The 57,671-nt window shown below is 66.8% G+C and carries 46 protein-coding genes and 3 tRNA genes (2 of these 49 only partly in view); 27 read left to right on the forward strand and 22 right to left on the reverse strand.

The features are described 5' to 3' along the window. Positions 1–1,411, reverse strand: the 5' portion of a protein-coding gene (locus tag AC59JP_RS11695) for a TgpA N-terminal domain-containing protein (protein WP_497325947.1). 821 nt of this gene lie to the left of the window's left edge; 1,411 of the gene's 2,232 nt are visible here — the first part of the coding sequence; the start codon lies at positions 1,409–1,411; its stop codon lies off the left edge, out of view. Between the two features lie 169 nt (positions 1,412–1,580). Between AC59JP_RS11695 and AC59JP_RS11700 the strand changes: the two genes are divergently transcribed. Next, positions 1,581–3,440, forward strand: a complete 1,860-nt coding sequence (locus tag AC59JP_RS11700; RefSeq protein WP_497325948.1) for a glycosyltransferase — start codon at positions 1,581–1,583, stop codon at positions 3,438–3,440. 134 nt (positions 3,441–3,574) lie between these two features. Here the strand turns inward: AC59JP_RS11700 and AC59JP_RS11705 are convergent, their stop codons facing one another. The 5 genes from AC59JP_RS11705 to AC59JP_RS11725 form a co-directional block, all read right to left on the reverse strand. Further along, positions 3,575–4,405 carry a class I SAM-dependent methyltransferase gene (locus AC59JP_RS11705; protein ID WP_497325949.1) on the reverse strand — a complete coding sequence of 277 codons (831 nt, stop codon included), beginning with the start codon at positions 4,403–4,405 and terminating at the stop codon, positions 3,575–3,577. A gap of 16 nt (positions 4,406–4,421) precedes the next feature. Further along, complete coding sequence (gene glfT1 / locus AC59JP_RS11710) at positions 4,422–5,309, reverse strand: galactofuranosyltransferase GlfT1 (protein ID WP_497325950.1); 888 nt, start codon at positions 5,307–5,309, stop codon at positions 4,422–4,424. After that, a complete protein-coding gene (gene wzt / locus AC59JP_RS11715; protein ID WP_497325951.1) occupies positions 5,302–6,099 on the reverse strand; it encodes a galactan export ABC transporter ATP-binding subunit Wzt/RfbE in 798 nt (265 codons plus the stop codon). The genes glfT1 and wzt overlap by 8 nt, the downstream gene beginning before the upstream one ends. 12 nt (positions 6,100–6,111) lie before the next feature. After that, positions 6,112–6,936: a galactan export ABC transporter permease subunit Wzm/RfbD gene (wzm, locus tag AC59JP_RS11720; protein ID WP_497325952.1), complete on the reverse strand. Its 825-nt coding sequence runs from the start codon at positions 6,934–6,936 to the stop codon at positions 6,112–6,114. A 71-nt stretch (positions 6,937–7,007) separates the two neighbouring features. Further along, a complete protein-coding gene (locus AC59JP_RS11725; RefSeq protein ID WP_497326481.1) occupies positions 7,008–7,598 on the reverse strand; it encodes a bacterial proteasome activator family protein in 591 nt (196 codons plus the stop codon). 141 nt (positions 7,599–7,739) lie between these two features. Here AC59JP_RS11725 and AC59JP_RS11730 point away from each other — a divergent pair, with 141 nt between their 5' ends. Further along, the gene (locus AC59JP_RS11730; RefSeq protein WP_497325953.1) at positions 7,740–8,942 is read left to right on the forward strand and encodes a cysteine desulfurase-like protein; all 1,203 of its coding nucleotides are present in this window, start codon (positions 7,740–7,742) and stop codon (positions 8,940–8,942) included. A 9-nt stretch (positions 8,943–8,951) separates the two neighbouring features. Here the strand turns inward: AC59JP_RS11730 and AC59JP_RS11735 are convergent, their stop codons facing one another. Together AC59JP_RS11735 and mgrA are read right to left on the reverse strand one after the other, a co-directional pair. Continuing rightward, the gene (locus tag AC59JP_RS11735) at positions 8,952–9,938 is read right to left on the reverse strand and encodes an NAD(P)H-quinone oxidoreductase (protein ID WP_497325954.1); all 987 of its coding nucleotides are present in this window, start codon (positions 9,936–9,938) and stop codon (positions 8,952–8,954) included. Between the two features lie 74 nt (positions 9,939–10,012). Next, positions 10,013–11,047: an L-glyceraldehyde 3-phosphate reductase gene (mgrA, locus tag AC59JP_RS11740; protein WP_497325955.1), complete on the reverse strand. Its 1,035-nt coding sequence runs from the start codon at positions 11,045–11,047 to the stop codon at positions 10,013–10,015. On the opposite strand from mgrA, the gene AC59JP_RS11745 reads away from it, so the two are divergent. From AC59JP_RS11745 to AC59JP_RS11755, 3 genes are all read left to right on the forward strand, one after another. Next, the gene (locus AC59JP_RS11745) at positions 11,035–12,255 is read left to right on the forward strand and encodes an alpha-hydroxy-acid oxidizing protein (protein WP_497325956.1); all 1,221 of its coding nucleotides are present in this window, start codon (positions 11,035–11,037) and stop codon (positions 12,253–12,255) included. The genes mgrA and AC59JP_RS11745 overlap by 13 nt on opposite strands. 112 nt (positions 12,256–12,367) lie before the next feature. Then, a complete protein-coding gene (locus AC59JP_RS11750) occupies positions 12,368–12,799 on the forward strand; it encodes a MarR family winged helix-turn-helix transcriptional regulator (RefSeq protein WP_497326482.1) in 432 nt (143 codons plus the stop codon). A 10-nt stretch (positions 12,800–12,809) separates the two neighbouring features. Beyond that, positions 12,810–12,899, forward strand: a tRNA-Ser gene (locus AC59JP_RS11755). A gap of 77 nt (positions 12,900–12,976) precedes the next feature. Here the strand turns inward: AC59JP_RS11755 and AC59JP_RS11760 are convergent. Beyond that, on the reverse strand, positions 12,977–14,245 hold the full coding sequence (locus AC59JP_RS11760; protein ID WP_497325957.1) for a PucR family transcriptional regulator: 1,269 nt from the start codon (positions 14,243–14,245) through the stop codon (positions 12,977–12,979). A gap of 481 nt (positions 14,246–14,726) precedes the next feature. Between AC59JP_RS11760 and AC59JP_RS11765 the strand changes: the two genes are divergently transcribed. Beyond that, complete coding sequence (locus AC59JP_RS11765; RefSeq protein ID WP_497325958.1) at positions 14,727–15,725, forward strand: alpha/beta hydrolase; 999 nt, start codon at positions 14,727–14,729, stop codon at positions 15,723–15,725. A gap of 27 nt (positions 15,726–15,752) precedes the next feature. Here AC59JP_RS11765 and hisC read toward each other — a convergent pair whose 3' ends face one another. Further along, the gene (gene hisC, locus AC59JP_RS11770) at positions 15,753–16,796 is read right to left on the reverse strand and encodes a histidinol-phosphate transaminase (RefSeq protein WP_497325959.1); all 1,044 of its coding nucleotides are present in this window, start codon (positions 16,794–16,796) and stop codon (positions 15,753–15,755) included. Between the two features lie 59 nt (positions 16,797–16,855). Here hisC and AC59JP_RS11775 point away from each other — a divergent pair, with 59 nt between their 5' ends. From AC59JP_RS11775 to wrbA, 4 genes are all read left to right on the forward strand, one after another. Beyond that, positions 16,856–17,554, forward strand: a complete 699-nt coding sequence (locus tag AC59JP_RS11775; RefSeq protein ID WP_497325960.1) for a dienelactone hydrolase family protein — start codon at positions 16,856–16,858, stop codon at positions 17,552–17,554. A gap of 90 nt (positions 17,555–17,644) precedes the next feature. Continuing rightward, positions 17,645–17,734: transfer RNA gene (locus AC59JP_RS11780), tRNA-Ser, on the forward strand. Positions 17,735–17,770: 36 nt separating this feature from the next. Further along, positions 17,771–17,843: transfer RNA gene (locus AC59JP_RS11785), tRNA-Arg, on the forward strand. Positions 17,844–17,984: 141 nt separating this feature from the next. Then, the gene (gene wrbA / locus AC59JP_RS11790) at positions 17,985–18,584 is read left to right on the forward strand and encodes an NAD(P)H:quinone oxidoreductase (protein ID WP_497325961.1); all 600 of its coding nucleotides are present in this window, start codon (positions 17,985–17,987) and stop codon (positions 18,582–18,584) included. 61 nt (positions 18,585–18,645) lie between these two features. Here the strand turns inward: wrbA and AC59JP_RS11795 are convergent, their stop codons facing one another. After that, a complete protein-coding gene (locus tag AC59JP_RS11795; RefSeq protein WP_497325962.1) occupies positions 18,646–19,119 on the reverse strand; it encodes a hypothetical protein in 474 nt (157 codons plus the stop codon). Between the two features lie 70 nt (positions 19,120–19,189). On the opposite strand from AC59JP_RS11795, the gene AC59JP_RS11800 reads away from it, so the two are divergent. Further along, positions 19,190–19,636, forward strand: a complete 447-nt coding sequence (locus AC59JP_RS11800; protein ID WP_497325963.1) for a hypothetical protein — start codon at positions 19,190–19,192, stop codon at positions 19,634–19,636. Beyond that, complete coding sequence (locus AC59JP_RS11805) at positions 19,633–19,968, forward strand: transcriptional regulator (RefSeq protein ID WP_497325964.1); 336 nt, start codon at positions 19,633–19,635, stop codon at positions 19,966–19,968. Before AC59JP_RS11800 ends, AC59JP_RS11805 begins: the two co-directional genes overlap by 4 nt. Here the strand turns inward: AC59JP_RS11805 and AC59JP_RS11810 are convergent. Next, positions 19,965–21,722: a helix-turn-helix domain-containing protein gene (locus tag AC59JP_RS11810; RefSeq protein ID WP_497325965.1), complete on the reverse strand. Its 1,758-nt coding sequence runs from the start codon at positions 21,720–21,722 to the stop codon at positions 19,965–19,967. The two genes, AC59JP_RS11805 and AC59JP_RS11810, sit on opposite strands and share 4 nt — an antisense overlap. Positions 21,723–21,876: 154 nt before the next feature. On the opposite strand from AC59JP_RS11810, the gene AC59JP_RS11815 reads away from it, so the two are divergent. The 7 genes from AC59JP_RS11815 to AC59JP_RS11845 all read left to right on the forward strand — a co-directional run bounded on the left by AC59JP_RS11815 (position 21,877) and on the right by AC59JP_RS11845 (position 30,191). Further along, complete coding sequence (locus AC59JP_RS11815) at positions 21,877–23,355, forward strand: aldehyde dehydrogenase (protein WP_497326483.1); 1,479 nt, start codon at positions 21,877–21,879, stop codon at positions 23,353–23,355. 34 nt (positions 23,356–23,389) lie between these two features. After that, positions 23,390–24,784, forward strand: a complete 1,395-nt coding sequence (locus AC59JP_RS11820; RefSeq protein WP_497325966.1) for an MFS transporter — start codon at positions 23,390–23,392, stop codon at positions 24,782–24,784. Continuing rightward, on the forward strand, positions 24,781–25,971 hold the full coding sequence (locus tag AC59JP_RS11825; RefSeq protein ID WP_497325967.1) for an FAD binding domain-containing protein: 1,191 nt from the start codon (positions 24,781–24,783) through the stop codon (positions 25,969–25,971). Before AC59JP_RS11820 ends, AC59JP_RS11825 begins: the two co-directional genes overlap by 4 nt. Positions 25,972–26,006: 35 nt before the next feature. After that, the gene (locus AC59JP_RS11830) at positions 26,007–26,447 is read left to right on the forward strand and encodes a cupin domain-containing protein (RefSeq protein ID WP_497325968.1); all 441 of its coding nucleotides are present in this window, start codon (positions 26,007–26,009) and stop codon (positions 26,445–26,447) included. Beyond that, positions 26,444–27,427, forward strand: a complete 984-nt coding sequence (locus tag AC59JP_RS11835) for an amidohydrolase family protein (RefSeq protein ID WP_497325969.1) — start codon at positions 26,444–26,446, stop codon at positions 27,425–27,427. Before AC59JP_RS11830 ends, AC59JP_RS11835 begins: the two co-directional genes overlap by 4 nt. Next, entirely contained in the window at positions 27,424–28,512 is a 1,089-nt protein-coding gene (locus AC59JP_RS11840) for an NADH:flavin oxidoreductase/NADH oxidase (protein ID WP_497325970.1), read from the forward strand. Before AC59JP_RS11835 ends, AC59JP_RS11840 begins: the two co-directional genes overlap by 4 nt. 131 nt (positions 28,513–28,643) lie before the next feature. Continuing rightward, on the forward strand, positions 28,644–30,191 hold the full coding sequence (locus AC59JP_RS11845; protein WP_497325971.1) for an HNH endonuclease signature motif containing protein: 1,548 nt from the start codon (positions 28,644–28,646) through the stop codon (positions 30,189–30,191). A gap of 124 nt (positions 30,192–30,315) precedes the next feature. Here AC59JP_RS11845 and AC59JP_RS11850 read toward each other — a convergent pair whose 3' ends face one another. Together AC59JP_RS11850 and rox are read right to left on the reverse strand one after the other, a co-directional pair. Beyond that, positions 30,316–30,759: an Hsp20/alpha crystallin family protein gene (locus tag AC59JP_RS11850; protein WP_497325972.1), complete on the reverse strand. Its 444-nt coding sequence runs from the start codon at positions 30,757–30,759 to the stop codon at positions 30,316–30,318. A 156-nt stretch (positions 30,760–30,915) separates the two neighbouring features. Then, a complete protein-coding gene (gene rox, locus AC59JP_RS11855; RefSeq protein ID WP_497325973.1) occupies positions 30,916–32,343 on the reverse strand; it encodes a rifampin monooxygenase in 1,428 nt (475 codons plus the stop codon). A 139-nt stretch (positions 32,344–32,482) separates the two neighbouring features. Between rox and AC59JP_RS11860 the strand changes: the two genes are divergently transcribed. Beyond that, a complete protein-coding gene (locus AC59JP_RS11860) occupies positions 32,483–33,193 on the forward strand; it encodes an IspD/TarI family cytidylyltransferase (RefSeq protein WP_497326484.1) in 711 nt (236 codons plus the stop codon). Here AC59JP_RS11860 and AC59JP_RS11865 read toward each other — a convergent pair. After that, positions 33,190–33,816 (reverse strand): IspD/TarI family cytidylyltransferase, encoded by a 627-nt coding sequence (locus tag AC59JP_RS11865; protein WP_497325974.1) that lies wholly within the window; start codon positions 33,814–33,816, stop codon positions 33,190–33,192. The genes AC59JP_RS11860 and AC59JP_RS11865 overlap by 4 nt on opposite strands. Before the next feature lie 206 nt (positions 33,817–34,022). Between AC59JP_RS11865 and AC59JP_RS11870 the strand changes: the two genes are divergently transcribed. The 4 genes from AC59JP_RS11870 to AC59JP_RS11885 are packed head-to-tail and all read left to right on the forward strand — an operon-like array spanning position 34,023 to position 47,028. Continuing rightward, on the forward strand, positions 34,023–44,285 hold the full coding sequence (locus AC59JP_RS11870; RefSeq protein WP_497325975.1) for a non-ribosomal peptide synthetase: 10,263 nt from the start codon (positions 34,023–34,025) through the stop codon (positions 44,283–44,285). Beyond that, positions 44,282–45,427 (forward strand): ABC transporter ATP-binding protein, encoded by a 1,146-nt coding sequence (locus AC59JP_RS11875; protein WP_497325976.1) that lies wholly within the window; start codon positions 44,282–44,284, stop codon positions 45,425–45,427. The genes AC59JP_RS11870 and AC59JP_RS11875 overlap by 4 nt, the downstream gene beginning before the upstream one ends. Continuing rightward, positions 45,424–46,260 carry an ABC transporter permease gene (locus tag AC59JP_RS11880; protein WP_497325977.1) on the forward strand — a complete coding sequence of 279 codons (837 nt, stop codon included), beginning with the start codon at positions 45,424–45,426 and terminating at the stop codon, positions 46,258–46,260. Before AC59JP_RS11875 ends, AC59JP_RS11880 begins: the two co-directional genes overlap by 4 nt. 18 nt (positions 46,261–46,278) lie before the next feature. After that, positions 46,279–47,028, forward strand: a complete 750-nt coding sequence (locus tag AC59JP_RS11885; protein ID WP_497325978.1) for a class I SAM-dependent methyltransferase — start codon at positions 46,279–46,281, stop codon at positions 47,026–47,028. A 39-nt stretch (positions 47,029–47,067) separates the two neighbouring features. On the opposite strand, the gene AC59JP_RS11890 is transcribed toward AC59JP_RS11885, so the two are convergent. The 6 genes from AC59JP_RS11890 to AC59JP_RS11915 form a co-directional block, all read right to left on the reverse strand. Then, complete coding sequence (locus tag AC59JP_RS11890; protein ID WP_497325979.1) at positions 47,068–48,186, reverse strand: NAD(P)/FAD-dependent oxidoreductase; 1,119 nt, start codon at positions 48,184–48,186, stop codon at positions 47,068–47,070. Then, positions 48,183–48,968: a DUF998 domain-containing protein gene (locus AC59JP_RS11895; RefSeq protein ID WP_497325980.1), complete on the reverse strand. Its 786-nt coding sequence runs from the start codon at positions 48,966–48,968 to the stop codon at positions 48,183–48,185. Before AC59JP_RS11895 ends, AC59JP_RS11890 begins: the two co-directional genes overlap by 4 nt. Then, positions 48,965–49,384, reverse strand: a complete 420-nt coding sequence (locus AC59JP_RS11900; protein WP_497325981.1) for a very short patch repair endonuclease — start codon at positions 49,382–49,384, stop codon at positions 48,965–48,967. The genes AC59JP_RS11895 and AC59JP_RS11900 overlap by 4 nt, the downstream gene beginning before the upstream one ends. 21 nt (positions 49,385–49,405) lie before the next feature. Beyond that, positions 49,406–50,374 carry an esterase/lipase family protein gene (locus AC59JP_RS11905; RefSeq protein WP_497325982.1) on the reverse strand — a complete coding sequence of 323 codons (969 nt, stop codon included), beginning with the start codon at positions 50,372–50,374 and terminating at the stop codon, positions 49,406–49,408. A 141-nt stretch (positions 50,375–50,515) separates the two neighbouring features. Further along, entirely contained in the window at positions 50,516–51,328 is an 813-nt protein-coding gene (locus AC59JP_RS11910) for a hypothetical protein (protein ID WP_497325983.1), read from the reverse strand. Beyond that, the gene (locus AC59JP_RS11915) at positions 51,328–52,488 is read right to left on the reverse strand and encodes a DNA cytosine methyltransferase (RefSeq protein WP_497325984.1); all 1,161 of its coding nucleotides are present in this window, start codon (positions 52,486–52,488) and stop codon (positions 51,328–51,330) included. The genes AC59JP_RS11910 and AC59JP_RS11915 overlap by 1 nt, the downstream gene beginning before the upstream one ends. Before the next feature lie 151 nt (positions 52,489–52,639). Between AC59JP_RS11915 and AC59JP_RS11920 the strand changes: the two genes are divergently transcribed. The 3 genes from AC59JP_RS11920 (at position 52,640) to AC59JP_RS11930 (ending at position 57,102) form a co-directional block, all read left to right on the forward strand. Continuing rightward, entirely contained in the window at positions 52,640–54,427 is a 1,788-nt protein-coding gene (locus AC59JP_RS11920) for an ABC transporter ATP-binding protein (protein ID WP_497325985.1), read from the forward strand. Further along, positions 54,420–56,297: an ABC transporter ATP-binding protein gene (locus AC59JP_RS11925; RefSeq protein ID WP_497325986.1), complete on the forward strand. Its 1,878-nt coding sequence runs from the start codon at positions 54,420–54,422 to the stop codon at positions 56,295–56,297. Before AC59JP_RS11920 ends, AC59JP_RS11925 begins: the two co-directional genes overlap by 8 nt. 190 nt (positions 56,298–56,487) lie before the next feature. Beyond that, positions 56,488–57,102, forward strand: a complete 615-nt coding sequence (locus AC59JP_RS11930) for a putative glycolipid-binding domain-containing protein (RefSeq protein ID WP_497325987.1) — start codon at positions 56,488–56,490, stop codon at positions 57,100–57,102. A gap of 19 nt (positions 57,103–57,121) precedes the next feature. Here AC59JP_RS11930 and AC59JP_RS11935 read toward each other — a convergent pair whose 3' ends face one another. Then, a protein-coding gene (locus tag AC59JP_RS11935) for a prephenate dehydrogenase (protein ID WP_497325988.1) crosses the window boundary here: on the reverse strand, positions 57,122–57,671 show its 3' portion. The gene runs 389 nt beyond the window's last position; 550 of the gene's 939 nt are visible here — the last part of the coding sequence; its start codon lies beyond the right edge, outside the window — the gene reads right to left on this strand; the stop codon is at positions 57,122–57,124.

Here is a 57,671-nt window from a genome sequence, read left to right on the forward strand (position 1 = left end):
CGCGGGCCTCGGACTGTGACGTCGGCAGTCCCCAGCTGCTGAGCACGGGGCGATACGACGTCACCTGGAAGAGCGCGATCGGAACGACCAGCACCATGAGAAGTGCGGCGGTGATCCGCTGATCGCGACGGGCGGCGAGGAACAGGGCGACGGCGCCGACCGCAACGACGAAGAGCCCCGACAGCAGGTGACGACCGGCGAACTGCGGGCCGGACGACATCGCGCGGATCACCAGGACCACGGTGATCAACACGGCCGCCAGGACGCGGGGCCGGAGCGGTTTGGTGGTGCCGAACCTGCTGACCAGCGTCGCGACGAGGATCAGCGCCACGACGGCGACGAACGGCAGCAGCCGCGCGGGCCACCGGATCTGCCCGATATCGCTCGGACCTGCGGTGAACAGCAGAAGGAAGGCGAGCACGATCACCGGGGCGGACAACTCCCGGAACGACGATGTCGCCCGCTGCCAGCCGACGAACGCCAGAATCGGAACCAGGAACCATGCGATGTAGGTGACCGGGGCCGTGGTGGTCTCGCCGGCCCACGACTCGATGCTCGTGACCGCCGACGGGATGCTGGCGGTGATGGTTTCCGACCACGGGGCCGTCAGGAAGTTGTCGTTGAGCGTGCCCTCTTGGCCGGTCCGCCAGGTCACGGCGGAACTGAGCACGCCGGGCAGGAAGGTGACGGCTCCGCAGGCCGCGGCCGCGACGGACACCGCAGCGAGTCGCAGCGACGGCCAGAGTGCTTTGGTGAAGATGTACTCGCCGATCATCACCGCACCCGCGACGACGCCGGCCATCAGCGCGGCGTGGACGTAGCCGACGCTGATCGCGAGATAGAGGAAGACGAACACCGGAATCGGACCGGACTGCCCGCGCACGTAGCGAACGCCGCTGGCCCACGCCTGAATGACCCACGCCATGCCGATCAGCGAGGTGACCCACGACGGCTGCTCGAAGAACAGGGTGAAGCCGGCGAAGGGTGCGCTGGTCGCCGCGACGGCCGCCCAGGAGGGGCGCGCGCCGTAGACCATCGCCACGCGGTACACCCCGAGCGCGAGGACGACGGCGAAGCCGATCTTCACCGCGGCCGCCAGCAACGCCAGGTTGTCCACCGACGGCGTGATGAAGTTGATCGCCATCTGCACCGGGTTCCAGAGCCCGCCCTGGCCCTCGACCGGATAGTTTCCGGCCATCCACTGGTGCAGAACGATCGGGACGAACTGGCCCTCGCGCAGCAACCGTCCCAGCTGAAGCCAGTTTCCGACGGCGCCGGACGCGGTGTCGTCGATGTAGTAGAAGGTCGGCTTCAGCGCGAGAATTGCGAGCAGGCCGACCACGACAATTCCGGCAGAGGCGGATCCCCACACCCAACGCTCGCGACGGGACGTCGGGGTCGCCGGGTTCATCTGATCGCTTCGCCTCTTCGTTGTCGTGTGCGCCGGTGTGATGTGTCTCGTTGTGATGTGTGAGAACCATGATTGTGGCCGATTCGAGTTCCCTGCGGCCGTCCGGGTGCTAGGGCGCGCCCCGCAGCGGATGCCGGGTCGAGGCTCACCACGTTGTTATCGTGGCCGCATGTCCCAACCCGCTTCGGTTCCGTCCACGCTCACCGAGGTTCGGACGGTCCCCGATCGACTGCTGGTTCAGCGCGGGGTGTTCGTCGGCCCGTCTGCTCGCGTCAACAGTGATCTGTACGTGAACATCGAGCGCGGGGCCGGTCACCGCGAGCGGCACTTCTTCTCGATAGAACCGCAGTCCTTCGCGCACACCAACACGTACTTCGGTCGTTTCGCCGCGTCGTACTGGCAGCGGTGGACCACCGTGAAGTCCGTGCGGGTCAGCGCTCGAGTGAGCACGAACTCGCGCGCGCGAGTGCGGTTGATGGCCTCGGACATCGCCGGGCACCGCCGCATCGTCGCGGCCGACGAGCCGAGTTCCGACACCACCGTCACCTTCGACGTCCCGCTCGACAAGTTCGTCGACGGCGGCGCGCTCTGGCTCGAATTCGAATCCTTCTCCGGCGCAGTGGTCGTCGACGATCTCGAGTGGACGGTCGACTCTCCCGAGGTCGTCCGCAACGTCGCCATCGCCATCTGCACGTTCAACCGCGCCGACGACTGCGCGCACACCGTCGCGGCCCTGGCCTCCGATCCGTCGATCGTCGACATCATCGACGCTGTCTACGTCGTCGATCAGGGAACCGATCTCGTCAAGGACCGCGCCGAGTTCACCGAGGCGTCGGCAGTGCTCGGTGACAAGCTGGTCTACCTGAATCAGCCCAATCTCGGTGGGGCGGGCGGCTTCACACGCGGACTGTACGAAGTGTCGGGCTCCGGCTCGACCGCCGACGTGATCCTGATGGACGACGACATCCTGTGCGAACCCGAGACCGTGCTGCGCCTCAGCACGTTCGCGAACATGGCGGTCGAGCCCACGTTGGTCGGCGCGCAGATGCTGTTTCTTCTGAACCCCGACTATCTGAACGTCGGTGCCGAAGACGTCGACCTGTCCGTCCTGATGCACGGCCGCCGGGTGCCGAAAGCGTTGGGCAACAAGTCGATGCTCGACAAGAACCAGGAACGACGGGTCGACGCCGGCTACAACGCCTGGTGGACGTGCCTCATCCCGGCGGAGGTCGTGAAGCAGATCGGTCTGCCCCTGCCCATCTTCTTCCAGTGGGACGACGTCGAATACGGCATCCGCGCGCGGGAGGCCGGGTTCGTGACGGTCACCCTTCCCAACGCCGCGGTGTGGCACGCCGACTTCTACTGGAAGGACTTCGACGACTGGGCGCGCTACTTCAGCACCCGCAACTCCCTCGTCGTCGGGTCCCTGCACAGCCAGCTCGACGGTAAAGCGTTGTCCACCATGTTCTTCCGGCAGATCGCCGAGTACATCGTCGGCATGCAGTACGGCCTCGCCCATACGACGCTGAAGGGGATCGAGGACTTCCTCCAGGGTCCGGCTCATCTGCGTGACGGCGGCATGGCCGCAATGGCGCAGATCCGAGCCGACCGGAAGAACTACCCGGAAACGATCATGCACCCGGCAGCCACGGCGCCGGTGCGGTCCGCCGATCTGAAGATCGAGCGCGCGAGCGGCGAGCCGAGCAAGATGCGGCTCATCCTCGCCAAGCGCGCCCTCGATCAGTGGCGCGGCCGGACCATCGGAGGTCTGCACGGGGTGACCCGCGAGGACGCGCACTGGTGGCACATCTCCAAGTTCGACCACGTGGTGGTGACCGACGCGTCGCAGGGCGGGGTGCGAATTCGTCAGCGGGACAACGCAACTGCCCGCAAAATGGTGCTCCGCACCTACCGTCTGATGAAGCGCCTACGCGCCGAGGCGCCAACGGTGTCCGAGCAGTACCGGGCGGCGATGCCGGATCTCATCAGCAGGGAGAACTGGGCGAGGTTGTACGGGATCTCCGACTGAGGGGCACCCTCTTCTCGGTGTGACCCTCTTCTCGGTGTGACCCCCTTCTCGGTGTGACCCCCTTCTCCGTGTGACCCGATGTGACGTTGGGTCGCAATAGTGGACCCAATGTGACGTTGGGTCCACCGAAAAGGTCACCCCGTAACCCGCACCACCACCTGCTCACTGTTCGACGTGTAAGCGATGTACTCGAACGTCACGCCGGTCCGTTTCACGAACTCCACCCACGCCCGGTATTCGTGCTGCTCCCAGCCGGGGAAGTTGAAGAACTCGTCGAACACGATGATCGAACCGGGCTTCAACCGGCTTTCGAGCCGGCGCAGGACGAAGTCGGTCGACGAGTACAGGTCGGCGTCGAGATGCAGGAACGCGACGGGTCCGCGGTTCTTCGACAGGAAGGTCGACAGCGTCTGCTGGAACAACCCTTCGACGAGGAACGCGCCGGGCACGTCGGGCTTCTCGGCGACGGCGAACTCGCCGACGGGATATCCGGTGCGCCACGGTTCGGGCAGACCGTCGAAGGTGTCGAACCCGACGACGACACCGACGTTCGCCGCCTCTTTCCACGCGTCGGCGATGATCCGCAGCGTGGTGCCGGTGGCGACGCCGAACTCGAGTGCCATCCCGTCGATGGACACCTGGTCCAGCGCGAAGCGCAGCGTCTCGTGCGGGTGGGTGAACGTCGGCAGATTGTTCAGGGTCTCCTCGGCGAACTCGGCGCTCGACGCGACTGCTTCGAGGTCCGAGGCGAAGGGCATGTCGTGCCGCATCCGGAACTCGAGGGTGTCGATCGACGCTCGCAGGTCGGCGAGGACAGCGCCCTGCTCGTCCAGCCGTTTGATCAACTCGCGGTGTCGCCGCTCGGACTCGGCGAGTGGGTCGGCCACCGCGTCCTGCACTGCGTTGATGAGTTTGTTGCGAGCCGACACCTTGAGGCGTTCGGTCCACCGGGAGCGGGACGTCATGAGGACATACCGTAGTTCACGGTCTCCGGAAACGCTCCTGGCGACCGAGCTTGCGCAACCGGAACCATTCGCCCAAACCGCGCGGGTCCCGCTTCGTCACGAGGAAGTACCAACCGAACCGGATCCACTCCTGCGGAAGGAGTTTGCGCATTCCCGGTTGCGACATCACATAACCACGGTTGCGGTAGGTGAAGTAGCGCTTGGTGGGGTCGTCGGGGTACTGCGTGTGCATCCGTCCGCCGAGAATCGGCTTGAACTCCTCAGCGCCGTTCGGGTGGACGTACGCCGTCTGCAGGCAGGTGCCGAACTGGAGTCCGGAGCGTGTGAGCCGACGGTGAACTTCCACCTCGTCGCCGCGCACGAACAGGCGCAGGTCGGGTACGCCCACCGCTTCGATGGCCGCGGCGGTGAAGAGTGCGCCGTTGAAGAGCGAGGCGTACGACGGGAGAAGTTCGTCGTCGCCGAGTTCGTGGCGCCACCTCCGCCACGCCGTGCCGCGGCGCAGCGGGAAGGCGAGCCGGTCGGGTTCGTCGATGTCGCAGACGACGGGCGAGACTTCCTGCAGCGAATACTTCTCGGCGCAGGCGAGGAGGGTCTCGAGTACGGCGGGACCCTCGGGTCGGCCGTCGTCGTCGGCAAGCCACACCCGGTCGGCCCCGAGCGAGAGCGCGTAGAGGATGCCGAGGGCGAATCCGCCCGCGCCCCCTAGGTTGTGCTTGGAGCCGAGGTACGTCGTCTCGAGGGCCACCGACTCGACCAGCTCGCGGACCGCGGCTTCGTCGGCGTTGTCGACCACGACGAGGTGATCGAGTGGACGAGATTGAGACGCAAGCACTTTCAGCGATTCGGCGAGAAGTTCCCGGCGCCGATGGGTGACCACGACGCCGATGATCCGCTCAACCATCGGTTTTCTCGAGCTCCCTCAGCACGTGCGCGACGTGGTCTCCCGCCTCGGGACCCTCGTAGGCGCGCACGATCTCCTCGATGCCGCCCTGCTGGCGAATGTTGCCGTGATCGATCCACATGGCGCGATCGCACAGCTGGGCGAGGAACTCGTTGGAGTGCGATGCGAACACGAGGATGCCGGACCGCTGCACCAACGACTGCAACCGCACGCGGGCCTTCTTCATGAACTCCGCGTCTACGGCGCCGATGCCCTCGTCGAGCAGCAGGATTTCCGGGTCGATGCTGGTGACCACGCCCATCGCAACCCGCACCCGCATGCCGGTGGAGTAGGTGCGCAGCGGCATCGAGAGGTAGTCGCCGAGTTCGGTGAATTCGGCGATCTCGTCCATCTTCGCGAGCATCTGCTTGCGGGTCTGCCCGAGGAACAGCCCGCGGATGATGATGTTCTCGTATCCGGAGATCTCGGGATCCATGCCGACGCCCAGGTCGAAGACCGGCGCTACCCGTCCGCGGATGGACGCACTGCCGCGCGTCGGCTCGTAGATGCCGGCGAGCAGGCGCAGCAGCGTCGACTTCCCGGCACCGTTGTGCCCGACGAGGCCGATGCGGTCGCCCTCCTTGAGCGAGAGGGTGATGTCGCGCAGTGCTTCCACCACCACGACGTCGGAGTCGTTGCGACCGATCGAGCCGCCGGCCCGACCGAGGAACGCTTTCTTCAGCGAGCGGGACTTGGCGTCGAAGATCGGGAAGTCGACGCAGGCGTCCTTGGTTTCGATGCTGACGGTCACGGGGAGGTGCTCCTAAACCCAGTAGGGCACGCGGGCCCGGTATTTACGCATCGCGTGGATGGCCAGCAGCCAGCCGACCGCGGTGATCGCGATGACGATGTACCAGTGGTACGCCTTCTGCGGCTGGCCGATCATCGGGTCGCGGATGATCGCGAGGTAGTGGAAGAGCGGGTTGATCTCGGCCAGCTTCGCGCGCTCGGAAATCTGCCCACCGGCACCGCTGAGCGCCTCGGTGGTCCACATGATGGGCGTCAGCACGAACAGCAGCAGGATCAGGCTGCCGAGGATCGGCGCGATGTCGCGGTAGCGGGTGGCGAAGATGCCGAACACGAAGGACACCCACAGCGAGTTCATGATGATCAGCACGAGCGCCGGAATCGCGGTCAGCGACGCCCAGGTCAGGTCTCGCCACACTCCGAACACGGCGAGGATCACCACGTAGATCACGAGGTTGTGCGCCAACAACAGCAGTTGTCGCCACACCAGCCGGTAAATGTGGACGCTCAGTGCCGACGGAAGTTGCTTGATCAGACCTTCGTTTGCGACGAAGACCTCCGACCCCTCCAGAATCGACGCACTGATCAAGTTCCAGATGATCAGCCCGACGGTGACGTAGGGCAGGAACTCCGAAATCGGCTGATCCAGCAGCGCCGAGTACAGAACGCCCATGGCGGCGGCCTGCACACCCGTCGCGATGGTGATCCAGAACGGACCGATCACCGACCGCCGGTAGCGCTGCTTGATGTCCTGCCAGCCGAGGCTGAGCCAGAGTTCGCGCTGCCCGTACCCCTCCCGCAGATCTCGGAAGGCGCGGCTGAGCGTTTGGCTATCGGACACGAGCGAGCAGCCTACCGGGCGTCAGCGGGCTGCCCTGTCGGAGATGCCGCCCGGTCGGAGATACCGCCTGCTCAGAGGTACTGCCCGGTCCCCGACGACGACTGCGACGGTCCGCCGCCGATGCTGACCCCGGGAGGCAATGCGCCCTGGCGCATCTGCTCGAGCTGGGCCCGAGCCGCCATCTGCTGCGCGAACAGCGCGGTCTGAATTCCGTGGAACAGTCCTTCGAGCCATCCGACCAACTGCGCTTGCGCGATGCGCAGTTCGGCGTCGGTGGGAACGGCGTCCTCACCGAACGGCAAGGTGAGGCGCTCGAGCTCGTCGCGCAGCTCCGGCGCTAGACCCTGCTCGAGCTCGCGCACCGACGACTGGTGAATTTCCTTCAGGCGGGCGCGGCTGGCGTCGTCGAGCGGAGCGGCCCGCACCTCCTCGAGCAGCTGCTTGATCATGGTCCCAATGCGCATCACCTTGGCGGGCTGTTCGACCATGTCGGCCAACGACTCACCCTGCTCGTCGTCGGACGCCCCGGTGACGTTGGCTCGTGCGGCTGCAGCCGACGCCTCGGCTGCGCTCATCGCCACGGGCTGTCCGTCGGGTCCGACGACGACCACCTGATCGTCCGGCTGGTCGGGCTGAGGCTGTGAAGACGTCATGTCCTCCATCTTGTCGCGGCGTACCGACACCCGCCAGCGCCGGGGCGCCCTATCCTGGTGACGGCGTCGGGGAGAACGCTTCGGGAGGCAGAGAAGTATGCGACCGGTGACCGCGGCGCCCCGTCATTCGCGGCGCTTAGAGTGTCCGGCATGAGCTACGACGTCGCACGGGTACGAGGGCTCATCCCCTCCCTCGGCGACGGGTGGATCCATCTGGACCCCCAACTAGGGATGCAGATCCCCGACCGCGTCTCCACCGCCGTGTCGACGGCGTTCCGCGGATCCTCGTCGACGCGCACCGGAAGCCACACCTTTTCGCGGCGCAGCGCCGCGATCACCGAGGACGCCCGTCAGGCCGTCGCCGACCTTGTCGGCGGCAAGCCGGAGGGCGTGGTCCTCGGTCCCGACCGGGCGACGCTGCTGGCGTGGCTCGCCGAATCGCTCAGCACCCGCCTCGGCCTCGGAACCGGTCTGGTTCTGTCGCGACTGGACGACGAGGCGAACGTCGCACCCTGGCTTCGCATCGCCAATCGCTACGGCGCACAGGTCCGCTGGGCCGAGGTGGACATCGAGACCTGCGCACTGCCGAGTTGGCAGTTCACCGAACTGATCGGACCCACGACGCGACTGGTGGCCCTCACCGCCGCCTCGCCGATGGTCGGGTCGGCGCCCGACGTTCGCATCGCCGCCGACCGCATCCACGACGTCGGCGGACTGATCGTGGTCGACGCCGTCGGCGCGACGCCCTACGCCCATGTCGACATCGGCGAACTCGGCGCCGACGTGGTGGCGGTCAGCGCCACGGCGTGGGGTGGCCCGCAGGTCGGCGCCCTGGTGTTCCGCGACCCTGCGTTGCTCGACCGAATCCCCGCGATGTCGCTCAACCCCAATGCGCGCGGAGCCGAGCGTCTCGAGGTCGGCGGCCTGCAGTACGCGATGCTCGCCGGCATGACCGCATCCATCGACTTTCTCGCCGGTCTGGACGAGAACGCCACGGGGTCACGGCGCAGACGCCTCGAGATGTCCATCAGCTCGCTGCAGGACTACCAGGATCAGCTGTTCGACCACCTGCTGCGATCCCTGGACGACATTCCCGGAGCCATGGTCATCGGACGGTCCGCGAGTCGCGTGCCGACGCTCAGCTTGAGCGTCGACGGCGTCCCGGCCGAGAAGGTGGCGGCGCACCTCGCCGAGAACCGCATCGGAGTCGTCAGCGGACTGCACGGCGGCAGCCGGTTGCTCGACTCGCTCGGTGTGAACGACGAGGGCGGAGCCATCACCATCGGGTTGGCGCCCTATACGACGCGCTACGAACTCGACCAGTTCGTCTCTCGCATAGCCGATCTCGGCTAGTTCGGCTCACTACACGCGCAGCAGCACCTTGCCCACCGTCGCGTGGTCGTCGAGCATCCGGTGCGCGGACGCTGCCTCCTGGATCGGGACCTCGGCGTGGATGACGGGTACGACGGCGCCCTCGGCGACGAGAGGCCAGACGTGGTCGACGACGGCGCGAATGATCTCCGCCTTCCCGTGCGCCCCGCTCAGCGGGCGGGCGCGAAGCCCGGCGGCGTGAACGGTGCCGCGCTTGGCGATCAGAGCGCCGAAGTCGAGCTCGGCCTTGCGGCCTCCCTGCATGCCGATCGTGATCAGCCGCCCGTCCATGGCGAGCGCGGAGATGTTGCGAGACAGGTACTTCGCGCCCATGTTGTCGAGGATGACATCCGCGCCGTGGCCGTCGGTGGCCTTGTTCAGTTCCTCGACGAAGTCGGTCGTCTTGTAGTCGATCAGAATGTCCGCGCCGTAGGACCGGCAGATCTCCAGCTTCTCGGACGAGCCGGCCGTGACCGCTACTCGCACGCCCAGCGCCTTCGCCAATTGCGATGCATGCGTGCCGATTCCGCTTCCACCGCCGTGAATCAACAGGGTGTCGCCGGACTTGAGGCCCGCGGTCATCATCAGGTTGGACCACACCGTGCACGCCACTTCGGGCAGCGCCGCTGCGGCATGCATGTCGAGGCCGGCCGGAATGGGCATGACCTGACCGACAGGCACGACGACCTGCTCGGCGTAACCTCCGCCCGCGAGGAGCGCACACACCCGGTCGCCCACCGAGAAGCCGGACACTCCGGGCCCGAGATCGCCGATCACGCCGGAACATTCGAGGCCGAGAACCTCCGAGGCGCCGGGCGGCGGCGGGTAATTGCCCTGGCGCTGCTGCAGGTCCGCGCGGTTGACCGCGCTGGCCGAGACGTCGATGAGGACTTCGCCTGGCCCGGGCGTCGGGTCGGGCACCTCGGTCCACATCAGAACGTCGGGGTCGCCGTATTCGCGGAGCGTGATCGCATGCATGGGTCCACGTTAGGCCCTCCGGAGCTGTGCGCGATTTAGTGCCCTGGGGGGCACTGAATCGCGCACAGCGGGGGTCAGGCGCTCTCCGTCGCCCCGGCCCACAGGTTGATACCCGAATCACGGGCGTGCGCGTCGATCGACGACAGCTCGTCGTCGCTGAAGGTCAGGTTGTCGAGAGCCCCCACGCTGTCCTCGAGCTGCGCCACCGACGACGCCCCGATGAGCACCGACGTCACCCGGGAGTCGCGCAACGCCCACGACAGGGCGAGCTGCGCCAGCGACTGGCCGCGCGCGGACGCGATGTCGTTCAGCGCTCGAATGTGTCCGAGTGTCTCGTCGTTCAGCCAGTCGGGATCGAGCGACTTTCCTTGCGCTGCCCGCGAATCCGCGGGCACACCGTTCAAATATTTGTCGGTCAGCATCCCCTGCGCGAGCGGGGAGAACGCGATCGCGCCGATGCCCAGATCGCCGAGTGTGCTCAGCAGTTCGGTCTCGATCCAGCGGTTCAGCATCGAGTAGGAGGGCTGATGGATCAGCAGAGGAACGCCCGCATCGGAGAGAATCGAGGCGATGGTGCGGGTGCGCTCGGGCGAGTAGGAACTGATGCCGACGTGCAGTGCCTTGCCCTCCTGCACCGCACTGATCAACGCTCCGGCGGTCTCCTCGACGGGTGTCTCGGCGTCGGGTCGGTGGCTGTAGAAGATGTCGACGTAGTCGATGCCCATGCGCCCCAGCGACTGGTCGAGGGACGACAGCAGGTACTTGCGCGATCCGCCGAAACCGTAGGGACCGGGCCACATGTCCCACCCTGCCTTGGACGAGATCACCAGTTCGTCGCGGTAGGGACCGAAGTCCTCGCGGAGGATGCGGCCGAAGTTGATCTCGGCGCTGCCGTAGGGCGGGCCGTAGTTGTTCGCGAGGTCGAAGTGCGTGATGCCGAGGTCGAACGCCCGACGCAGAACGTCGCGCTGAGTTTGCAGCGGCTTGTCGTCACCGAAGTTGTGCCACAACCCGAGCGAGATCGCGGGCAGTTTCAGGCCGGACGTTCCCGTGCGGCGGTAGGGCATGTTCTCGTAGCGGTCGGCATCTGCAACGTATGGATCGGACATGTTCCCATCCTGCACCGTCTAGCGTGGGGCAGGTGACGTACTTCGGCAACTTCCAGAACGAGATCTATCTCGGCGGACTCGGAGGAGCGGTTCCCGAGCTCCCCATGACGGCGGCGGAACTCGAGCAGCAGGCCCGCGAGACGCTGTCCGCGGCGGCCTTCGCCTATATCGCCGGAAGTTCGTCCACCGAGCGCACTGCGCGTTCGAACGTCGAGGCGTTCGCCGATCGTCGGATCGTGCCGCGGATGTGGCGTGGATCCAGCGCCCCAGACGCGCGTGACCTGTCGGTCGAAGTTCTCGGAACCCGGCTCGCCGCACCGGTTCTCACCGCTCCGGTCGGTGTGCTCGGCATGGTGCACGCAGACGCGGAACCGTCGGTGGGATCGGCTGCAAACGAGCTCGGCATCGGGTCGGTGCTGTCCACCGCCTCGTCGACCGCCCTCGAAGACGTCGGCCCCAGTTCCGGCGAGAACTGGTGGTTCCAGCTGTACTGGCCGGCCGACCACGAGCTCGCCGAGTCCCTCGTGCGCCGCGCGACGGCGGCAGGAGCCAAGGCTATCGTCGTCACCGCCGACACTCCCGGAATGGGTTGGCGGCCCAGGGATCTCACCCTCGGTCACCTTCCCTTCCTGAAGGCCGACGGCATCGCCAACTACCTGACCGATCCTGTCTTCCGCTCGCGCCTCGCCACGCCACCGGAGGAGAGCGCCGAGGCCATGCAGCTCGCGGTGCTCACCTGGGTGAGCATGTTCGGCAACCACACGCTCCGCGCGTCCGACGTCGAGCGGGTTCGGCAATGGACGGATCTGCCGGTGGCGGTGAAGGGCGTTCTGCATCCCGACGACGCCCGGGCCGTGGTCGACGCCGGCGCCTCGGGCGTTGTTGTGAGCAATCACGGAGGTCGCCAGGTCGACGGGTCCATCTCGTCCCTCGACGCTCTGGGTCCGATCGCCGATGCGATCGGTGACCGAGCAGCCGTCCTCCTCGACTCCGGCATCCGGTCCGGGTCCGACGTGATCGTCGCGCTCGCGTCCGGCGCGGACGCCGTCTTCTACGGGCGGCCGTGGGTCTACGGGCTCGGACTCGCAGGTCGAGCGGGTGTCGTCCATGCGCTGCGGTGCTTGCTCGCCGACTTCGACCTCACGATGGGTCTCGCCGGGCTGTCCTCGATCAAGGAGATCGATCGCTCCGTTCTCGCAGGCGGCTGAGCGATCCAGGGGAGCAGACTCGCTGGTCTGGACTACCCTGCTTCCCGTGACCGCTGAAATCGGGGAGACCGGCGAGACTGGGGATCAGCCCAATTGGCTGGACCGCACGGAGATGCGTGCCTGGCGCAATCTCATGGACGGTAGCTACCGGTTGTTGGACGTCCTGAACCGCGAGTTGCAGAACAGCCACGGCCTGACGCTCGCCGAGTACCGCATTCTGGTCATGCTGTCGGAATCGCCGGACGGGTCGCTGCGGATGTCGGAGCTGGCCGACGGCGTGCTGTCCTCCCGCAGCCGGCTCACTCATCAGATCCGGCGGATGCAGGCACAGAACATGGTCGAGCGCGACACCTGTCTCGAGGACGGACGCGGCGTTCTGGCGGTCATCACCGACGAGGGTCGAACCCGTCTGCGCAAGGCTGCGCCGACGCACTTGATCAGTGTGCGCTCGCACCTGATCGACTTGTTGAGCCCGACCGAGCAGCAGGTGCTGGGGGACGTGTTCGAGAAGGTCGATGGGCACCTGACCCGCGACGGCTACTAGACTCCTATCCGGAAGCGTGGCAGAGCGGCCCAATGCACTCGCCTTGAAAGCGAGAGACGTGTAAAAGCGTCCGGGGGTTCAAATCCCTCCGCTTCCGCCACAACGAAAATCCGGCGCCCGACGGTTCCCCCTACGAACCGTCGAACGCCGGATTTCGTGTCTTCCGGTCGGAAATTCCTATGCGCCTGCGCGCTCCAAGCCCTGCGCGACGATGGCCGCTTGCAGGTACCGCAGGCCCGACGGCACGCTTGGGTCGATGCCGGTGAGATGACCGATGCGCTTGAGGCGGTAGTCCACCGTGTTCGCGTGAACGAACAGGTGCCGGGCCGTGCGCTGGCGGTTGAGTTCGTGACCGATGTACGCCTTCAGCGTCTCGAGCAGTTCGGGCGAATCGTCGAGCGGGGCGAGGACGCGCAGCAGGTGCTCGCGGCCGCGGCCGGGGCGGGTGATCTGGTACTCGAGCACCAGGTCCTCCGTGCGGTACGTTCCGGGCTTGCGGCCGAGTTGACGTGTCAGAGAGAGCAATTCGTAGCCGTGCTCCGATGCCGCGGGCACGTCGCCACGATCGGACTCCGTCACGGTTGCGGTGATCGGGATTTCCCCGGCCTTGCTGAGCTGCTCGACCAACCCGTCGACCCATTCGCGTTCGCGCGGCGCCGGCAGCAGGATGGTGCCGCCTTCGGTGCTGAGCAACGCCAACGGAGTACGGCCGCACTGAGTCGCGAGCTCGGCCTGAATGCGGCGCAGCTTGCGCCGTCCGGAGACGGTGCGGTCGACGGTCGGGTTGTTCTCGTCGGGGTGCTGGGGGAAGTGCAGGGCGATCACCAGGTAGCGGTCGGCGAGATCGATGCCGCACTGCTTGGCCTGCGAGAGCGCGTTGGGGCCGCCGCTGAGGAGCGTGGTGACGAGAGTGTGTGTGGCCGTGTGGTGTTCGCTGGCCACGGACCGGTACTCGTCGACGTAGGCGATGGACACCTCGGTGGTGACCGCTTCGAGCAGGGTCACCAGCAGCAGGGAGTTGTCGGTGACGTTCATGTTGTCGGTGGTGCGCGACTGCTGCGCGACGAGGGTCAGGCCGAAGCGGAATCCGTCGTGATACGCCCGCAGAATCGAGCGCAGCGGAACGCCTTCCCGCGCCCAGCGAGCGGCTGCGTCGTGGACGTTGACGAGGTCCTTCTCGGACGGGGTCTTGCCGCTCTCGAGCATCTGCACGGCGAGTCCGAGGCACCGCACCGTCACCTCGGTGACGTCGCCGTGCAGCAGTTCGCCGGGAAGTGTGCCGCAGGGCGTGTTGGCGGCGAAGTGGTCGACGAGGTGTCGCGCGACTCCGCGTAGATCGTTGGGGCCCATGACGTGGGACCGGTCGCCCACTATGTAACCGGCGTCGACTGCACCTTTCAGAGGATTCGTCGAAGCGGACAGGAGTGCTGTCTTCGTGTTCGTCATGGTGGTCCCCCCCGAGTGAAGCGGTTCGAATAGACCGGACTTCGCGGCCTGGTACGTACCGTAACAACGAATAACCTACCTCGAGATTGTTTCGAGATAAGTTGTTGAACCGAGGGTCTGCTCAGTTCGAGGTCCGGCGGTGGGGCTGATGGACAGAGCAGGCCCCGCGCATCGGTGAGTCCGACACAGCGGACACGGCCCCCTGAAACAATTGACGTGAATTGTCCCAAAGTTTGCTGCTCGCCTTTGTAATCGATCACGAAGCCATTCATCCAAAGTGCCTTTTCGGCCGCTGGAACAGCCCCCGGTGGAGAATCCACGGCCTCGTCGACGGACTGCTGTGACCGCTGACAAGGGCATTTTGCTGCAGGTCAGGGGTGCTCGAGGCACTCTTTTCGTGAGTTATCTTTATGTGGGCGGCGCGGCCGAATCTTGGTCTATGCCCGGCACGCGCAATGATCGTGAACCAGGGGGACAAGAAATGCGTCGGAATGCTCTGGTGCTGGCGGCTTGCCTGATGGCGGGCCTGGTCGTGAGCGGCGCCCCGGTGGCCGCGGCCGACCCCGCGCCGGCAGTTGCGGCGACATCGGCCCGAGTCGACCACGTCGACATGCTCACCGACCGCCGCGCGGCAATGTTCGTCGATTCTCCCGCACTCGGACGCATCGTCCAGGTTCAGGTTCTTCTGCCCGCCGATCGGTCGAAGCCGCGCCCGTCCCTCTACATGCTCGACGGTCTCAGCGCAGGTCAGGAAACCAACTACACCGAGAGCACGTGGACGGCGAAGACCGACATCGTGCCGTTCTTCGCCGACAAGAACGTGAACGTCGTGCTGCCGATCGGCGGTCGCGGAAGCTACTACGCCGACTGGCTGCGCCCCGATCCGATGCTGGGCGTGAACATGTGGGAGACCTTCCTGACGAAGGAGCTTCCTCCGCTCGTCGACGCTCAGTTCAAGGGCAACGGCACCAACTCCATCGTCGGGCTCTCGATGGGCGCCCAGGCTGCGATGAACCTGATCACCAAGTACCCGTCGCTCTACACCGGCATCGCGGCGTTCAGCGGGTGCTACTCCAACGACACCGAGAACGAGAAGAACGCGATTCGCGCCACCGTCGCCTCGGTCGGCGGCAACGTCGACAACATGTGGGGGCCCAGCTCGGATCCGCAGTGGCAGATCAACGATCCGTCGCTGCACGTGGACGCGTTGCGCGGCAAGCAGGTCTACATCGCCACGGGCAACGGCTTCCCCGGTCCCTACGAGCAGGGCTTCGGCAACGACATCATTCGAACCCTGTCCGTCGGCGGACCGCTCGAGGTGGCCGCCAACCTGTGCACCCGTGAATTCGCGCAGACGCTGTCCGCGGCAAACGTGCCCGCCACCTTCGTGTTCCGGCCGTGGGGCAGCCACTCGTGGGGCTACTGGCAGGACGATCTGCACGACTCCTGGCCCACCTTGAAGCGGGCCCTGGGCCTCTAAGAATGGGCCTTTAGGAGCCCTGTAGCGCTACGCCTTCTTGGAGGCGAACGCGAGGAATGCGTCGTTCTCGTGCGGGTCGCCGATGGACACTCGCACACCGTCGTCGCCGTAGGCGCGCACCAGCACGCCCGACTCCGCTGACGCCGACGAGAACTCCGGGGTCGCGTCGCCGAGGGGCAGCCACAGGAAGTTGGCCGACGATTCGGGCACCTCGAAACCGAGGCGAATCAGTTCCTCGCGCACTCGGCGCCGCTCCGCGATCACGGTGTCCGTCCGGGCGAGCAGTTCGTCGGACGCGGCAAGCGACGCGATGGCTGCGGCCTGCGCCACCGCGCTCACGCTGAACGCGATGTGCACCTTCTTCAGAGCCGCTACGACCCCCGGCGCACCGACCCCGTACCCCACGCGCAAGCCGGCCAGGCCGTACGCCTTGGAGAAGGTGCGCAGCACGATCACGTTGGGCCGCGTGCGACCCAGTTCCACGCCGTCGATGTCGCCGCGGTTGTACTCGAAGTACGCCTCGTCCAGCACGACCAGCACGTGCGACGGGACAGCGTCCAGGAACGTCTCGACGGCGGCCCGGCTCACCGCGGTGCCCGTCGGGTTGTTCGGGTTGCACAGGAACACCAGGCGGGTTCGGTCGGTGATGGCGGCGAGCATCGCGTCGAGGTCGTGCACGTATCCGTCGGCCAGTGGCACGCGAACGGCGGTCGCACCGGCGACGAGGGTCACGATCGGGTAGGCCTCGAACGAGCGCCAGGCGAACACCACTTCGTCACCCGCCGAGCAGGTGATCTGCACGAGCTCCTGACACAGCGCGACGGATCCGTTCCCGGCGACGACGTTCTCCGGCCGCACGTCCAGGAAGTCCGCCAGCGCCTCGACGAGTTCGGTGGATTGGTTGTCCGGGTAGCGATTCAGCGTGGTGGCGGCTGTCGCGATGGCCTCGTGCACGCTCGGCAGGGGGCCTGCCGTCGTCTCGTTGCTGGCCAGTTTGATCGCGCCCGGAAAGTTGCGGCCGGGAACATAGCCGGGGATGGCGTCGAGATCTGGACGAGTGCGAGCGGTCACGACCACCGATTATGCGCCATCGCCAGCGTGGGCCCGCTCGGACGCCTACGGTAGATGCCATGTCGGGCATCTTTTCTGACACTGCACCTCTTCGGGTACCACCTGGCGAGGAGGCGACCGAGCACGTACCCCTCACCGCGATCGAGCCGGACGGCACCGGGCGAGGCGGCATAGTCCTCCTCCACGAGTCCCGCGAGTTCACCGATGCGCTCACCAAGTTCATGCGCACCCTCGCCGACGAGGGATGGACGGTGGCGGCTCCGAACCTCTTCCACCGAGGCGGGGACGAGGAGGTGTTCGGCGACAACCTCTTCGACGACTTCGACGCCACGTTCGACTGGCTCGTCTCGCGCGGCGTCTACGCCGACTGCGTGGGCGTGATCGGCTTCGACGACGCCGGAACGGCCGCTGCCCTCGTCGCCACCACACGGCCGGTGGGCGCTGCCGTGAGCGTGGCGGCTCCGGGGATCGTCGAGCCTCTGGTCGACGACGCGACTGCTCTGGTCGACGCTCTCCCATCCCTCAAGGCGCCGTGGCTGGGTCTCTACGGGCAAGCCGACGAGCGGATCCCGGCCGATCACGTCGAGCGCCTGAAGGAAGCCGTCGCCACCGCATCCGTCGCCGCCCTGGTCGTCACGTACGGCGGCAAAGGACACCGTCCCGACGAGGACACGGTGTCGGATCAGCAGGCGGGCGAGGACGCCATCGTCGACGCGCAGAGCCGGATCTTCGACTGGTTCGACAGCCACCTGAGGTGACACCGGGAGGCGTTTTGCCTTTCCTGTCGGCGCATGTGTAATCTTTCCCCTCGGCGGTTCGAAAGGACCGGTGCCCTCGCAAGAGGCTCAGGAGGCGTGCCAGAGCGGCCGAATGGGAGTCACTGCTAATGACTTGACCCTTCACCGGGTCCGGAGGTTCAAATCCTCTCGCCTCCGCCACTTTCGACACCTGTCGAAAGACAACCGAATAAGCATGCGCCCGTAGCTCAACGGATAGAGCACTTGACTACGGATCAAGAGGTTAGGGGTTCGAATCCCTTCGGGCGCACAGTGATCGAAGACCCCCGAGCTGGATCGTCAGCTCGGGGGTTTTTGCTGTCGACACCCATGTAGTTGACACCGCAACGAATGCCGGTACCGTGGTCGTTGAACGCGCAACTACAAGAGTTCTCTCGAAAGGGCGCCATCCATGACCAAGCTCGCTGTCATCTACTACTCCTCGACCGGCCACGGCACCACCATGGCGAACAAGGTGGCCGACGCCGCCACGGCCGCGGGAGCCGAAGTGCGCGTACGCCACATCGCCGAGACGCGCGACCCGAGCACTTTCGCCGACAACCCGGCATGGTCCGCCAATTACGAAGCAACGAAGGATCTTCCGGCCGCATCCGGAGACGACATCGTCTGGGCCGACGCGGTCATCTTCGGTTCGCCGACCCGCTTCGGTAGCACCGCGGGCCCGTTCCAGACCTTCATGGACGGCCTCGGCGGCTACTGGGCCAAGGGCGAGCTGGCCAACAAGGCGTACGCCGCCTTCACTTCGAGCCAGACCGCGCACGGCGGCCAGGAAACCACCATCGTCGGCCTGTACACCTCGCTGATGCACTTCGGCGGCATTCTCGTTCCGCCCGGCTACACCGACGGACTGAAGTTCGTCGACGGAAACCCGTACGGCGCCGGCCACGTCACCGGCCCGAACAACCAGAACGAGATCGACGACGCCACCTCGGCGGCACTCGAGCACCTGGCCACGCGCGTCGTCACCATCGCGGACAAGATCTCGAAGTAACCAGGCTTTCAAGAGTGGAACATTCGTCCCGGTGAGCGGGACGAATGTTCCACTCTTTTTGCTATCGGGCCGGCACCTCGAACGTGGGGCTCGGCGCGTGCGCCGTGTTCGTCCTGAAGGTCACGGTGACCGGGCCGATTCCCGTGTCGATGTCGACGTACGGGTTGCTCACGTTCGGCCCTCGGAAGCGCCAGCTCGCCACCCGGTGTTCGACGGTGCCGCGGGCGCCGCTGTCACGATTGACCCAGTCCGCGTAGATGGTCAGGTAGCACTCGTAGTCGGCCAAGCCCACCCACGCCGGGCTGTACAGATGCGTGGTGAAGTCCGCGTGGATCTCGTTGGGAACGTATCCGCTGGACACTCGGACGTCGACGGTGCCGGCGCCGCACTGCGGAACCTCCGCGAGGGTGTAGATGCGCTGTTCCGGCGAGAAGTACATCGGCGCAGCGCCCGCCTGGCTCGTGCTCAGCCCGATTGCTGCCGTCAGCGTGCCGGTGACGACCACTGCGCGAGTGACGATCGAGAGCTTCTTCATGACCCTCCTATCGAAGAACGACCGGCCGAACGTAACACTTTCCAATGGAGAAAGTGTTATGCTTTCCGCTATGGAAAGTTATCGATCACCTCACGATGCTCGCGCTCTCCTCGACGAATTGCAGGCAGACCGCGTTGCCCTTGCCGACCGCGTGTCGGTACCGGCCTGGTTCTATCCGACCTTCGCGTTACTGGCCGCGCTGTACGTCGGCACGCCGGCTCTCCCTGACGGACAGATGCGCTCGATCGTGACGTCCGTTCTCCTCGCGGCGGCCGTCGTGTCGGCTCTGCTCTATCCCCGCCTGTCGGGCGTTCGTGTGTCCGGGGTGGGCGCGAGTGGATGGTGCCTTCTCCTTGCCCTGCTGGTGGGCATGATCGTGTTGCTGAGCGTGTCCTTCGGGCTGACGGCATCGCTGTCCGCGTGGTGGGTCCTTGTGCCGCAGGCAATCTGCTTCGTTCTGGTGTTGTTCGGCGGACGACTGTTCGACCGCGAGTACCGACGCCGGCTCCGGTCGTGACCGAGGCGCGGTTCGACGCTGTCATCCACGCGCCGGTCCGGCTGCGCATCTGCGGCCTGCTGCGCCGCGTCGACGACATCGACTTCGCGATCATCCGCGACACCCTCGAGATCAGCGACGCGTCCCTGTCCAAGCATCTCAAGGCGCTGTCCGACGAGGGTTACGTGGTGACGAGGAAGACCACCTCGCTCGCCCGCGGTGATTCGCGGCTGGTGACGTGGGTGGGGCTGACTCGGTCCGGCCGCGACGCGTTCGACGCACACATCGCCGAACTCGGACTGATCGCCGACGGTCGCCCCACGAATCAGGTCGGCTCGAGTCAGGTCGGCTAGCGAGTGTCGCGATAGCTGCTCGCCACGTCCCCGACGGTGAGCGCGACAGCGATCTCCATGGCTTCGTCCGGCCGTGACAGGTCCATCCCCGTCAGTGAGTGAATGCGCCGAAGCCGCTGCCCGACGGTGTTCGGGTGCACGTGCAACCGCGTCGCGGTGGTGCCGGCGACGAGTCCGCTCGCGAAGTGCGTTCGGAGGGTGAGGATCAGGTCGGTGCCCCGCGCGGTGTCGTGCGCGCGCACGGGTCCGAGGACGCGGTCGGCGTAGCGCAGCAGTTGCTCGGTGTCGTCGAGTTGAAGCAGCAGGCCGACGAGGCCGAGGCCGTCGAGCGAGATGCTCTCGTCGGCCGGCCCGGTCAGCGCAAGCATGTCGAGGGCGCCGGACGCGGCCCGGTAGGCGCGGTTGTAGGAGAACAGATCCGAGCACGGACCGGCTGTCACCGCGGTGGCCACCGCACGCGGTCGATTCGAGGCGGCGAGCTGCCGAACCTCCTCGGACGTGGTGGGTCCCATGTTCGGAATCAGGACCACGATGCGGTCGCGGTGAATCCCGGACAGTGGCCGTGGAGTCCTCGTCCCAGACCAGCCGTGAATGCGGCGGACGGCTTGTTGCTGGCACGCGTCCACCTCGTCCGGTCGCATGTCCGACAGGCCCACCACGACCACCCAATGGTCGACGGACAGATCGTGGCCGAGACGCTCGGCTCGCGCGGCGACCGTGGCCAGCGCCGTCGGGTCGGCGCCGATCAGATCGCTCAACACCTCGCCGTGCAGCCGCCACTGCACCTCGTCGGCAGTTCGGCTGCGGAGAATCTCGAGCGACGTCACGACGGCGGCGTGCTCGATCGCTCGGGTGTCGATCGACGTCATGGCCGAGTCGCCCGAATGCACCCGAATACGAGCAACTTCGTTCTCCGACAACGACACCGGGTACTCGGTGCCGGTGTCGTCGCCCGTCACGGCGAAGTGCCCTGTCGACTGCCCGAGCTTCCCTCCGTTCGTGTCCTCGATCGAGATGGGCCGCGACACGAGGATCGACAGCGCGGTCGCTATACCCGGCACCCCGCCGCCGTGAAGTGCGATCTCGGTGAGCTTGCGGTGTATCTCCTCCGACCTCTGCAGGAGGTCCCGTTGCTGATGCAGCTCGCCGTTCAGGTCCACCAGTTCGTCCATGCGCGCGGCTTCGTCGGATCGCAGTCGCGCCGTCGTCAACGCGAGAGCGGCGTGATCGGCCAGCACCGTGAGGAGGGAGATCTCCTCGGGCTCGAAGGTGTACGCGCTCTTGCGATAACAGTTGAGCGTGCCGATGACGGTGTCGTTCGACTCGACCAGCGGGACGGAGATCATGGACCGGTATCCCTGTTCCCGGGCGACGCCTCCCCACGGCGCGAAGCGCGGTGTCGCGTCGATGTCGGCGACGGCCACCGGGCGACCGGTGCGGAAGGCCGTGCTCGACGGCGCCTCCACGGCCGAGTCCTGATCGAGTCGCACCGGTCGGTCTGCGTTGACGCGGGCGACGTAGTCCGGCGACAGTCCGCTGGATCCTTCGATGATCAGCTTGCGGCGCTCGGGGTCGGGTAGCAGGACGCCGCAGAACTCGTACCCCATCAGATCGGACGCGGTCCGCGCGATGAGGTCGAGTACGTCGTGAAGCGGCGTGGCCGCGACGACGGTCCTGGTGATGGCGCCGACGCTGCGCATCCACCGTCGGATCTCCGGTCGATCCGCCACGTCCGCGAGCTGATGTGTGTCCACGTACATACCTCCGATCTTTTTATGTTCACACAGACATCGATTCGGTGTGACCTGGATCGCAAGATCGGTGTCCACGGGGTTGACGCCAGCGAGAGGAACCGGATCCGAGATGACCGAACAGCGTATCGACGAACAGGGCACGACCGACAAGTGGATGTATGTCGACGGCAAGGACGTCGCGGCCGACAGCGGGGCGCGACTGACCATCGTGAACCCGGCGACGGGCCGGCCGATCGCGACCGTCCCGGACGGCGTGGCAGTCGACGTCGACAACGCCGTCGCCGTCGCGCGGGCCGCCTTCGAGTCCGGACCGTGGCCTCGGATGGGCCGCACCGCCCGAGCGAAGGCACTCCTGCGTGCGGCCGACGCACTCGAAGCGGCCAGCGACACGCTGTACACGCTCGAGACCCAGAACAACGGCCGTCCGATCACCGAGACGCGCGCCCAGCTCTCCCGCGTGCCGGAGTGGTTCCGCTACAACGCGGGACTGCTTGCGGCGCAACGTGATGCGGTGCTACCGAGCGACGGTCCGTACCTGACCTACCAGAAGCGGGCTCCCTTGGGTGTCTGCGGCATCATCACACCGTTCAACCACCCCGCGATGATCCTGGCGCGCAGCCTCTCGGCCGCGTTGGCGACGGGAAACACAGTGGTGGTCAAGCCGTCCGAGCTGACTCCCCTGACGACCCTCGCGATCGCCCGCATCGTCACCGAGTCGGGCATTCCCGAAGGCGTGATCAACGTGGTCACCGGCGGACGGGACGCCGGCGTCAGACTCACCGAGCACGACGACATCGCCAAGATCACCCTGACCGGCGGAACCGAAGCCGGACGCTCCGCGGCGGGGGCCACGTCGAAGCGATTCGCCCGCATCACCGCCGAACTCGGCGGCAAGACACCTGTGATCGTCTTCGACGACTACGACCCCACCCGCGCCGCCGAGGGCGCCGCCTTCGCCGCGTTCGTCGCGTCCGGCCAATCCTGTGTCGCGGGTGCACGATTCCTCGTTCAGCGCGGACGTTACGACGAGTTCGTGGCCGCTCTCGCCGCCCGCGCCGAGAAGATCCGCCTCGGCGATCCGGCCGACACGTCGACGCAGATGGGCCCCATGATCAGTGACCGGCAGCGCCGAAAGGTACTCGAGTACATCGAGATCGGACGCGGTGAAGGTGCACGTGTCGCGGCGGGCGGCGACGTCCCGGACCTCGCCGGAGAGTTGAACGACGGATTCTTCGTTCAGCCCACGGTGCTGGTCGACGCGACCAACGACATGCGCGTGTCGCAGGAAGAGATCTTCGGTCCCGTGGCGGTGGTCGTCCCCTTCGACACCGAGGAGGAGGCGATCGAGATGGCCAACGACAACCGCTTCGGCCTCGGCGCCGGCGTATGGACGCGCGACATCGGACGCGCCCATCGCGTCGCCGAAGCCATCGAATCCGGGATGGTCTGGGTCAACGACCACCACCGCCTCGAGCCCTCCCTGCCGTGGGGCGGCGTCAAGGAATCAGGGGCCGGAAAAGATGCGGGCACAGAATCTTTCGACGACTTCACCTGGATCAAGACCATCGTGGTCCGCACGGCCGACGACGACGTCGACTGGTACGGGTCCGACGAACCCGGCCGCCTGAACTGACACCCACCCTTTCCCTCGACGCAAGGAACACATCGTGACAACGAACGCAACGAGCGCGGCCGAACCCGGCTGGCGCCAACAGATCACCCGAGTGCAGTGGCTGGTGCTGTTCGGCACCACCATGGGCTGGGCACTCGACGGCTTCGCCGGCAGTCTCTACGCCCTGGTGCTCGGACCGGCCATGACCGACTTGCTGCCCAACTCGGGAATCACCGTCGACTCGGCGCACATCGGACTGTACGGCGGCATGACCGTCGCCCTCTTCCTGGCCGGATGGGCGACCGGCGGAATCCTTTTCGGGGTACTCGCCGACTACTTCGGGCGTGTGCGGGTGCTGTCGATCGGCATTCTGACCTACGCGCTGTTCACCGCGCTGGCCGCTTTCGCGGACACCTGGTGGCAGCTCGGCGTTCTGAGGTTCATCGCCGGCCTCGGATCGGGTGTCGAGGCTCCAGTCGGCGCAGCCCTCGTCGCCGAAGTGTGGCGGAACAAGTACCGAGCCCGCGCCTGCGGCGTGATGATGTCCGGGTACGCCGGCGGGTTCTTCATCGCCGCTCTCGCGTACAGCATGCTCAGCAACCAGGGGTGGCGCTTCATGCTTGTGCTGGCCGTCGTGCCGGCGTTCCTGGTGTGGTTCCTGCGTCGCTACGTCCCCGAGCCCGACGAGATCAAGAACGTCATCGCCACACGTAAACAGCGCAAGGACAAGGGGATCACGCGACCGGAGGACCAGTTCGTTCTTCGTCGACTGCTCTCCCCGCCGAACCTACGGGCGACGCTCATCTGCACCGCTCTGGCCACCGGATCGCTGCTCGCCTTCTGGAGTGTGTCCACCTGGTACCCGCAGATCATTCGCAACATGGCCGGCGCCGAGTCGCTCGGAACCGAGATCGCCAACCACCGTGTGGCCATCTCGTCGATGCTCTTCAACGCCGGCGGCATTCTCGGCTACGCCACGTGGGGCTTTCTCGCCGACGCGATCGGTCGACGCAAAGCCTTCCTGGTCAGCTTCGTGGTCTCGGGTGTCAGTGTCGCGTACCTGTTCCCGTTCGAGCATTCGTACACCACGTACCTGATCGTCATTCCGATCGTCGGATTCGGGCTCTTCGGCGCACTGTCCGGCAACTTCGTCTACGGCCCGGAGATGTTCTCACCCAGCATGCGCGCCAGCGGAATTGCGTTGGCCAACAGCATCGGTCGGTACATCACCGCCGCGGGGCCGCTCGTGGCCGGCGTCATCGCGACGTCGTGGTTCGGCGGCAACCTCGGAATCGCGACCGCCGTACTCGCCTCCACCGGCGTGATCGCACTCGTCGGGTTGGCGTTCGCACCCGAAACCAAAGACGCAGCACTCCCCACAGACCCAGTACATCCCCATATTGCCGACACGACGCCGGCACCCTCCGCAGTGAAAGGAACGCCGGCATGAACGTCTACGCAGGATCGAGAGCAGTTGTCATCGGAGGATCCATCGGGGGACTGACCTCCGCGCTTCTTCTGCGGGACCTCGGGTTTCAGGTCGACGTCTACGAACGGACGCCGTCGGACCTCGACGGGCGGGGCGGCGGCATCGTCCTCCAGCCGGACACGCTTCGCTGGTTCCGGGAGCGCAGCTCCCAGCGGCCGGAAGACGTGAGTACGACCACGGATTGGGTCCAGTACATCGAGGCCGGCAACCGCGTCGTCGACCGGGATGCGCGCTCGTGGTCGCACACCTCGTGGGGAACTTTCTACCGTGCCCTGCTGGCCGACTTCGGCCGCGAGCACTATCACCTCGGCGAATTCGCCTGCGGCTTCGACCAGGACGCGGATTCGGTGACCGTCCGTTTCGTGAGCGGCCGGGTCGAGACGGCGGACCTTCTCGTCATTGCCGACGGCGTGACGTCGGCCAACCGGGCTCGGATCGATCCCGACGTGGAGTTGACGTACTCGGGGTACATCGGCTGGCGCGGCACCGTCGACGAGGCACTGCTGACCACCGAAACGGCTGAGCTGCTGCACAACTCGATCACCTACAACATCGTGCCGAATTCTCAGATCACCATGTACCCGATCCCGAGCGAGCGCGGAACGGCCGTCGGGGATCGACTGATGAACTACGTCTGGTATCGCAACGTCGCAGAAGGCCCCGATCTCGACGAGATGCTCACGGACAAGCGAGGATTTCAGGGCAAGGTGTCGGTACACCCGCATCAGGTGCAGGACCGCTACGTCGACGAGATGCGCGAGGCCGCGGCGGCGTTGCTCGCCCCGGCCGCGGCGGAGGTCGTCACCTCGACCGAAGCCCCCTTCATTCAGGTGGTGTGGGATTCGCGGGCGACGAAGATGGCCAGCGGCCGCGTCGCGCTGATCGGAGACGCCGCGTGCGGTGCCCGTCCGCACGCCGCCGCGGGTACCGCGAAGGCGGCAGCGGATGCCTGGGCACTGAGCGACGCACTCACCTCGTCCGCCGGCAACATCGCCGAGGCTTTGGAGAAGTGGGAGCCCGGCCAGCTGGAACTGAGCAGCAACCTGCTCTCCCGCGTCAAGGCCATGGGCGAGCGGTCGCAGTTCACCAACACCTGGACACCGGGTGACAAGGACCTGCGTTTCGGCCTCTACGGGCCCGGCCGTTAAGAACAGACGTCAGAGACGAACGAGAGGGAAACACGATGACCACGAACAGTTTTCTCAGCGATCTGCCCCTGGCGGGAACCCTCGTCGGCGAGAACTTCGAGGGCTGGTCCGAGGACCTGCGCGCGGAGTTCGACACCCACGCGCACGACGGTGAAGTCGGGTCGAAGCTTCTCAGCGAGAACGACCGCGTACGGGTGTGGGAAATTCGATTGGCTCCGGGTGAGCGGTGGCATGCCCATCGCCACGTCCTGGACTACTTCTGGACTGCGGTCAACGCCGGCACCTCGCGGCAGCACACCTTCGACGGCACGACGCGCGACGTCTCGTACTCCGCCGGCGAGACGCGCCACTTCCATTTCGACGCAGGCGAATACCTCTTGCATGACATCGAGAACGTGGGCAACTCCGAGCTGATCTTCACCACCGTCGAGCATCTCGATTCGGCGAACGAGCCGCTTCCGCTGGCGGCGTCGTGAGTGCCGATCTGATCGACGTCCACGCTCACTGGTTGCCCGTCGAGCTGTTCGGGCTGCCGCCGAACTCACCGTTCGGGGCCATGCAGGACCGGGGTGGAGAGCTCTTCCTGGGTGAGGTTCCGTTGTCCATTCGCACCGAGGCGATGAGCGACGTCGACGCCATCGTCGCGGACATGGACTCCTCGGGCATCGGTGTTCGTGCGCTGTCGGCTCCGCCCTTCGCGTTCGCTGTCGACGCCGACGTCCCGGCGGGGGACTACACGGACGCGTTCAACGACGCACTCGAACGTGTGGTGACCGACTCGTCCGGCCGCCTCGTCGGACTCGGATCGGTGCGGTTGGACGACGCCGACGCAGCCGATCACCAGATCCGGGAGATCGCCTCTCGCGGAACTCTTGTGGGCATATCGATTCCGCCGGTGCTGCGCGGAGGGTCGCTCGACGTCGGGGTGCTGCGGTCGGTCCTGCGCTCGGCGTCGGAACATCGTCTGGCCGTCCTCGTTCATCCCATGCAGTTGCCGCGGTCCGAATGGTCGAGCTACTACCTGGCCAATCTCGTCGGCAACCCGGTGGAGACGGCGACGGCGGTGGCGTCGAGCATCCTGGGCGGAGTGCTGGAGGAGCTGCCGGATCTGCGGATCTGTTTCGTCCACGGCGGCGGATGCGCACCGGACCTGTTGGGCCGGTGGTCACACGCGTGGAAGGCGCGGCGCGACGTCCGTGCGGGCAGCACCGCGGAGCCGCGAGAGTTGTTCCGCCGGGCCTACTTCGACACGGTAACCCACGATCACGCGGCTCTGGATCTGCTGCGCACCCACGCCGGTGAGAACCGGGTCGTGTGCGGCACGGACTACCCGTTCGACATGGCAGAGCCGGACGTCGCGGCCTTCGTCGACCAATCAGGCCTGCGCCGTGACTCTCTCGCCGCCGGTGGTCGCGACTTCCTGGGGTTGGACATCCACTCGCAGGTGTCGGCGTGAGCGCTCTCTTCGAACCGCTGACGCTGCGAGAGCTGACGATCCGGAATCGGATCTGGATGTCACCGATGATGCAGTTCGCCTCCGACGCAACGGGTGTGGCGACGGACTGGCACTTTCAGCACTTCGCAGCCCGCGCGCTCGGCGGAGTGGGATTGGCGATGGTGGAGGCGACTTCGGTCGCACCGGACGGGCGTGCCAGCGACTTCGATCTGGGCCTGTGGAACGGGGATCAGGCCGAGTCGCACCGGCGCATCATCGACTTCGTGCACAGCCAGGGCGCCGCGGCCGGAATCCAATTGGTGCACGGCGGACGGAAGGCGTCGACCGGCCGACCGTGGTCGACGGAACCGGACCGGACGTGGCAGACGGTGGCACCGTCGGCGGTTGCGTTCGGTGACGCCCCGTCGCCGCGCGCCCTGTCCGCCGACGAGATCGCCGAACTGGTGCAGGCTTTCGCGACGAGTGCCGCACTGGCGCGGGACGCGGGCTTCGACGTCCTGGAACTCCACGGCGCACACGGCTATCTGATCCACCAGTTCCTCTCACCGGCCGCCAACCACCGGACCGACGAGTACGGCGGCTCGCTCGCCAATCGAATGCGATTCGCCATCGAGGTCGTGGACGCGGTCCGACAGGAATGGCCCGAGGACCGCCCGTTGTTCTTCCGCGTCTCGGCGACGGACTGGCTCGCCGGCGACACCGACGATGCACGGCCGGGGTGGACACTCGACGAGAGCGTCGAACTCGCCTCGATTCTGCGCGAGCACGGGGTGGATCTGGTCGACGTGTCGACCGGCGGCATCGTGCCCGACGCACGCATTCCGGTCGAACCGGGATACCAGGTTCGATTCGCACGTGCGGTACGTGAGCGCGCGGAGATCCCCACCGCAGCAGTCGGTTTGATCACCGAACCCGAACAGGCCGAACGAATCGTCGGCTCGGGTGACGCCGACGCGGTGTTCCTGGCACGAGAAATTCTGCGCAACCCGAACTGGGCCCAACGTGCTGCGCTAGAACTCGATGAGCCGTTGCCGCATCCGCCGAACTATGCGCGGGCGTTCCAGAGGCGGTCGGTCAGGCGGTGAGTGCACCTCCGTTCGCGCCGGGCACCCGCGACGGGGAGTGTCTGGTGCGAATCGGGGTGCACAGGAGGTCGATGCCACGAGGCTCGAATGTATGTTCGAAACTTGTCGGTGGGTCTCGCTACAGTTTGGGCATGCTTTCGGGGGGAAGTTCGCACGGGGAGGTCGGTGCGGCATCACATCACATCGGTGACGATGTGTTCGCCGGCTTGCTTTCGGCTGTGGAGAGTTCGGTAGAGGCGTTGGTGTCCGAAGACGCCGCGTGTGTGGCGACCGAGGATCTGCAGCAGGTGTGGTCGGCGGCAGTGCGGCTGGGACGAGTACTGGATGCGGCCTCGACCACCTGGTTGGCGCAGATCCTCGACACAGGTGGGTTCGTCGGGGTGTCAGGGTCGACCGCGCACACGATCGGGGCTTTTCTGAACTGCGCCACGCCTGAAGGGTCGGCTCGGATCAAGCGTGCGGGTTTGCTTGCGCCGCGGACGCTGCCGTCGGGCGAGAAGCTCGAGCCGGTGTTCCCTGCGACAGCGGCGGGGGTGTCGGAGGGAGCGGTCAGTCACGCGCATGTGTCGGTGGTGGAGACGTTCTTCGCGGAGCTGTCCGACGGGGTGGACGTGGAGACGCGGGAGCGCGCCGAGCGGCAGTTGGGGATGCTGGCGCGAGAGGTCCGGCCTCGCGAGTTCGCGGTGGCGGCAACGCGGTTGGCGCAGATGATCGACGAGGACGGATCGGAGCCACAGGACCGCCCGGAGAAGAAGCGGACCCCGTTCGTCTCGTACGGCAAGCAGGGCAAGGACGGTTTGACGCCGGGGAAGTTTCTGCTCGACGCGGAGGCGCTCGCGATCGCGGAGGCGGTGGGCGCGAAGCTCGGGAAGCCGGGGACGGAGACGTCGACGGAGGCTGGCGAAGAGTCTCAGCCGCATGCAGACGACCGATTGGACTTGGACCTGGGCCATTCTGGCCTCGACGACACCGAGGCTGACGGCACCGAGGCTGACGAGACCGGTGCAGACACCGCCGACGCCTCCCGCACCAATTCCACACCACCGCACTGGGATCTGCGGTCCGCCGGTGAGCGTCGCCACGACGCGCTGAAGGTGATTCTGCGGTCGTACCTCGCTTCGGGGAAGGCCGGTACGCACCGTGGTGTGCGTTGCGTGCCGATCGTGACGATGACTCTCGATCAGCTCGAAAAGGCATCCGGGGTGGCGCTCACGGCAACCGGATCGACTATTCCGGTGCGTGATGCGCTGCGGATGGCATCCGGCCAGCATGCGTTCCTACTGCTTCTCGACGAGCACGAGCGGCCGCTCTACTTCGGGCGGACCAAGCGACTGGGATCCGAGGATCAGCGGATGGTCCTCTACGCCACCGAACGCGGGTGCACGTTTCCCGGGTGTTCGAAACCGGGGGTGTGGTGCCAGGTGCACCACACCGACGAATGGGTGGTCGACGACGGGATGACCGACATCGACACGTTGACGTTGGCGTGCGAGGAGCATCACCGCATCGTGGGGCCGGGCGACAACGACTGGGCCACAACGATTGCCGGCGACGATCATCCCTATCCGGGGAGAACGTTGTGGCACCCACCGACAGCATGGGACAGAGGCAGGACCGGCCGGGTGAACCACTTCCATCATCCGCGGGAGTTGCTTCTCGGCCCGGATGATCAACGGTGACGACATACTTCGTGGCACCAGTCCGTGTTCAGTCAGTCGATCCGCCGACCGCTCTGGCCCCGAACCGAACAGCCGACATCCCGCCGCCCGAGACGACTGGGGCGACGGGACCTCGGTGAATCGGTCAGCTGGAGGCGCCGACGTCCAGCGTCTTGGCCTCCGACGAGCGTTCGACCTGAATGCGGCGCGGCTTCGCCCGCTCGGCAAGCGGAATGGTCACGGAGAGAACGCCGTTGTCGTAGGTCGCGGTGATGCGTTCCGCGTCGACGCCGTCACCGAGGGAGAGCTGACGACGGTAGGTGCCGGCGAAGCGCTCGGACGTCACCCAGGACACTCCCTCGTCGCCGGGTGCGGTGCGATGCGCGGTCAGGGTGAGGGTGCCGTGATCGACATCGACGTCGATCGAGCCGGGATCCACACCGGGAAGGTCGGCAGAGAGGACGTAGTGATCGTCGACCTTGTAGAGGTCCATCGGCATGAACTGAGGAGCACGAGCGGAACCCGGGGTCGTTCCGAGCATTCCGCTGGTCAATGCATCCAGGTCACGGAACGGGTCGAAGCGAAGCACAGCAACACACCTCCTATGTACCTTGTGTGCCCACCCCCTCGGTGGGCAGCCATCTCACTGTGCGACTCCGAGATTAGCACTCTCGACCGGAGAGTGCCAAGACCTGTTCTCAAAATTTTTTGCCCGAAGGTGATGCAGGACAGCAGGACTGGGTGATCAACCCTGCGGGGCGCCGAACCAGAGACCCAGTTTTTCGCGCACATCCGACGGGGAGTCGCCGACCCACGCAACGTGTCCGTCGGGGCGCAGCAGGAGAGCCGGAACATCGACGTCCGCCGCGGCATCGACGACGAGATCGACGCGGTCACCCCACCCGTCGACGGTCAACTGTCCGGTCCGATCGAGCAGCAGCCCCCTGCCCCGATGCATCGACGGGTACAGACGCCCCCGCGACATCGTGATGTCGCGCAGCCTGCGCCCCACCAACGGGTGATCACCGGCTAAGTCGTACCGAATGTCGATCGCGGTGAGCTTCTCGACGAGGTAGCGATTGACGCCGTCGAGTTCCATCAGCTCGCTCAGCAGCGCCCGAATCGCCCGCGGCCCCGGCTCGAACGACATGACCGCTCGCTGTGCGTGGGTGCCGCGCAGGACCGCGGCGGCAACGGGGTGCCGCTCGGAGTGATAGCTGTCGAGCAGGCCGTCCGGAGCCCATCCGTCGACGGCGGCCGCCAGCTTCCACCCGAGGTTGACGGCGTCCTGCAGGCCCAGGTTCAGCCCCTGGCCTCCGATCGGCGGGTGAACGTGCGCGGCGTCCCCTGCAAGAAACACGCGCCCGGTGCGGTACTGCTCCGCCTGTCGGGTCGCGTCCCCGAATCGCGAAATCCACTTCGGTGAGTGAACACCGAAGTCGGTACCCGCGTGCACCCGCAGTTGCCGGGCGAACTCGTCGAGTGTCGTCGGTGCCGACCGGTCCTCGGCCACCGATTCCGCGGGGACGACGATGCGCCAGAGCCCGTCGCCGACCGGTCCGGCACCGAACCAGAGGTTGCTCTTGCGGACCTCGGTGACCACGTCGACGACGGTTCTCGCATCGGCCGTCAGCCGCATTTCACCCAGCAGGGTGTCCGTCGTGCTCGGCTCACCGGGGAACGCGACGCCGAGCGACTTCCGGATCGTGCTTCGGCCGCCGTCGCACGCGACCACGTACCGAGCTCGCAGCGTTGTGCCGTCCGTGAGCGAGACATCGACTCCGTCGTCGTCCTGACTCAGGCCGCTGACCTCGTACCCGCGGCGCAGGTCCACACCGACTTCCAGCGCGTGCTCGGTCAGAATCTGCTCGGTCTCGGGCTGCGGAATCCCGAGGACGTACGAATGCGCTGTGTCGAGGTCCTCGGGCCACTGCGTGGAGATTCCCGCGAAGAATCCGCCGACGCGATACTGCTTCCCGCGTTCGAGGAATCGCTCCAGAAGTCCTCTCTGGTCGAGGATCTCGATGCTGCGCACGTGCAACCCGAGGGAGCGGACGTGCCCGGTCGGTTCGGCCAACTTCTCGAGCACGACGACGTCGATGTCGTGCAGCCGTAGTTCGGCGGCCAGCATCAGTCCGGTCGGCCCGCCGCCGACGATGATCACGTCCGTCATGTGTTCTCCAATTCGGTTACGACCGTGCGGTTTCCGCGGTTCGATCGCAGAGTGTGCGCCGCGATGGGGGTCTTGCCGCAAGCCCCCAGGTGCGCTATACATTGAAAGTGGAAGGGCGGCGACTACTCTTCGACGCATGATGTCGAGTCCGCCGCCGGGTGCCGTCGGCATCGTTCTTGCCGCGGGTAGCGGCACTCGAGTAGGCGCGAAGGGCAACAAGGCGTACCTTCCGCTAGCGGGCAAGCGAATGGTCGCGTGGACGCTGCTGATGCTGGCCGACGCGCCTGAGTTGACCCGGCTGCTGCTCGTGGTGCGCCACGACGAGGTCGCTCTCGCCCGCGAGACCCTCGCCGCGGATGCTCCCGGTATCGACGTGGAGATCGTCGTGGGTGGAAGCTCGCGTCACGAGTCGGAGTTCAACGCGCTGACTTTTCTTGCCCACGACATTCGCGCCGGATCCATCGATGTGGTGCTGATCCACGATGCCGCACGACCATTGGCCGGTCCGGACATGATGAGCACGGCCGTGTCGGTTGCCCGCGAACACGGCGGTTCGCTGCCGGCCGTACCCGGCGACGATCTCCTCGAAGTCGGCGCCGACGGCTCGGTGCGCATGGACGTACTCGACCGGACACTGGTGAGAGTGCAGTCACCGCAGGCGTTTCGGGCACCGGAACTGCTCGATGCCTACATCCGATCGCACGCGGACGAGTTCGAAGGTACGGACACCTCGTCGTGCGTCGAGCGATACACCGACCTCGAGGTGCGTACGTTCGCCGGCAGCTCCCGCAATCTGAAGGTCACGTATGCGCACGACGTGGTGCTGGCCGAAAAGCTGCTGCAGCCTTAGAGATCGGAGGCGATCGCCTCGGCCAGCGCCCGGTCGTGTGGCGCCCGGATCTCGAAGCCGTGGGGGTCGCCGTCGACCATGGTGATCGAGACGCCGGCGCGCAGGGCGTGGATCACCTCGTCCTCACCGGCCTCGACTGCCCGACGCAGGAGCGCCACCGTCATTCCGCGCGGAAACTGGCTCGACCGCAGGGTCGATCTGTCCACCGTGCTCACCACGCTGCCGTCGTCGTCGACGGATTTCACGCTGTCGACGACGACCAGCGTGGGGAGAACCAGGTCGCTGCCCGGTAGGGCGTCGGCCACTCGATCGAGGACGCTACGGGGTGTCAAGGACCGCTCGAGGTCGTGCACCACAACATGTTTCGATGCGGGGAGGTGGTCGAGGGCTGCTCGCAGACAGTCCGTCCGCGTCGCCGATCCGTCGACCTCGACCACCATCACCCCGTCGGGGACGCAGGCTCGGGCCTCGGCGGCGAGTGACCGGGCGGCCGGTACCACCACGGCGGCGAATCCGTCCGCCATCGCGTCGAGGCATCGTGCGAGTGGTGTGCGCCCGGCGAGGAGACCGAAGGGCGATCCGTTCGGAACCGGGATCAGCAGCGATCCGTTCTGGCCTGGCATGGGTCGATGTTATCGGCTGCTCGCGTATCGGACGTCGGCCGACCACGACATCGAAAAACCTCGCGTATACTTGAATACTCGACCATATTCAAGGTATCGAGTTGGGCATCTCGATGTCAAACGGGGATGAAGTTTGTTAAGTTGCTCTGGCATTCTCGGGGTGAGTTTGGCATGACAGGGGCGGGAGAGCCGGCCCGGGGGGAATTGTGACCGACTCTATTCAGATCCGCGGTGTCTCGTCGGTGGACGACGATTACCAGGAACCGTTCGATTTGACGACCGCACAGTACGGGATGTGGCTGGCCCAGCAGCTGCATCCGCATTCCACCCACAGCGTGTCGCACTACATGGACATCCACGGCGATCTGGACCTGGACCTGCTGGTGGAGTCCATGCGCATCGCGGCCGTGGAGACCGGTTCGCTCCTGACCCGCCTGATCGCTCCCGGTGACGCGGAGGACGGGCCGCACACGGTGCGCCAGGTGTTGGACCCCGCCACGATGCCGGACGAGCTCGAAGTCGTCGATCTGTCCAAGGACCCGGATCCGATCGCAAGCGCGCGGGCATGGATGAACGCGGAGTTCACCGCCGAGATCGACATGTACGAGGGCCCGCTCTGCCGCACCGCGGTGCTGATCGTCGGTCGCCAGCACTACTACTGGTACGCGCGCGCCCACCACGTGGTCATCGACGGGTACGGGTCCGCTGTCGTGGCGCTCCGCACGGCCGAGGTCTACACCGCCCTGCAGCGCGGGGAGACGCCGCCGCCCCCCAAGTCACGCCATCCGCGCGCGTTCCTCGAAGCCGAGGCGAGGTACCGCGCGTCGAGTCGCATCGAGAAGGACCGCGCCTACTGGGCCGAGGTCTCGTCGGATCTGCCCGAACCGGTGTCGTTCTCGGGGCGGTCGGTCGAGCCGTCGGCGTTCAATCACCGGTGCGACCGCACGTTGGACCTGCGGACCGATCGCGCACTCAACATCGCCGCGGACACGCATCGGACCACGGTGGCCGCACTCGTCGTCGCGGCCTTCTCGGCGTACCTCGCGCGCGCGACGGACACCGAAGACGTCGTTCTTTCGCTGCCCATGGCCGCTCGGGTGACCGCGTGGGCGCGGTCGTCCGCCACCATGACCGCGAACGCCGTTCCCATCGGTGCGCACGTCGGGTCGGCCACCACCATCTCCGAACTCGTTGCCGCCGTGGGCAACCGCATCGCCAATGCCCTGCGGCACCAGTTGCTTCCCGCGTCCGAGATCGCGGGTGACCTCCGCGCGTCGGGTGCCACCGCCGGGCCGACGATCAACCTCATGCTGTTCGGCGACGAGATCCGGCTGGGCGAGCTCGACGCCCGGCTCGACCTGCTCACGTCCGGGCCCACCGCCGACATGGCGGTCACCGTGCACACCAACTCGATCACCGGTCAGATGCGGGTCGACATCGAAGGAAACCCGGCCACCTACGAACTCGCCGACATCCAGCTGCACAGCGAGCGGTTCGCGCGCTTCCTGCACCACTTCGTGACCCGCCATCCCGACAGCGCGGTCGCCTCGATCGACCTGCTGACCGAGTCGGACCGACGACTTCTGTTGCAGGACTGGAACGGCGGCGAATCCGCCGACCTGGCAACGCTTCCCGAGATCTTCGGTCGCGGCGTGCTCCGGGCCCCCGATCGTCCCGCGATCGTCGACGGCGAGACCGTCGTGGACTACCGCGAGCTCGACCGACGCTCGAACGCCATGGCGCGCTCGCTCATCGGACTCGGTGTCGGGCCGGATGTGCCGGTGGCCGTAGTGCTTCCGCGGTCGCACGCGTCGGTCACCATGGTGTGGGCCATCACCAAAGCCGGCGGCGTCCACGTCCCGATCGATCCCGCGCATCCGGCGGAGCGGATCGAGCAGACGATTCGCGACTGTGGTGCGCGCGTGGGTGTCACCACGGCCGAACGCATGCAGGAACTGTCGACGCACATCGAGTGGATCGACGTCGACGCCGCTGCGGCCGTCACCGAGTTCTCGGCGCGTCCGATCACCGACGCGGACCGTATCCGGCCGTTGACGCTGGACAACCTCGCGTACCTGATCTACACGTCGGGCAGCACCGGAGTGCCGAAAGGCGTCGCCGTGACGCACCGCGGCATCGGGCCCATCGCCGACGCCGCCATCGCGGCGCACGGCATCACCGTCGGCTCGCGCGTGATGCATTTCGTGTCACCGGGTTTCGACGCGTCGATCCTCGAGATGTTCCTGGCGTTCGGCGCCGGCGGCACTCTCGTCGTTCTCCCCACCGGGGTCTACGGCGGCGACGAACTCGGCGCGCTCTTGACCGAGCACTGCATCGACGCGGGTTTCATCACGCCGTCGGCACTCGCGACCGTGTCGCCGAAGGACGGATCCACGCTGGTCGCCATCGGCGTCGGTGGCGACGCGGTTCCGGTTGCACTGGTGGAGGATTGGGCGCCGGGCCGGCGGATGATCGACGTGTACGGCCCCACCGAGACCACGGTCGCGGTCACCCTCGGAACGCTCGAGGCGGGCAAGAAGGTCGCCCTCGGAACACCGATCGACGGCATTCGTGCCTACGTTCTCGACAGCGCGATGTCGCCCACCCCACCCGGGTGCGTGGGCGAGCTCTACATCGGCGGCACCGGAGTTGCCCGCGGATACCACGCACGACCCGGCCTGACCGCCGCGCGATTCGTCGCCGATCCGTTCGGCGAGGGTCGCCTGTACCGGACGGGCGATCTCGTCAGATGGACTGCAGCAGGCGAACTCTCGTACGTCGGACGACGTGATCACCAGGTCAAGTTGCGCGGATTTCGCATCGAGCTCGGCGAGATCGAGGAAGCGCTGCGATGCCACACGTCGGTGTCCGACGCCGTCGTGGTGGTGAACGGGGAAGGTCTCGCGCGCACACTGGTCGGCTACGTGGTTCCCGATGCCGGGGCGACGTTGGATCCGGACGAGGTCACGGCGTCGCTGGTGGGCACACTTCCGGCGTACATGGTGCCGCACCGGGTGATGGTGCTCGACTCCTTCGAGCTGAACGCCAACGGCAAGGTCGACCGCCGCCGCCTCCCCGTGCCGGGTGAGCGCGCGGTGGTGAGCAGCCGTGAGCCGCAGACGCCTCAGGAGATCGCGGTGGCGTCCGTCTTCGCGTCGGTACTGGACGTGCCGTCCATCGCGGCGGACGACGACTTCTTCGCCCTCGGCGGAAACTCGTTGCTGGCCACGGTCGTTGCTGCGCGCCTCGCATCCGATGGCGGTTACACCGTGGGCGTGCGCGATGTCTTCCTGCACTCCAGCGTCGAACGGCTGGCTGCGGTTCTGACGGAGGGCGGCGGTGACGACAAGGGCCCGGTTCCGATCGAACGCACCGGTCCGCTGCCCACCTCGCCGTCGCAGCGCAGCATGTGGTGGATCGAGCGGTACCAACCGTCCGCGGCCTACCACGTCCCGCTGGCGCTGCGCGTCGTCGGTGAATTCTCCGTCGACGCAGTGCATGCCGCGCTCGAGGACGTCGTCGGACGACACGAGAGTCTGCGCACCGTCTTCGTCACCGACCCGGCCGACGATTCCCCGCTTCAGGTGATTCTCGACGCGCCGAGCTCGGCGCATCCACTGCCCTTCGACACCGTCGAACTCGAGGACGCGGACGACGCCGCGATTCGATCGGCGCTGGCGGAGACGGCATCTCGGCCGTTCGACCTCGAACGAGATCTACCGCTGCGGGCTCGCGTCGTCTCGATTCCCTCGCGCGGCGAGCACATCGTCGCACTGGTTCTGCACCACATCTGCGTCGACGGGTGGTCGCTCGGTGTATTGGCGACCGATATCGCCGACGCCTACCGGGCACGTCTCGCCGGCACCGCACCGACCACCGAACCGCCGGCCATCCAGTATGCCGACGCCGTGGTCTGGCAGCGGGCGACACTCGGAAGTCCCGCGGACACGGGCTCGGCCGCGAGCTCCCTGACCTCGTGGTGGTCGAACACGCTGGCGCACCTGCCGGACACCCGCCCGCCGGGAACCAACCGTGCCCGGCCGAGCGTCCCGTCGGGACGGGGCGGGTCCGTGTCGACCGTGCTCCACGCCGATCTGCGTTCGGCTCTCGACAGATTGGCGACCGGCACCGGCGCGACGGAGTTCATGGTCGTCCACGCCGCCTTGGCGCTCCTGTTGCGCCGCCTCGGCTGCGGCGACGACATCGTGATCGGCACCGCCGTCGCCGGCCGCGGTCATCATGACCTGGACCGCGTCGTCGGCATGTTCGTCAACTCGGTCGTACTCAGGACCGGAGTCGATCCGGCGCACTCCGTACGCGAGCATCTGCTGAGCGTCCGGAGCGCCGACATCGAGGCGCTGTCGCATGCATCGATGCCGTTCGACACCTTGGTGGAGCAACTCGACCCGATACGCCTTCCCGGACGGCACCCGCTGTTCCAGGTGATGCTGACGAACCGCAGCACGCCCGAGGTGTCCCTGGAGATCGGTGGGGGCACGGTCAGTGGCTACGGGATCGACCTGCCTGTCACCAAGTACGACCTCGAAGTGATCCTCGACCACTCCTCGGGACGGCCCGAGGAGACGGGCATCGTGCTGACCTACGCCGAGGACCTGTACGACGAGGCGAGCGCGCGCGCGATCCTGGACCGGCTCGTGCATGTTCTCGAGCAGATGGTCGCGGAGCCGGAGCGGCCGATCGATAACGTCGACGTCCTCAGTCCCGGCGAGCTCGAGCGTCTGGTGCCCATGACCGACGGCCGGCCGCAGCCCGGAGCAGTCGACATCGATCGAGCGCTGTCCGACGCGGTGCAGGTGGCGCCGGACGCCACGGCGATCATCGAGGGCGAACGATCGGTGACCTACGAGGATCTCGACGCTCTGGTGAGCCGCGGTGCCGCGCATCTACTCGGTCGCGGTGTCGGTCCGGAAGTCCGTGTCGTCGGGGCCCTTCCGCGATCGCTGGAGGCCGTCCTGTGCGTGCTGGCCGTGTCCCGCGCGGGCGGCGTGTACGTCCCCGTCGACCCCGCGTATCCGCAGGACCGGCGTGAGTTCATGGTCCGCGACAGCGGCGCCGTCGTCGGTCTGACCCACCTGCCGGTGGACGAGTCGGACTCGTTCTGGTGGTCGCTGGTGGATCTGTTCGCAGAGGAGGACGACCTCGACGGGTTCGTGTTCCCCGAGGTGCCGTCATCGTGCGCGCAGTACGTCATCTATACCTCGGGCACCACCGGCACCCCCAAGGGTGTGGAGGTGTCGCGCCAAGCGTTCGCCGACGCCGGTGCCGAACTGGTCCGTGCCTTCGACGCGAACGCCGAGGCCCGCGTATTGGGTTTCGCATCACCGAGTTTCGATGCGTCCATGCTGGAGATTGCACTCGCCATCCGCTCCGCCGGCACCTTGGTCGTCACGCCGGCGGGCATCGTCGGCGGCTCCGAACTCGAGGCTGTCGTCGAGGTCGACGAGGTGACGCACTGCTTCCTGACCCCGTCGGTGTTGGCGACGATCGACTTGTCCGGTGGTGCGCTGTCGTCGATGACCACGATCGGTATCGGCGGGGAGAACTTCGGGCCGGAGTTGCTCACCGCTGCGTCTGCATCCGGCCGCCACGTGGTGAATGTGTACGGCCCGACCGAGTCGACGATCAGCACCCATCTCCCGGCCCTCGACCCCGCGCGCGACGTGTCGATCGGGCTTCCGGTCGCCGGCGTCCGCGCCACCGTTCTCGACGGTCGTCTTCTGCCGACCCCGCCCGATGTGGTGGGTGAAATGTACCTTGCCGGTAGGCAACTCGCCCGCGGGTACGTCGACCGGCCGGGGTTGACGGCGACGCGTTTCGTCGCGGATCCGTTCGGTCCCGCCGGGTCCCGAATGTACCGCTCGGGCGACCTCGTCGTGGTCGACGGCGCGCCGTCACCGACGGTGAAGATCGTGGGCCGCAGTGACTTCCAGGTCAAGATCCGCGGCCTGCGCATCGAGCTGGGGGAGATCGACGCGGTCCTCGCTTCTGCCCCCGCGGTCGACCTTGCCGTGACGGTCACCGCGACGACTCCGTCGGGTGAAACGGCGCTGGTGTCCTACGTTCACGCTGACGGCCCGGTCGAGGTGGACGATCTGATGGCGCTGGCCCGCGAGGCTCTGCCCCGGCACATGGTGCCTGCGCGCATTCTCGTCCTCGACACGATCCCCTTGACCCCGGTGGGCAAACTCGACCGCCGCGCGTTGCCCGCCCCACAGTTCGACGAGGTGAGCGAGAACGACGCACCGCGAACCGAGCTGGAATCGGCACTGGCGCAGATTCTTTCCGAGGTCGTCGACGTCGAGAACCCCGGAGTGTCGGCCGACTTCTTCGCCCTCGGTGGCACCTCTCTGTCTGCCACCAGGTACGCGTCGCGCATCGGGGAGCGGATCGGCAAGCACGTGCCGGTCCGTGCGATCTTCGACAACACCACGGTTGCGGAGCTCGCAGCTCACATCGGCGAACTGCCCGCCGAGGAGCAGAACGACTCCACCGACGCGCACTGGCTCACGCCGGAGCTGCTGGATCGGACCCGCGCGTCGCGTGTGGACCCGATCGGATTGTCGCCGCAACAGCAGGGCATGTGGATTGCCAGCCGAATTGCCTCCACCGCAACGGCGTACAACATCGTCGCGGGTCTGCGGGTCGCCGGAAAGTTCGACTCCGAGATTCTCGCCGCTGCGCTGCAGGATGTGGTGGATCGGCACGAATCGCTGCGCACCACCTACCCGTCGACGGACGCTGGTCCGGTGCAGCGAGTGTGGACGGATCGCACGGTTCCGGTCGAGATCGTCGACGCGCGTGCCGGTTCCGTGACCACCGCAGAGCTGTTCGACGCCGTGGGCAAGGCGCCCTTCGATCTGCAGAACGAGCTACCGGTCCGTGCGCGCGTGGTACGCACTTCTGACGACGAGCATTTCTTGGCGCTCGCCGTGCATCACATCGCTACAGACGGTGAGTCGGTCGGTCCGCTGTCGCGTGACCTCCTTTTCGCGTACGCCTCTCGCGAGGCCGGTCGGGCGCCGGTCTGGCCGAGTGAACCGCTGCAGTACGCGGATTACCACCTGGCGCTCGAGGCCGCGATGGCCGAGGGACCGGGTGTGAGCGGCCTCGAATACTGGACACGCGTGCTGGACGGTGCGCCCGTCGAACACGCTGTGCCGCTGGACATGCCGCGACCGAACGCCGCAACCGGACGCGCCGACACCGTACGGGTGGAGGTGTCGTCCGACCTGCGTACGCGGCTCGCGGAACTGGCGCGCGAGCATCGGTCCTCGGAGTTCATGGTGTGGCACGCTGCGTTGGCAACGGTGCTGGCGGGAGCCGGCGGAACCTCGGACGTGGTTATCGGCACCCCGCACTCCGGACGCGGCGGAACAATCGTCGATTCGATGGTGGGCATGGCGGTGAACACCCTCGCGCTCCGCACCGAGGTGTCCGTGACGTCCACGTTCGCCGACACGCTCGACGCCGTGCGCGAGGTGGACCTCGACGCGTTCGACCACGCCATGGTTCCGTTCGACGCGGTCGTCACCGCCGTCGGACAACCGCGTCACGCGGCCCGGCATCCCATCGTGCAAATCGTTCTCGCGGTACAGGACTCGCCGCCGCTGACGGTGGACGCCGGTGACCGGTCCATCGTCGCCGTCGACGCACCGATCACGAAGTCTGCGTTCGACCTCGTCGTGTCGATCCTCCCGGATGTGAGCGGTGGCGCCGCTGTGCGCATCACCTATTCACGAGAGTTGTTCCTGCCCAGCACCGCTCGCGCCATTGCCGAGAGCGTGGTGCGGGTGGTGGAGCAGGTGAGCACGACACCGACGCTGACGGTCGCCGAGTTGGCGGTTCCCGTCCGCCCGGAAGCGGTTCTCCTGCCGGAGTTGTTCGATCGCGCCGTCGCGGCGAATCCCGACGCGGTCGCGGTGTCGGCAGCCGACGGCCGGGTGACCTACCGCGAACTGGACGAGTCGACGACTCGCCTCGCCCACCGACTTCGCGCGGCGGGCGCCGGACCCGGAACCACGGTGGCGGTGGCGGCGCAGCGTTCCCTCGCGTCCGTGACCGCGTTCTGGGCCATCGCCCGAACCGGGGCAGCCGTGCTGCCGTTGGACCCCGGTTACCCGTCCGAGCGGCTCACCTACATTCTGGACGACGCCCGGCCTGTGCTGGGGTTGACGGACGGCTCCACGATCGACGCCGAAAACTCGTTGTCGTGGTTGACGATCGACGACGACACCGTCGTCGGGGCGGAGCAGGACGCGACGCTCGCCCACTCGGACGACATCGCCTACGTGGTCTACACCTCCGGCACCACCGGCCGCCCCAAGCCCGTGGGTGTGACACACCGCGGCCTCGAGAGTTTCGCGGTGTCGCTGGGGCTCGATTTCGACACCGAGCCCTCGTCGCGCGTGCTGCACGTCGCGTCGCCGGGCTTCGACGCCGCGATTCTCGAAATGCTGCTGGTCGTCGTGCGTGCGTCGACGTGTGTCGTCGCACCGGCAGCCGTGTTCGCGGGAGACCAACTCTCCGAGCTGATTCGGCGTGAACGCGTCACCACCATGTTCATCACGCCGGTGGCGCTCACCACCCTGTCGGCGGATGAGCTCGCGTCGGTCACCACCATCGGAACCGGCGGCGACGCGCTGTCGGCGGCGGTGCTCGACAAGTGGTCGACCGGCCGACGTTTCGTGAATGCGTACGGGCCCAGCGAGTCGACGGTGGCCGCGACCATGGGCGTGCAGCAGGCGTCGACAGCTCCGCACATCGGTCACGCGGTGCCCGGCACCACGACGCACGTTCTCGACTCTGCGCTCGGCGAGACCGACGCCGGAGAGCTGTACCTGTCCGGAGTCGGGTTGGCGCGCGGCTACCTCGGGCGACCGTCGCTCACGGCGTCGCGGTTCGTGGCGGACCCACGCGGTACGTCCGGATCGCGCATGTACCGCACGGGTGACCTCGTGCAGGTCGTCGACGGTGCACTGCGCATCGTCGGACGATCGGACTCGCAGACCAAGATTCGCGGAATCCGCGTCGAGCCGGCCGAGGTGGAGTCGGTGCTGGCTGCCCAGCCCAGCGTCGAGTCCGCCGCGGTGACGGTGGAGACCGTCGGTGACGACACGTCGCTGACCGCGCACGTGACCACCGACGGATCGGTCGACGCGGAAGACATTCGTCGCGCGGTCGCGACCGTTCTACCGCGGCACCTCGTCCCGACTCGCATCGTGGTCCACGACCGTCTTCCGGTCACGGCCCACGGGAAGGTCGATCGCGGCGCGCTGAAGGCGGCTCCGGCTCCTACGCCGGTGGTTGCCCCGACGCTCGGCGGTTCGACGGTCGACGCGGTGCGTGCCGCTTTCGCCGCGGTGCTCGACGTCCCGGGGGACACGGTCGAGCCGGAGTCCGACTTCTTCGCGCTCGGCGGCAATTCGATTGCGGCCGTGCGGGTCATGGACATGATGCGTGACCGGGTGTCCGACGAGCTGCGCGAGCAGGTCGACGTCACCTGGTTCTTCGACGCCGCCACGCCCACCGCCATCGCGGAACGTCTCGACGGGGTCGAGGGAATCAGCACGGGGAATGCGCAGGCCTCACAGACCTTCGCCCGACCGCGCTCCCCGTTCGACATCGTCGTTCCGCTGCGCGCCGGCGTACCCGACCACCCACCGCTGATCTGCATCCACCCGGCGATCGGCCTGGTATGGAGCTACACGGGGCTGCTTCCGTTCCTGGACCCGAACACGCCCGTGGTCGGCCTCCAGGCGCGCGGCATCGCGACGACGGCGCCCGCCCCGGAATCGGTGCGGGAGATGGCGCGTGACTACGTCAACGCGGTACGCAACGAATACCCCAGTGGCCCTTACCGACTCATGGGGTGGTCGCTCGGCGGCTTGATCGCGCAGGCCATGGCGGTGGAGTTCGAACGCGTGGGTGAGAGTGTGGAACTGATCGTGATGGACGCCTACCCGTTGTTCGACGACGGGCAGGCCGGAGGCCGGTCGAATGTAGACGGGCGGGCCGGGTTGAATGGCGCCTCGGCGCGACAGGAGATGTCGGTCGCGGACCTCGTTCGGGAGTTCGTCCTGGACATGGAGGTCGACGACGACCTGACGGTCGATCAGGCCATCGCGTTGGTGCGCGAGCAGGGCGGTCCCGCGACCTTGCTCGACGACGATCAGATCCGCAGGCTGTACGACCGGTACCGACTGTTCGTCCGCCTCGGGTACGAGCACACCCCGGAGTACTTCGGTGGTGATCTCACGTTCTTCTCGGCCGCGCACTTCACCGGCGAGCAACGATCGCCGTGGGAGTGGCGCAAGTTCGTCGGCGGAGTCATCACCGACTACCCGATGGCGTACACGCACAACGAGCTCGGCACGCCTCGTGCTCTCGCCGAGGTGGCGCGCCGCATCGAATCACGCACTCTCGCAGTGCTGTCGGACCGGCTTCGATGAGCGAGACCGTCGTCGAGATCCGCAATCTCGTCAAGGAGTACGTCGGCCGCAAGGGCAACCACCTCGCGCTCAGTGGAGTCGACCTGGTCGTTCCCGCCGGTACGGTCACCGCGGTACTCGGCCCGAACGGTGCCGGGAAGACCACCGCGGTGCGCATCATCGCCACCCTCGCCGCGCCCACCAGCGGGTCGGTGACGGTCGCCGGAATCGACGTCACCGTGGATCCGCGTGCGGTTCGCGGTCTGATCGGGCTGTCCGGTCAGTACGCGGCCGTCGACGGTCGGCTCACCGGGTACGAGAACCTGCGCATGCTGGGCCGGCTGTACGGACTGGGCTCGGCCGGTGCCCGTGCGCGGGCGAAGGAACTTCTGCGGATGTTCCAGCTCGAAGACGCTGCGGGACGGGCGTCGTCGACCTACTCGGGCGGTATGCGTCGTCGACTCGACCTCGCGGGTGCATTGGTTGCGCGGCCACCCCTGGTCATCCTCGACGAACCGACCACCGGACTCGATCCGCGCAGCCGCGGTGAGCTGTGGGACGTGGTCGAGGACCTGACCAAGGACGGAACTGCGGTGCTGCTCACCACGCAGTACCTCGACGAGGCCGAACGACTGGCCGACGACGTGGTGGTCTTCGACAAGGGTCGGGTCGTCGCGACGGGCACTCCCGCCGAACTGAAGTCGCGACTGCGCGTTCCCACCGCGCACGTGCAGGTTCTCGATCCGGGGAATCTGCGCGTCGCCTACGAGCTGTTGTCGCGCATGAACTTTCGGACGAGCCCCGACACCGTGCGGCAGGGATGGTTCACCGCGGACGCACCGTACGGTTCGCGGTCGCTGATGGTGATCCTCTCCCGTCTGCACGGCACCGGAATCGACGTCAACGACGCGTACGTCAGCTCACCGAACCTCGACGACGTGTTCTTCGACCTGACGGGTGAGGCACCGCCTGAGCCGGATTCGGAGCCACAGCCACAGCCGGAGCCACAGCCGGAGCCGCAGCCGGAGCCGCAGCCGCAGCCGCAGCCGACGTCGGATCCGACGTCGCGTGCCGCCCGGGGCCGACACTCGAAGGCCACACCACTCGACGTGGCGGTGGTCAAAGGTGCTGCACGAGAACGCTTTGAGAAGAGGCTCCGATGACTGCCGTCATGTCCGCACCGCGCCCGGTTCGTCGTGAGGGAGTGGGCAGCTTCCTCGTCGACTGCGCGACCATGACGCAGCGCAACCTGCTGATCATCGTGCGGGTTCCGCAGTTGCTCCTCGGTGCGACGGTCCAGCCGCTGATGTTCGTGTTGCTGTTCTCCTATGTCTTCGGCGGTGCGCTCGGCGGAAGCGCGTACCGGCAGTTCCTGATGGGCGGAATCTTCACGCAGACCGTGGTCTTCAGCGCGGGCTTCACTGCCATCGGCCTTGCGACCGACAGTCGTGAAGGAATCGTCGAACGCTTTCACTCGCTGCCGATGTCGCGGCTTGCCATCGTGTTGGGACGCACCCTCACCGACGCACTGGTGTCCGTCGTCAGCATCGCGGTCATGGTCGGTGCGGGGTACGTCGTCGGATGGCGCATCAACGGATCGCTGGGTGCCGCACTCGGTGCGGTCGCACTGTTGGTGTTCTTCGGCTTCGCCATGTCGTGGATGGGCGCGGTGGTCGGATTGATCTCCGCCACAGCGGAAAGCGCCCAGAGCGTCCTGATGATCATCGTGTTCCCGTTGACGTTCATATCGTCGGCCTTCATTCCGTCGGCCACCCTTCCGGGGCCGTTGCGCTTCATCGCGCAGTGGAATCCGGTGACCTCGGTTGCGCGGGCCACCCGTGAAGCGTTCGGGAACCCCACTGCGCCCTCGAGTCTGGTCATGGAACCGGTGACGTGGGCGTCGCAGAACCCGATGATCTATTCGGTCATCGTGTCGATCCTGCTGCTGGCGGTATTTGTCCCGTTGACGCTGAAGGTGTCGGACGCACGGAGCTGATGGCGTAATCTCCGCCTGGTGACGCCTGATCGAGGGTCGGCCGCTCAGTTCGACTACGACGCGGAGCTCCGGCTCCACAACGAACTGCTGCGCGCGGCCGCCGAAGTGCGGCCAGGTGACCGAGTGCTCGACATCGGTTGTGGCACAGGCCAGACAACTCGCGAGGCCGCGGCGGTGGCCACGACAGTGCTCGGTGTCGACATTTCCGCGCAGATGCTCGAACGTGCCCGCCGTCTCGGCGAGCCAGACCAGAGCAACATCACCTATCTCGTGGCGGATGCTCAAACCCATAGTTTCCCGGAGTCGTACTTCGATCTCGCGATCAGTCGCTTCGGCGTCATGTTCTTCGCCGACCCCGTAGTTGCCTTCACCAACATCGCGAGCGCGTTACGACCGGGAGCGCGGATCTGCTTCATGGTGTGGCAGCGCTACGAACTCAACGAGTGGGCCACTGCGATAAGCGAGGCCATCGGCGCTCCTCGCAGCGGAGGTCCCGACCCGTTCGTCCTCGCCGATCCGGTTGCCACGGAACGGATTCTCGCCGAAAGTGGATTCGTCGACGTGACGTTCAGCGATGTCGAGCAACCTGTCTTCTACGGCGCGGACAGCGCTGCTGCCTTCGAAGCCATCACGCGTCTATGGGACGTCGGCGACGCGCACGGACGGTTGCGAGCCACTGTCAACGCTCACGAGACGGACTCCGGCGTGTACTTCGGGTCTCGTGCGTGGATCATCGGCGGGTCGGTGCCTGATCGGCGTTCCCGCTGACAGGTTTTCGTGCGCTCGCCGATTCGATCAGCGCAGTGCTTACCTCACACGAGCGACTGCGAGATGCTCGACCAGCAACCCCCGCGCGCTCACATCCTGCGGAATGTCCTGTCCGCGAACGAGTGCGGCCCCGACTCGGGCCAGCGCCGCGCACGTCTGGATGCCGTAGCCGCCCTGACCGGCGCACCAGAAGAATCCGTCGGCGTCCGGGTCGAACCCGACGACGGGTGTGCGGTCGGGGACGAAGCTGCGCAGTCCCGCCCAGGATGTGCGGACGTGTCGGGCGGTCAACGTGGTCGCCTCACCGATCTCGTCCAGCGCTCGCGCGATCTCCAATTCGTCCGGTCGCGCGTCGCTCGGCGGAGTCGGAGTCTCGTCGGCGGGAGAGCAAAGAAACTGTGCGCCTTCGGGTTTGATGTAGAACGCCTCGTCGATGTCGGAGACCGTCGGCCAGCGTGACGAGTCGACGTCGGCGGGCGCGGCAACGGTGAAGATGGTGCGGCGCAACGGTTGCAGACCGATCGTCGGGACGCCCGCCGACTCCGCGATCGAATCGGCCCACGCACCGGCCGCATTCACCAGGATGGGCGCGGCGACCGTCGACCCGTCGGCCAGCGTGACCGTCCAGGTGCCGGCTGCCCGAGACAACCCGACGATCCCGCTGGTCGTGCGAATCTCCCCGCCCCGAGCGCGAAGACCGCGAACGTACCCCTGATGCAGGGCGTGCACGTCGACCTCCATCGACCCCGGCTCGAAGATCGCCGACTCGATGTACCCCTCACGCAGCAGCGGGAACAGCGTTCGCGCCTCGGGTTCGGTCAGGAACTCGGCGCTGGGGGTGAGCGTGGAGATCTCGTCGTAGAACGCGCGCAGGTCGTCGCTGCGTCCGGGACGAGCGAATTCGAGCAGTGAACGCGGCGAGAGCAACTGAGCCTCGAACGGCGGATTCTCGAGGAACGATCGGCTCGCCGTCGTGAGCGCGCGGATCGGAAGGTTTCCGTACGTCTCCAGGAACAGTGCCGCGCTGCGTCCAGTGGTGTGGAACGCGAGCGTCGATTCGCGCTCGAGCAGCAGAACCGAGTGGTCGTCGGCCAGCTCGTAGCCGAGGGAGACGCCGGCGATGCCGCCTCCGATGACGATGACGTCGGGTGTGCTCATGGCTGTGACTCCCGTTGCTCCCGCTGCTTCCGTTGCTCCCGTTGCTCCCGTTCCGACTGAGGGGCACATTCAGTCGATCCATCGGTATCAGGGTGCCCCTTAGTCCGGGCAGAAGCGTGAGTCGTGGCAGAAGCGGCAGCCGGAGCCCGATACGCCGCCACCCCCAGCAACACCATCCACACCGTCATCCCCGCCACCTGTATCCGCTGAGCCAATCCGAGCGAGTAGTCCCCGGTCAGGTTGTCGGCGATCAACATCCACGCTGTGGTCACCGTGACGACAGCGAACACGCCGAGCCCCCACGTGCGCAGCAGCGGCCACGACCGGTATCGGCGCGCGGCGAGGGTGAACGCGACCATCGTGGTGAAGATGGCGAACACCGCGACGCTGCTGGTTAACGCATGAATGTGGTGAAGCTGCGGGAATAGTCCGCTCGGGCCACCGGGGCAGCCGGGGTCGACGCCGGGGATGCACTCGATGGGAGCCAACGCGTCGGCGATGGTCGACGCACCGAACACCCCGAAGGCAACCCACCCGACGGTGGTGAGACGACGCCGCGGAAGCAGGACCAGCCCGAGCAACGCGCCGACCAGCGCGAGGGTGCCGGTGACGCGGTCGCCCCACGAGAACACCTCGCGGAACGGGCGGTTCGCGGCGTCGAGTTCGCTGAGGAACGACCGCATCGGGTCGAGGCCGACGTCGAGCACGAACTCCAGGACCCACGCCGAATACAGGATTCCGGCTGACGCGACGACAACAGCCAGCAACGCTCGGTTCTTCATCGAGAGGGACAATATGCGAGCGCGGAGACGACCTTCTCCGCCGCATCCACCGGGTCCTCGTGTTCCCACACCCGCACGACGGTCCAGCCCTCGGCCTCGAGCCGCGCGTCGGTGTCGCGGTCACGGGCGACGTTGCCCGCCAATTTGTCGGCCCACCATTGCGCGTTGTTGCGCGGGTGCGTCGCGTGGATCGGGCAGCTGTGCCAGAAGCATCCGTCGACGTACACCGCTAGCTTGCGCCGAGGGAAGACCACGTCGGCTCGTCGCCGCAGACCTTTCAGAGGAGCCCGGTCGACGAAATAGCGCAGGCCGCGGCGGTGCAACTCACGCCGTAGCGCCACTTCGGGCTTGGTGTCACGTCGTCGCTGCTTGCTCAGACGGGCGCTGGTTGCCGCGTCGGTGAGCGGCGTGTCCATGAATTCACGGTAGCGCGGAATTCACGGGCGCGGTTCACGCGCGTACGCGGCGACCGCCGGCTCGGCGGGCACGGCTTGCTGCACCGTGTTGATCACCGCGGACGTCGCGGTGCCGAAGCCCGACAGGGCGGAGCCGACCGGATCGAGGTTGGGCGACGCCACCGTCAGGCAGGCATTCGCCGGAATGCGCGAAGTGCTTGCCGGCCCGTCGTGGGTCAGGGCGTCGAGCACGAGCAGGTAGGTCACGTTGTCGCTGAGGATGCCGAAGTGCTCGACGGGCCGGGACGGGCAGACGTCCTGCACCGCGATCGTCGTGCCTGCGCCGCCGATCGTGCTGGCCTGCGGTTGGGGGTAGATCAGTTGGTCGAATGTCGTGTAGATCGAGGTGTAGCTGGGACCGGTCGGCAGCGGAACCGCGTTCAGCGCGGTCAGGAACGCAGACCCGGTTGCGATCTGCCAGTTGGCGGGAGCGCAGGACTTGGATCGGTCGCACCCCGACCGCGCCGACTGCGTGCCGTTGTAGGGGGTGGCCAGCGAAACGAAGTCGGAGACCAGTGTGGGCAGGTCGGGCCAGAACTTCAGTGCCCACATCTCGTCGAGCGGTCCGTGTTGGTGCCCCATGAGCACCACTTTGTGTCCGCTCGTCGCTGCCATTGTCCGCACGGCGGACACCACGTACTGCGCGGCTATCTGCAGGTCGTCGAAGCCGCCGCCGGGTATCGACAGGCTGCACACCGGGAAACCCTGTGCTGGAAGCGATCTGGAGTAGTTCCAGCCGAAAGACTGGGTGTCGGTGGCGAACGCGGGGGTCAGCAGCACGGGATCGCGCGTCGCGTGAGCAAGGTCGGGTGTGCAGGTGAGCGCGAGCTGTATCTGTGCCGGAGTGACGCTGATCGGCGGTCCCACCTCCGGACTCGACACCTGCCCGCCGGCAGATGCGACACCGGCCGACGCGACGAGCAACGCGACGACCAACAACAGAACTCTCATGCGCTGTGGACCCCCGGGCGCGCCGCTCCCGCTCTACCGCAGAACCACTGCGGCGGACGCTCCTTCAGTCTGCGGGCGGGCGACGACGGTTATCACGGGTTCAGCGCTGTGACTCGGGACCGCGTTCGCAAGCGAACCTGGTTACTCGTCCTCATCGTCCGGATCCGACCAGGTGGGCGCGAACCGGTTCCGCCGCTCCACTTCCTTGTGGACCACGTCGACGAAATCCTCGAACGACAGCGTGCTCCGGTCCGACGGCCTGCCGTTACGCGGCGGGGCGTCCTCGACGTCGAAGAACCGAACTTCGCCGCGGTACGGACCTTCCGGCTCGTACAGCCCGATGAACACCTTCTCGAACAAGTCGTAGCGGGTGTCCTCGGCGCCGAGATCGATCCACCCTTTCCCGTCCCCGCCGACGACGGGACGCTTGCCCCGACCGGAGCGCTTGGACAGCGTGGTCACGTGGTGCGCGAACGAACTCTTGCCCGTGTCGCTGCTCTTGGACGGGTCACCGTCCTCGCACGTGGACCACGGCTCGAACATCACCGCCACCAACACGCTGTACGGCTGCCGTTGGTGCAGAACCATTGCCTCGCCGCGCAATTCGTGATCGTTACGGACGATGTTCTTGGTCCATCGTCCGAGCCGCCCGGTGCTGGGGCTGTAGTCCTGAAAGCTGTAGGTCTTGATGGACAGGCAGAGAATCAGACCCAGGGTGGGATCGAGTGCCTTGACGTCCAGTCGCTTTCGACCTTTGGCGACGTCGACCTGCGACTCCTGGCCGGCGCCGTGGGCGTCGGGCGTGATCGACGGGTACCGGGGCCGCAGTGCATCGGCAAGGCATTGCGCGAGTTGGTTCGACAGGCGTTGCGCGTAGTTCTTCTTCTCGCCTCGGTCCGCGGTAGGGGAGGGTTTGTCCCCGGCGAAATCCAGCGCGAAGGTGAGCGGATACATCAGGCGACCGCAGCCGGCTCACGGGTCATGCGATCGAGATGACTGTCGACGGTGTCGAGGAATCCCGCTGGGAATCGCAGGTTTCCGGACCGGGCGCGCTTGAGAAATCCGGCGGTGGCGCGTGCGGAGAGCAACTTGGACTCGTCGAGAAAACCGTCGAGGTCCTCGTACTCGGCGTGGATCGGCCAGGTGCTCGCCGGGACTTTCCACGCCGTGCGGTCCCGACCCCACGCCGCGGTGGGCCAGCGCTGGCCGGGGGTGAGCGCAAGGTCGTCGGACGCGTCGTACACCGTCGGCGTCGCCAGGGATTCGCCCACCCAGGACGCCATCCGCACGCTCACCGCGTTGCCCACGAGCTTCCACCGGTGGCCCGCGCGCACGCCGGGCAGCGACGTCGCGGGCGCCGTCCAGTCCGGATCGAACCCCTGCAGACGCTCCACGTCGGTGATGCCAGGCGTGACCAACTCGCCCGAGGGAAGACGGACCGCCGGCGGGCTCGCGATCCCGATGGTCGACCCGCCCTTGAGCGTCGGCACCGCGTTGACCGCCCATCCGAGACCGCGAACACCTTCGGTCCAGTAGAAGCCGCACGGGTGCTCCTCGGGATCGGCGTCGAGCACGGCGCCCGCATCCTGCCCGAACAGCACCTCACGCGGATCCTCGGTGCGTGAGGCCAGCATGATCACGCGCTGACGACGCTGCGGAAGACCGAAGGCTCTCGCGTCGACCACGCGGTAGGCCCACATGTAGCCGAGGTCCTCGAGGGCGTGCGTGATGTGGCGCATCGCGGCGCCGCGACCGAGCTGCAACATGAACGGCACGTTCTCGATGAGCAGCCACCGCGGTCCCCGGCGTCGAGCAACCAACCGGAACACCTGATCGACGAGACCGGACCGCTCGCCGGTGATACCCGCGGTACGCCCGGCCTGCGACAGGTCCTGGCACGGAAAACCCGCTGCCACCAACTCGGTTCCCTGCGGCAGCGACCGCAGGCCGGTGACGTCGGGGTGCAGCGGAACATCGGGAAACCGTGCCCGCAGAACCGCGCCCGCACCCTGATCGATCTCGCACAACAGCTCCGTCGACCAGCCGTGCTCGGAGAGCCCGAGTTCGAGGCCGCCGATTCCGGCGAACAGCCCGACCATGCTCCCTGCGCTCATTCCCAGAAGGCTACTCGAGAGGGCCGACAATTCCGGCCGGCCTCCGGCTTTCCCGCCGACATAACTGCGAAGGAATGCCGGACACCGAAATTCGGTTGGACCATCAGGCCCTGACGTGAACCATGGACCTCGAAGAGAAGGGAGGACCGTGGTGAGTGCGGGCGTGTTGGATCCGGTGCAGAACACCGAAGATTCGGCGAACCCGAAGGACCCCCGGCCGTCGCTTCTGAGGTTTCTCCCGTTCATCGCGCCGTACCGCGTGGCCATCGCCGTGTCGATCGCGATCTCGATCCTCGGTACCGGAACCGCGCTGCTCATCCCGCTGCTGACTCAGCACATCGTCGACGGGCCGATCGCCGCGCGCGACTTCGCCGGTGTCTGGTTGCCCGCCGCGGGTGTTCTCGCCCTCGGTCTCATCGACGCCGGATCCATCTGGCTGCGCCGGTATCTCATGGCCGAGCCGTCGAGCCGGTTCGAGGTCGAAGCCCGCGGTGCGCTGTTCCGCAAGCTCCAATCGTTGTCGGTAGGCCGACACGACGGGTGGGATTCCGGTCAGCTGCTCTCGCGCGCCATCACCGACATGTCCACGCTGCGACGGTTCGTGGCGTTCGCCGCGCCGTTCCTGCTGATCAACACCGTGACCATCGTCGCAGGCGCTCTGATCCTGACCTGGATCTCGTGGATTCTCGGCGTGATCTTTCTCGTTCTCGCGTTTCCGCTGATTCTCCTGTGCGCCCGCTTCGAAGCCCTGTACCGCGTGGTGTCCCGGCGCGCACAGGAGCAGTCCGGTGACGTCGCGACGACGGTCGAAGAATCGATCCACGGCATTCGCGTCCTCAAGGCGTTCGGTCGTAGCGACCATCAGGGCATGCGCTTCATCCGCGAAGCGCGCACTCTGCGCGGAACCGAACTCGACAAGGTTCGCTACCTGGCCATCCTGTGGTCCGTGATCGTGGGCCTGCCCCCGATCGCGATCGGCGCGATGCTCGGCGTCGGTGCCTGGTCCATCACGCAGGGAACGATGACGACGGGAGCGCTGGTGGCCGCCCTGGCCATCGTTGCCTCGCTGCTGTGGCCCATCGAGGCTTTCGGGTTCCTCATCTCGGAGTTGGGCAATTCCCGCACCGCCGCCGATCGCTACTGGGAGATCATGGATCTTCCGGCCGACATCGCCGACCCGCAGCAGCCGATCGACCTGCCGAAGACCGTGCGCGGAGCGATTCGCTTCGACGGCGTCGGCTTCGCGTACCCGGACGCCGACCGCACCTTGCTGCACGACGTGTCGTTCACCATCGAACCCGGGGAAACCGTTGCGCTGGTGGGTGTCACGGGCAGCGGCAAGACTGCGCTGACGTCGCTGATTCCGCGGCTGTACGACGTCACCGCCGGGTCGGTGACAATCGACGGTGTCGACGTCTCCGACATGCGACTGACCGATCTGCGATCGCTGGTGGCTGTCGCGTTCGAGGAGCCGGCACTCTTCTCCGCCAGCGTGCGCGAGAACATCACGATGGGTCGGCCCGGCGTCACGGACGAGAACGTCTGGGCTGCACTGGGTGTCGCGTACGCCGACGCGTTCGTCTCCGACCTGCCGTGGGGCCTCGACACCCGCATCGGGGAACAGGGTCTGTCATTGTCCGGTGGCCAACGGCAGCGACTTGCGCTGGCGCGCGCCGTGATCGGATCACCGCGCATCCTCGTACTCGACGACCCACTGTCCGCGCTGGACGTCACCACCGAGCAGCTGGTGCACGAGGCGTTGGAGGACGTGCTGAGCACGGCGACGACTCTCCTGGTGGCGCATCGTCCCTCGACTGCTGCGCTGGCGGATCGGGTGTTGCTGCTCGACAACGGCACCATCGCTGCGCAGGGGCCGCACGAGCAGCTGCTCGCGACCTCCGCGCGTTACCGGCACGTCATGGGATCCACCCATGACTGATACGACTCGCCTTACGAACACGACCGGACTCCGTCCTGCCCGCGACTGGAGAGGGCACGCCGACGAGTCGGCTGAAGACTCCCTGTCGGTGAACATGGCGCTGGCCAAGAACTCTCGCGCTCTGCTGGCGTCGTTGCTGCGTCCGTACACCAGGCGCGCGATCGTCGCCATGCTGATCATCCTGGTCGACAACGCAGCGAACGTCGCCGGTCCGCTGTTCGTCGCCTACGCCCTCGATCGCGGCGTGGGGTCCGCGCAGCTGGGGGATTGGGGCCCGCTGTTCGTCGCCGCCGGTGGCTACATCGGCGCCGGCGCCCTCGGTGCAGTCACCACGTACTTCTTCCTGACCGTGTCGGGCAGGCTGAGTCAGGACGTGCTGTTCGATCTGCGCCGCAGGGTCTTTCGGCATGCTCAGGGCCTGAGTGTCTCGTTCCACGAGCGCTATACGTCGGGTCGGGTGATCTCGCGGCTCACCAGTGACATCGAATCCATTCAGGCGCTTCTCGAGTCGGCGCTGAACGACGCACTCACTGCCATTCTGTCCGTCGTCACCATCGCGGTCATTCTCGTGTACCTCGACGTGCCGTTGGCGCTCGTGGTGCTCGCCGGATTCGTGCCGCTGGTGTACCTCACGAGGTGGGCGGGCCGGCAGCAGCGACGCGGATATCGCAAGACACGCACCGCCATTGCGCGCGTGGTGGTGCATTTCGTCGAGTCGATGGGCAGCATCCGCGCAGTTCAGGCGTTCCGTCGCGAAGGTCGAAACGAGTCGATTCTCGCCGAGGAGGACGGCGCCTACGCCGACGCCAACGCGTCCGCATTTCGCGGAATGGCGGGCTTCTCCGGAGCCATCCGGCTCGTCGGCAACGTCACCACGGTGATCGTTCTCGTCTTCGGCAGTTGGCGAATCATGAACGGACACGCCGAGATCGGTGTTCTCGCGGCCTATCTGCTGTATCTGCGCCGGTTCTACGGACCGCTCGACGAGCTCGCGCAGGTGTTCAACGCCTATCAATCGGCGGCAGCGGCCCTCGAGAAGCTGTCCGGCGTGCTGAACGAGGAGCCCGCGGTGCGGGAACCGGAGCACCCGATCAGTCCGTCGTCGTCGGCGGGACACGTGCGGTTCGATTCCGTCACGTTCGGATACGGGCACAGGGACAGCTTCCGACCGGCCTCCGGCCTGCCCGCGGTGCTCCCGGAATTCGGTCTCGACGTTCCACCCGGCCAGATCGTGGCGCTGGTCGGTGCCACGGGCGCGGGCAAGTCGACGCTGGCCAAACTGCTCGCGCGCTTCTACGACCCGGATTCGGGGAACGTCACGCTCGACGGCGTCGACCTCAGGTCCATCGCCGACGAGGACCTGCGCGAACGGGTGGTCATGGTGACCCAGGAGGCGTATCTGTTCGGAGGGTCGCTGGCCGACAACATTCGGCTCGGGCGTCCGTCCGCCACCGACGCCGAGGTGCGCGCCGCCGCGTCCGCCGTCGGCCTCGACGAGTTCGCCGCAACCCTGCCCGACGGTCTCGACACCGACGTTCGCAAGCGCGGCGGTCGCCTGTCCGCAGGTCAGCGCCAGCTCGTTGCCTTCGCTCGGGTGTTTCTGGCGTCGCCCTCGGTGGTCGTTCTCGACGAGGCGACCTCGAGCCTCGACGTTCCCAGCGAACGGGCGGTCCAGAACGCACTCGAAACGGTGTTGCGTGGGCGGACCGCGCTGATCATCGCGCACCGCCTCTCGACCGTCTCCATCGCCGATCGGGTGCTGGTGATGGAGCAGGGCCGGATCGTCGAGGACGGAACCCCGGACGCCCTCGTCGAACAGGGTGGTCGGTTTGCCGGCCTGCACGAAGGTTGGCGTGAGAGCTTGGTGTGACAGCTCGGTGTGAGCTGTTCCGCCGCAGCGTGACCGGGGTGCTGCGGGACACATCCGACAGTCGGTTTTCGCAGCTCGAATGTTTGACTTCGATGCGTTCGGGCTACGTACCTCAGTGCGGGGTAACAGATATCCGACCAATTCGGTCCGCTCCGGCACTTGGCGTGCCTCGGTGGCTTACCGTTGTGGGGTGAGTACACCCTCGACCGACACGCAGACGACGGCAGATGCGAGTCCGGCACCGTGGCCGACCATTCTGACGTTCCGCGCGCACAAGGCACCGCGCATGGAATCGGTGCGAGTTCAGCTCAACGGCAACCGCATCAAGGCCGCCGGACGCATCATCGGTGGCGCGTGCGACGAGCACCCGGCGTTCTCGGCGTCCTACGACCTCGTCACCGACGAAGCGGGCAAGACTCGTCGGCTCTCTGTCCGTGCGGCACTCGCCACGGGTGAGAAGCAGATTTCGATCAGCCGTGACTCCGAGGGGTACTGGCTCGTCGACAACGGTTCGGCTCCCACTCGCTCGATGTACGGCGGTGCGCTCGACGTCGATCTGGTCTGGAGCCCGTTCTTCAACACCCTGGCCATCCGTCGGCTGAAGCTGCAGGACAGCACTGGCGAGCAGAACGTGCCGGTCGTGTACGTCGGCCTCCCGACGCTCACCGCCCGCCCCGAATTACTGACGTACTCCGATGCGTCCTCGGGCTCGATCACGGTCGTCTCGCCGGTCGGGACGTCGCCGTTGACCGTCGACTCCGAGGGATTCGTTCTCGATTACGACGGACTGGCCGAGCGCATCTGACGGTCCGGCCTTCCCGCAGTCACAGACTGCGCAGCACCCCACCGCGCCGTCCCGCGTCCCGCAGGGCCTCGGCCCAGTCGCCGACGCCGAGCTCGACGTCGGTGATCTCCCACCACTGCAGCTGATCGTCGTAGCGGCGACGGGCGGTGTGCCCAGCATCCACGAGGTCGGCCGTCGAACTGCGGTTCGCCAACGCCTCACGCGCCTCGGTGAGCCGCGCGATCGCGTCGTCGAGCGCGACGGTCAGGCCGGCTGCGTTGGCTTCGCACATCGCGTTGACCAGCGCCGGAGCCGTGCCCGCGACGCGAGTCCCGTCGCGGAACGAGCCGGCCGCCAGTCGCAGCGCGAGATCCCCACCCGCGGCTCCGACCGCCGCCAACGTCTCCGCCAGCAGATGCGGAAGATGGGAGACCCGCGCGACAGCGCGGTCGTGATCGTCGGACACCGCCGGAACGACAACCGACCCCACGGACAGTGCCAACCGCGCGACCGTCGCCCACACGTCGGAGTCGACGCCGTCGTCGACACTCACCACCCACACCGCGTTGCGGAACAGGTCCTCGTCCGTC

This window comes from Rhodococcus sp. 320_ES (genome assembly GCF_059691855.1).

Coding starts and splice junctions, on each gene's coding strand:
- AC59JP_RS11700 (WP_497325948.1), top strand. CDS start 1,581: ATGTCCCAACCCGCTTCGGTTCCGTCCACGCTCACCGAGGTTCGGACG.
- AC59JP_RS11705 (WP_497325949.1), bottom strand. CDS start 4,405: ATGACGTCCCGCTCCCGGTGGACCGAACGCCTCAAGGTGTCGGCTCGC.
- glfT1 (WP_497325950.1), bottom strand. CDS start 5,309: ATGGTTGAGCGGATCATCGGCGTCGTGGTCACCCATCGGCGCCGGGAA.
- AC59JP_RS11725 (WP_497326481.1), bottom strand. CDS start 7,598: ATGGAGGACATGACGTCTTCACAGCCTCAGCCCGACCAGCCGGACGAT.
- AC59JP_RS11730 (WP_497325953.1), top strand. CDS start 7,740: ATGAGCTACGACGTCGCACGGGTACGAGGGCTCATCCCCTCCCTCGGC.
- AC59JP_RS11735 (WP_497325954.1), bottom strand. CDS start 9,938: ATGCATGCGATCACGCTCCGCGAATACGGCGACCCCGACGTTCTGATG.
- AC59JP_RS11745 (WP_497325956.1), top strand. CDS start 11,035: ATGGATCGGACATGTTCCCATCCTGCACCGTCTAGCGTGGGGCAGGTG.
- mgrA (WP_497325955.1), bottom strand. CDS start 11,047: ATGTCCGATCCATACGTTGCAGATGCCGACCGCTACGAGAACATGCCC.
- AC59JP_RS11750 (WP_497326482.1), top strand. CDS start 12,368: ATGCGTGCCTGGCGCAATCTCATGGACGGTAGCTACCGGTTGTTGGAC.
- AC59JP_RS11760 (WP_497325957.1), bottom strand. CDS start 14,245: ATGACGAACACGAAGACAGCACTCCTGTCCGCTTCGACGAATCCTCTG.
- AC59JP_RS11765 (WP_497325958.1), top strand. CDS start 14,727: ATGCGTCGGAATGCTCTGGTGCTGGCGGCTTGCCTGATGGCGGGCCTG.
- AC59JP_RS11775 (WP_497325960.1), top strand. CDS start 16,856: ATGTCGGGCATCTTTTCTGACACTGCACCTCTTCGGGTACCACCTGGC.
- wrbA (WP_497325961.1), top strand. CDS start 17,985: ATGACCAAGCTCGCTGTCATCTACTACTCCTCGACCGGCCACGGCACC.
- AC59JP_RS11795 (WP_497325962.1), bottom strand. CDS start 19,119: ATGAAGAAGCTCTCGATCGTCACTCGCGCAGTGGTCGTCACCGGCACG.
- AC59JP_RS11800 (WP_497325963.1), top strand. CDS start 19,190: ATGGAAAGTTATCGATCACCTCACGATGCTCGCGCTCTCCTCGACGAA.
- AC59JP_RS11815 (WP_497326483.1), top strand. CDS start 21,877: ATGTATGTCGACGGCAAGGACGTCGCGGCCGACAGCGGGGCGCGACTG.
- AC59JP_RS11825 (WP_497325967.1), top strand. CDS start 24,781: ATGAACGTCTACGCAGGATCGAGAGCAGTTGTCATCGGAGGATCCATC.
- AC59JP_RS11830 (WP_497325968.1), top strand. CDS start 26,007: ATGACCACGAACAGTTTTCTCAGCGATCTGCCCCTGGCGGGAACCCTC.
- AC59JP_RS11845 (WP_497325971.1), top strand. CDS start 28,644: ATGCTTTCGGGGGGAAGTTCGCACGGGGAGGTCGGTGCGGCATCACAT.
- rox (WP_497325973.1), bottom strand. CDS start 32,343: ATGACGGACGTGATCATCGTCGGCGGCGGGCCGACCGGACTGATGCTG.
- AC59JP_RS11860 (WP_497326484.1), top strand. CDS start 32,483: ATGTCGAGTCCGCCGCCGGGTGCCGTCGGCATCGTTCTTGCCGCGGGT.
- AC59JP_RS11865 (WP_497325974.1), bottom strand. CDS start 33,816: ATGCCAGGCCAGAACGGATCGCTGCTGATCCCGGTTCCGAACGGATCG.
- AC59JP_RS11875 (WP_497325976.1), top strand. CDS start 44,282: ATGAGCGAGACCGTCGTCGAGATCCGCAATCTCGTCAAGGAGTACGTC.
- AC59JP_RS11880 (WP_497325977.1), top strand. CDS start 45,424: ATGACTGCCGTCATGTCCGCACCGCGCCCGGTTCGTCGTGAGGGAGTG.
- AC59JP_RS11890 (WP_497325979.1), bottom strand. CDS start 48,186: ATGAGCACACCCGACGTCATCGTCATCGGAGGCGGCATCGCCGGCGTC.
- AC59JP_RS11895 (WP_497325980.1), bottom strand. CDS start 48,968: ATGAAGAACCGAGCGTTGCTGGCTGTTGTCGTCGCGTCAGCCGGAATC.
- AC59JP_RS11900 (WP_497325981.1), bottom strand. CDS start 49,384: ATGGACACGCCGCTCACCGACGCGGCAACCAGCGCCCGTCTGAGCAAG.
- AC59JP_RS11905 (WP_497325982.1), bottom strand. CDS start 50,374: ATGAGAGTTCTGTTGTTGGTCGTCGCGTTGCTCGTCGCGTCGGCCGGT.
- AC59JP_RS11910 (WP_497325983.1), bottom strand. CDS start 51,328: ATGTATCCGCTCACCTTCGCGCTGGATTTCGCCGGGGACAAACCCTCC.
- AC59JP_RS11915 (WP_497325984.1), bottom strand. CDS start 52,488: ATGAGCGCAGGGAGCATGGTCGGGCTGTTCGCCGGAATCGGCGGCCTC.
- AC59JP_RS11925 (WP_497325986.1), top strand. CDS start 54,420: ATGACTGATACGACTCGCCTTACGAACACGACCGGACTCCGTCCTGCC.